This is a genomic window from Vibrio sp. 10N.286.49.C3 (genome assembly GCF_041469545.1).
GTDB lineage: Bacteria > Pseudomonadota > Gammaproteobacteria > Enterobacterales > Vibrionaceae > Vibrio > Vibrio tasmaniensis_A.
The window spans coordinates 1-57,671 of record NZ_JBFRKT010000047.1 but is presented as its reverse complement, the minus strand read 5'-3'; the positions used below and the strand labels follow the sequence as shown (position 1 = coordinate 57,671).

Sequence of the window (57,671 nt, the reverse complement as noted above, 5' to 3'; positions counted from 1 at the left end):
TTATTTAGGGGAAGGCGGTCATATCGAAATTGAAGCTAAAGCAACGGCGTCTGGTAATGCAGTTCGAAATTACATGACTGCTTCGCCACTCGTAGATTCTGTGGGTGCTGCGTTAACTGCGCTTAAAGTGAGTGGTGATGTCTCTTCTGAGTTCCAGCTTAATATTCCGTTTGATTCTGAACAAGAACCTAGAGCGTGGGGATATGCAGATCTGAGTGGTAATCATGTTGAGATTGAAGCTCCACCAATGGTGCTAGAGAACACCACTGGTCGTATTGAATTTGATAATGATGTCGTGACAGCAAGTGGTCTTGCAGCTGATTTGCTTAATCAAGGTATCTCGGTTGACTTTAAAGGTCTTAATGATGGACCTGGCTATGCAGTGGATCTTGATGTGTTAGGTGATTGGGACGTCAATCCTCTAAAGCCGTATGTCGGAGAGCAGTGGTTAAGCCGTTTGTCGGGTCATGCACAATGGCAAAGCCAGATCGATATTCAACTTAATGATATTGGTTTTACTTACCAACTCGACTTACAGTCAGACCTCAAATACTTAGCGAGTGATTACCCATACCCATTAGCTAAAAAGTCATTAGAAAGTGGCTCGGCAAGGCTACAAGCCTCGGGCAATCAAGAATCGATTACCGCGCGTCTGCAATTGCCGAGCACTAAATACCAAGCTGAGATTGATATTTCCGGCGATGTTCCTGAATTAACGGCGACCAATTTAGTCCTTGGTCGTGGTGGCTATAAAATTAGCCCCGTGGTAGGGCACCATGCCTTGATTCGTACCGATAAGTTCAATGCCGATGACTGGCTGTCAGTAGTCATGGAGCCAGTGCAACCATCGGATGCTGTCCTTAGCCTGATGAACACGCCAACCATTCCAGCGCCACGTCGCATCACCTTCGAGAGCAAAGAGCTGATCTTAGGTGGTATTTCTTGGAATGATGTTGATTTTAGCGCTCGAAAAAATAAGCAAGCATGGCAAATGGAAGTGTCTAGCCAAGAGTTAGAAGGTGATGTCAATTACCTGCCACCTTATGATTTGACGGTTTCATTGGATCGCCTGCATCTGTTTGTTCCTGGGTGGAGTGACAAGAAAAACCAAGATCAACTGCTACAGCGTAAGGCGCAAGAAGCACCATTGATCTCTGAGTTGGATAGAAAGCTCCATGATGCGATGCCGAATTTGACGCTGACCTTGAACGACTTCTGGCTTCAAGGCTATAAAGTTGGCAAGGTTGATGTTGAAATGACGAGAAAGGAAGACCGCATTGAGTGGAATAAGATTCAGGTGAGAAGCGGCGGAAATAAAGCGGATATCAGTGGCTGGTGGGAACTGCAAGGCGATAAGAGTCATTCATCGTTAACTCTTGATGTTGAAGGTGAAAACAACAGTGAGTTAATGGAGCGTTTCGGTATTACTTCCGGGATTCAAAAAGCGCCCTTTGAGTTAGAAGGTCAATTGACTTGGGATGGTTCGCCTTGGGGGATCAAAATGGATACCCTTGATGGCAACGTTAAAACCCAATTTGGTAAAGGTATTATCTCGGATGTGAGTGGCGCAGCTCGATTACTGGGGCTGTTTAGCCTAGATTCGATTATCCGTAAGATGCAGCTCGACTTCTCGGACGTATTTGATAATGGCATGGCATTCAACAGCATCACAGGAACTGGCGAGATTCAAAATGGTATCTTTCTGACTAACGATCTGAATATGGATGCGGTCGCCGGTGAGATGAAAATAAAAGGGATCGCCAACCTCAATACACGCGAGGTCGATGCTGAAGTGAACTTCACCCCAGATATCACCTCCGGGATTCCAGTATTAACGGCTTTTGCGGTAACGCCTCAAACAGCGCTATACGTGTTAGCGGTGACTACGGTTATTTCACCGGTTGTTGAAGTCTTTACCCAAGTTAATTATTCGGTGAAAGGGCCGTTGGATTCACCAACAGTGAGCGAGCTTTCTCGCAGTTCTGGAGAATTCCAGCTACCAGAAAAACTCAGAAAATGGGCCGAATAAGCCTTAAATTAGCCAAATGAACCGTATATTAGCCGAAAAGACCTTAGTATCCTAATCAGCTAATATACGGTGAAATGCTGATTTCTGAATCATAATGAATGGAGGAGCGATACACATGGATTGTGTTGGGTTGATTCAAATGACATCAGGCCCTCGCCCTGACTTGAACTTTGATTATCTTGCTCAAGAAGTAGCAAAGTGCAAAGAGTTGGGGGCTAAGTGGGTTGTGTGCCCTGAAAACGCGTTAGTCTTTGGCAGTAAAGCCGACTATCACCAGTATGCTGAGCCTCTAAATGATGGCCCACTGCAAAAGAAAGTCTCTGAGCTAGCAAAGCTTTACCGAATTTGGATTGTTATTGGCAGTATGCCGATAAGCACAGCTAAAGGCGTGACTACCACAACCTTGGTGATTGATGATTTTGGTTGTCTAGTGGCCCATTACGATAAGTTACACATGTTTGATGTGGATGTTGCTGATGCACATAAGTGCTATCGAGAATCGGATATTTTCACGCCCGGTGACCGAGTGGTAACAACGGAAACGCCTTTTGGTCGCTTAGGTTTGAGTATTTGTTATGATGTGCGCTTTCCGCACTTGTATTCAGAGTTACGCAAGCAAGGTGCACAAATCATAGTGGTACCGGCAGCTTTTACCGCAGTAACAGGGCAAGCTCACTGGGAAGCATTATTAAGATGCCGCGCGATCGAAACGCAATCGTGGATTATCGCGGTAGGGCAAGGCGGAAATCACCCTTGCCAAAGAGAAACATGGGGACACTCAATGGTGGTTGATCCATGGGGGCGAGTGGTTGCACAGCTAGACCAAGATCCTAAAAGTATGGTGGTTGAGATAGACACATCCAGTTGCGAATCAATCAGGCAAAATATGCCAATCGCGCAGCATTCTCGATTTACCAATCAATTTTAATTACAAATAAGAGCCATTTATGAGCATCAATCAAATTGAAGAAGCGCTACTGAACCCAACAGGGCTGACGGAGCAAAATATCGCAGATACATTGGCGAGCATTGCTACCCGCCAAATTGATTATGCTGATATCTACTTTCAGTCAAGCTGGCATGAATCTTTAGTGCTAGAAGACAGCATTATTAAAGACGGCTCTTTCAATATCGATTGTGGTCTTGGTGTACGAGCGGTATCTGGTGAAAAAACCGGTTTTGCTTACTCTGACCAAATCCAATTGGATGGCCTTAAACAGAGTGCAATCGCGGCTCGCGGCATCGCTAAGCAAGGGCAAAACGGTAAGGTACAAGCTTTCAAACGTAACTCTAACCAAGCTTACTATGATGCAGTTAACCCGCTAGCAAGCTGGGAAAAGCAGCAAAAGACAGAATTACTTAAAGCGCTTGATGCTTACATTCGCACTAAAGAACCGATGGTAACTGAAGTATCGGTGAGCCTAAGTGGTGTACATGAACAGATGCTCGTTGCGGCAACTGATGGTACTTTCGCTGGTGATATTCGCCCGTTGGTTCGTCTATCAATTAGCGTACTTGCACAGAAAGGCGATCGTCGTGAACGTGGCAGTGCCGGTGGAGGTGGTCGTTTTGGTTACGATTTCTTCTTAAGTGATGCTAACGGTTCTCAAGTTGCTTACCAATTCGCTGATGAAGCCATTCGCCAAGCATTAGTTAACCTTGAAGCGGTTGCTGCGCCTGCTGGTGCAATGCCTGTGGTTCTTGGTTCTGGTTGGCCGGGTGTTCTACTGCATGAAGCGGTAGGCCACGGTTTAGAAGGTGATTTCAACCGTAAAGAGTCTTCAGTATTTTCTGGCAAAATCGGCGAGCAAGTTACATCAAGCCTATGTACGATTGTTGATGACGGCACATTAACAGATCTACGTGGTTCATTGAACGTTGATGATGAGGGTGTTAATGGTCAGTACAATACGCTAATCGAAAACGGCATCCTAAAAGGTTACATGCAAGATAAGCTAAACGCTCGTCTAATGGGTGTCGCGCCGACAGGTAATGGTCGTCGTGAGTCTTACGCGCATCTTCCAATGCCACGTATGACGAATACATACATGCTGCCCGGCGAACACACACCGGAAGAGATCATTGCAACGGTTGAGAAAGGCATCTACGCACCGAACTTCGGTGGCGGTCAGGTTGATATCACATCAGGTAAGTTTGTGTTCTCAGCTTCTGAAGCGTACATGATTGAAAACGGCAAGATCACTCACCCAGTGAAGGGCGCGACGCTGATCGGTTCTGGTATCGAAGCAATGCAGCAGGTGTCTATGGTCGGTAATGACCTAAGCATTGACCGTGGTGTTGGTGTATGTGGTAAGGCTGGTCAAAGTGTGCCAGTGGGTGTTGGTCAGCCAACATTGAAGCTAGACTCGCTAACCGTCGGTGGTACTGAGTAATTCAGGTCAGCAGCACGAGTTAATTTCAAAACCTCTCGTCATAAAATAGATTGAAAGCGCCTCTATTGTGAGGCGCTTTTTGTTTATAGGTTACTGGTTCAGTGAGCGCGCAGAGTCTACATGTTCTCTTCCGCGAACTCAGCCAGTCGGCTACGCACCACACCATTGAGGTGGATGTTGGCACTGCCTTCGAAGTTTTTAAAACGCTCAACCATGTAGGTGAGCCCCGAGGTCACAGGAGTTAGGTAGGAAGAATCTATCTGCGCTAGGTTTCCTGAGCAGACGATCTTGGTCCCTTCACCACAACGGGTGATGATGGTTTTGATTTGTGAAGCGGTAAGGTTCTGACACTCATCCAAAAGCACAAATGCATTCTGAATTGAACGGCCACGCATAAAGTTAATCGATTTGAACTGGATGTTGGCTTTATCACAGATGTACTTCATCGAGCCTTCTGTGCAGTGATCGTTCTTGTGCAGCGCTTCCAGTGTATCAGTCACTGCAGCTAACCAAGGCAACATCTTCTCTTCCTCTGTACCCGGAAGAAACCCTATCGACTCACCTATATCAGGTGTGTTTCGGGTTACGATGATCTTATCGAACTGTTTACGTTCAATAGTTTGTTCAAGTGCAGCTGCCATGGCTAACAGTGTCTTACCACTCCCCGCAGCGCCAGTGAGAATCACCAGATCAATATCAGGGTCGAGCAGGGCATCGATCGCCATACCTTGGTATACGTTTTTGGGTGTGATGTCCCATGCTCTGCGATTCATTAGTCTTTCGCGACTGAGGTCTCTTAGTGTAATGCTTTCAGTTTCAATCTCTTCGACTCGAGCGGCAAAGTCACTTTCTTCGTCAATCACATACTGGTTGAGAAAGGTTGGCTCGAACGGCGCTCTTGCTAAGGTGTGCAGCGTCTTTCCGCCTAAACTTCTGCTCTCGACATTATCGATACCATCCCAAAATGAGCCTTCCAGTTGTTGGAAGCCTTTGGTGAGGTATTGGATATCATCAATCAATTGGTCGGTTTGATAGTCTTCAACAAAACGGACACCGGCACCTTTGGCTCGTAAACGCATGTTGATGTCTTTGGTGATAAGAACCACTTCGCGTGGCGCGCGTTTATTTTGAAGATAGAGGACTGCGTTGAGGATTCGGTTATCGCCAGCTTTGTCATCGGCGAAGGCTTTGATGCTTTCTTGAAGTTCGTAGTCAGCGAGTATTGAAATACTGCCAGATGCGTTTATGTCTTTAGAAAAAGGGATGCCTTCCGATATTTGGTCTGGTGTGGCTTCCCTGAATAAGTCTTCGAGCGTTCGAATCGCAATTCTCGCATCTCGAGCAACATCTCTTTTACTGTCTTTGATTCTGTCGAGTTCTTCTAGCACTGTCATTGGGATAACGACATCGTGCTCTTGGAAAGAAAATATAGCGAAGGGTTCGTGAAGTAGGATATTGGTGTCTAAAACAAATAGCTTCCGGTTGGTCTCGCCCATAGCATCTCCTTGCCGACGTGCGGCTTGCCTTGCATTCATTGAACGTAGATTAAGCTCATATAAAGGTTAGTATCTGATTCTAGTGATAGTCAACAACTCACCTAAACTTCATTTGAGAGCTGCATTCTGCTCTCCATAGAATAACCATGATTTTTTGACAGTTTGATTGCACTTATGAAAACAGAAAAAAAGTATGAAATCGTCTCCTTTAGGCGTGACCTAAATCACAGCATCGAGTAAGATTAGCGACCTTTTTCTGCACCATTTTCTCAAGATATTTATTATTAAGAGCGCACTTAAAAAGTGGCTGCAAACTAGGCATTTTGGCTATATTTTTAGTTCAAGAGCAATAACGTTCTTGTTTGAAATTGCAGTTAGAAAGACCAAATTCCAACTATAAGATTGAGGTAGTCGATTCATGACATTTGCTTTGGGGCAACGCTGGATAAGCGATACGGAGAGCGATTTAGGTTTAGGTACCGTTGTAGCAATGGATGCTCGCACAGTAACAGTAATGTTTGCTGCGTCAGAAGAAAACCGCGTCTATGCACGCACAGATGCTCCCGTAACCCGAGTGGCGTTCAATGTAGGCGATGTCATCGAATGCCAAGAAGGTTGGTCTTTATCTGTTGAAGAAGTTATCGAAGATAAAGGGCTACTGACTTATTTGGGTACTCGTGAAGATACTCAAGAGACAGAGGTGACTCTGCGTGAAATCTTTTTAAGTAACCAGATCCGCTTTAACAAGCCACAAGATAAGCTGTACGCAGGTCAAATCGACCGTATGGATAACTTTGTGTTGCGCTACCGTGCTTTAAGCAACCAATACCAACAACATAAGAGCCCAATGCGCGGCTTGTGTGGTATGCGTGCAGGTCTTATCCCTCATCAGCTTTACATTGCTCATGAAGTCGGTCGTCGTCACGCTCCACGCGTTTTACTGGCTGATGAAGTTGGCCTAGGTAAAACCATAGAAGCGGGTATGATTATCCACCAGCAGGTGTTGTCTGGCCGTGCTGAACGTATTCTGATTGTGGTTCCTGAAACTCTACAACACCAGTGGTTAGTAGAGATGATGCGCCGTTTCAACCTGCACTTCTCTATCTTTGATGAAGAGCGTTGCATAGAATCTTTCGCAGAATCAGATAATCCATTCGATACACAGCAATACGTTCTGTGTTCTTTGGATTTCCTACGCAAGAGCCGTAAGCGCTACGAGCAAGCACTTGAAGGTGAATGGGATTTGTTGGTTGTCGATGAAGCGCACCACCTTGAGTGGAGCCAAGACAAACCGAGCCGCGAATACCAAGTGGTTGAAGGATTAGCTGAAAACACGTCTGGTGTATTGCTACTGACAGCGACCCCTGAACAGCTTGGTCGTGAGAGTCACTTTGCGCGTCTGCGTCTGCTTGATCCTGATCGCTTCTACGATTACGAAGCATTCGTTGAAGAAGAAGACCAATATGCGCCAGTTGCTGATGCTGTAACGGCATTGTTCTCTGGCGTGAAGCTTGAAAACAGCGCGAAGAACCAAATTACAGAACTTCTGTCTGAGCAAGATGTTGAGCCACTGTTCCGTGTTATCGAAGGTGATAGCAGCGAAGAAGAGCAAGCGTTAGCTCGCCAAGAACTTATTGATAACCTTATGGATCGCCATGGTACTGGCCGTGTTCTTTTTAGAAATACACGTGCTGCAATCAAAGGCTTCCCTAAGCGTAATGTAAACCTACTGCCGATGGACATTCCAACGCAGTACACAACCTCGATGCGTGTATCGGGCATGATCGGTGGCAAGATGGCACCAGAAGCTCGAGCGATGAAGATGTTGTATCCAGAAGAGATCTTCCAAGAATTTGAAGGTGAAGATTCAAGCTGGTGGCAGTTCGATTCACGTGTGAACTGGTTGATTGAAAAAATCCAAGACAAGCGCAGCGAAAAGATCCTAGTGATTGCTTCTCGAGCAAGTACTGCTTTGCAATTAGAACAAGCACTGCGTGAGCGTGAAGGTGTGCGTGCAACAGTATTCCACGAAGGCATGTCGATTCTAGAGCGTGATAAAGCTGCGGCTTACTTTGCTCAAGAAGAGGGCGGTGCTCAGGTGCTTATCTGTAGCGAAATCGGCTCTGAAGGTCGTAACTTCCAGTTTGCTAACCAATTAGTGATGTTTGATCTACCGTTCAACCCGGATTTGCTTGAACAACGTATTGGTCGTTTGGACCGTATCGGTCAGCTTCGAGATATCGACATTCATGTCCCTTACCTAAAAGGCACATCACAAGCGATTCTAGCGCGTTGGTTCGATGAAGGTCTGAATGCATTCGCAGAGACTTGTCCTACTGGTCGTACAGTTTACGATAAGTATTCTGATGTACTGATTGAAATGCTGGCTTCTGGTAACACCGAGCAGCTTGATGAAGTCATTGAAGAATCAGCGAAGCTCAATCAAAGCCTGAAATCGGATCTAGAAAAAGGCCGAGATCGCCTATTAGAGATGCATTCAAATGGTGGCGATAAAGCCCATGAGATTGCAGAGAAAATTGCTTCTACCGATGGTGATACTAACCTAGTTTCTTTCGCTCTGAGCCTGTTTGATACCATTGGTCTGAACCAAGATGACAAGGGTGAAAATGCGTTAGTCGTGACACCTTCTGAACACATGATGGTGCCAAGCTACCCAGGCTTACCTTATGAAGGTGCAACGATTACGTTTGACCGTGAAACAGCGCTTTCTCGTGAAGACATGAACTTCATCAGCTGGGAACACCCAATGATTCAGGGCGGTATTGATCTGCTATTGAGTGAAGGTGTGGGTGCGTCTGCGGTATCTCTACTGAAGAACAAAGCGCTGCCAGTGGGTACAATTCTGCTTGAGTTGGTTTACCTTGTTGATGCACAAGCGCCAAAGCGCAGCGGTATCAGCCAGTTCCTGCCTAAGACGCCGATTCGCTTGATGATGGATGGTCGTGGTAACGATTTATCTGCACAGGTTGAATTCGATAGCTTTAACCGTCAACTAAGCCCGGTAAACCGTCATTTAGCGAGCAAGCTAGTAAACTCGGTACAAGGTGAGATTCACAAACTAATCGAAGCAGGTGAGACGCATGTACTGCCGAAGGTTGAAGAAGTTCGTCAGCAAGCTCAGAAAGATATGCAAACTAACTTGAACGGTGAGTTAGAACGCCTACAAGCGCTTAAAGCGGTTAACCCTAACATTCGTGATGAAGAGCTAGAGGTTATCGAAGCTCAAATCAATGAACTGACAGGTTACATCAGCAAAGCTCAGGTTCAGCTTGATTCGCTACGTTTGATTGTGGTTTCTCACAACTAGTTTTTAATTAACTAAATGCTTTGACGAAATAAGGCCTTCATCATGAAGGCCTTATTTGTATCTGTAGTTTGGTTAAACTGTAGCTTGGTTAAAGCTTAGCGCTCGACTATATTCCTATCGAGTGATCAATCGCGAAATGAAGTAAAAAATCAAAACTTCCTTAGTAGTTAGAGGCTCTAATGGCGTTAGAACAGTACACACCACCACGAGAACCGTGGACTGATATTGTCTATCAAGATGATGATATTCTTGTGGTGAACAAGCCAGCAGGCCTACTTTCGGTGCCGGGGAGGCTGTCAGAGCACTACGACAGTATGTGGAGCCGGTTGGTTGTCGAATTTCCGGAGGTTCAAGTTGTGCATCGGTTGGATATGTCGACATCGGGTTTGATGTTGCTCGCTAAACACAAACAGGCTGAGCGGCATTTGAAGAAGCAATTTCAATATCGACTGACACACAAACTTTATTACGCACGAGTGTGGGGTTCAATGGAAGACAAGGCAGGTTTGATTGACCTTCCTCTTATTTGCGATTGGACGAATCGCCCCAAGCAGAAAGTGTGTTTCGAGGATGGTAAACCATCTCAGACTCGATATATCGTGGAGCAACAAGAGCCTCAAACGACCTTATTGAAATTGCTGCCGATCACTGGTCGCTCTCATCAGTTGCGTGTTCACTGCATGGAACTAGGGAATCCAATTGTGGGCGACGAGTTTTATGCAACACAAGATGCGTTTAATTATAGCGATAGGTTAGCTTTACACGCATGTGAACTGAGTTTTTATCATCCGGCTAATAATCAGCTTTTCAAAGCCTTCGTGCCATGTGATTTTTATCCTCAAGCTTCACCACAAATCGAACAGCACTTTGAAATTGCGCCAGAGCTTCCAGACTACAGTAAGCTAAAAGCTTAGAATGACTCAATTGACATAAATTCAAGGACGTACAATGCCGAAGTTGAAAGTGGTCTTTCTCGACCGAGCCACCATCCCATCTCAAATACATTTAAAACCTTTTAGCTTTGAACATCAATGGGTTGAGTATGATTTCACTTCGCCAGAGCAAGTGTCTGAACGAATTGAAGGCGCTGATGTTGTTATCACCAATAAGGTTGTGCTCAACGCTGATAATTTAGCTCAAGTACAACAACTGAAGCTGATCGCGGTTTCAGCAACGGGTGTGAACAATGTCGATGTTGGCTACTGCAAGAGTAACAACATAGCGGTGACAAACGTGCAAGGCTACGCGACTCAATCGGTACCTGAACATGTTATCGCGATGCTATTTACGCTAAAGCGAAACCTCGTTGGTTATCATCAAGATATCGAGACAGGCGAGTGGCAAAAGGACAAACAATTCTGTTTCTTTACTCATCCGATTCAAGATGTTGCAGGCAGTACATTGGGCTTAATAGGGAGTGGTAGCTTAGGGCAAGCGACCGCGATATTAGCAAAAGCGATTGGTATGAATGTCATCTTTACTGAGCGTAAAGGGGCAGATTCTTGTCGAGAAGGGTATCTACCTTTTGATACGGTGTTACAGCAAGCGGATGCGATCAGCTTACATTGTCCATTGACTGAAGCGACTCGAAATCTGATTTCAGAGCGAGAGCTAACCATTATGAAATCAAGTGCGGTATTAATTAATGCTGGCCGTGGTGGACTTGTCGATGAGCAGGCCTTAGTTGAAGCTTTGAAAAGTAATGAGATTGCAGGTGCGGGCATGGATGTGTTTACACAAGAACCTGCAGATAATTCGAATCCACTATTGGCTAACAGCCACTTACCTAATTTACTGCTAACACCACATGTGGCGTGGGGCAGCGACAGTTCAATTCAAAAACTGTCTGATATCTTAATCGATAATATTGATGGGTTTGTTGCAGGTAATCCGCAGAACTTAGTGAGTTGATTGGAAGTATTTAATGGTGCAAGCACAAAATAAAAAAAGGTTGGCTTTTAGGCCAACCTTTTTAGATTTAGATCGTTGTGTCGATTAAGTGATTTAGCCTTGCGGCTTAACTACCAATACATTGATTGGTGAGTTCTGAACCACTTTGCTTGCAACAGAACCAAGTACAACCTTGTCGATTTTTGAACGCTTATGACTAGGCATCACGATAAGATCTGCCCCTAGTTTCTCTGCGCAATCAAGAATCGTTGTGTAGGTCTTGCCTTCGGCAACGTGAACTTTATAGATCACATCATCGTCGATATGCTTATCAGCAAATTCTTTCAGCTGATTTTTAACATCAAGCTTCATTTGGTTTGCTGCATCTTTCGGAAAGTAAGACGCTACCATCGACATGTGGATGCCCGGTAATACGTTCAGAATGTGGATCTCAGCATTACTGTGTTTCGCGTGCCATACCGCTAGCTCGACCGCTTTATCAGAAAAGCCTTTGTCGTTCAGATCAACGGGAACAAGGATTTGTCTATACATGTATTCGTCTCTTTTTGAGCAGCGCCGAGTACATACCAAGCGCTGTAATTATCTTTTCCATGTAGTAAAAAAGCCAAATAGAGTAGAGCGCTATTTGGCTCTATCCATTACGCGCTAATCTCATCCTTACGAGCACGCCTTCTTTGGTTCATCGCTAAACCAATCAAAATTAATAGGGCAGGTAAGAATACCCACTCTTTCATTGGTCGTTCTGCATCTTGGATAACGGATTTAATTTCCCAATCAAAGTCAATGCCAGCAGCTTCAGCAGGGCTACCAAACTCAACCATATCAACAATCATCTTGTCGTCAGCTTGGGTCAGCATTAGGCCCATTGAAGCAATGCGGTCTTCACTTGTTGTCGCAGAATCTTCAAACGGAAGGCGAACTGTTTTCTCAGAATAGTTACCTTCTAAGTTTTCGCCACCGACTCTCAATTCAAGTGATTGTCCCACAGATAGATTTTCTGTGATTTGAGCGATCTCAACTCCAGGTGAAAGAACTTTCTCTGGATAAATCATGTCCCACCAGAAGCCAGGGCGGAAGAAAGAGAAGGTCAGAACGATAAGCAGTATAGTTTCCCACCACTTGTTCTTAGTGAACCACCAACCTTGTGTCGCTGCTGCAAAGATAAGTACCGCAGTAACCGAAGAGAAAATCGTCAGTGCTAAGTGCCACCAAGAATCAATGCCCATCAACAGTAGTTGGGTGTTGAAGATGAACATGAACGGCAATATCGCGGTCCGGATATCGTAGGTAAAACCTTGAATACCGGTACGAATCGGGTCTGATTTAGCAATCGCAGCGGCCGCAAATGCAGCCAAACCTACCGGAGGTGTATCGTCCGCAAGAATACCGAAGTAGAACACGAATAAGTGAACCGCAATCAGTGGGATGATCAAGCCGTGCGCTGCACCTAATGTAACAATTACTGGTGCCATCAATGTTGATACAACGATGTAGTTCGCCGTTGTTGGCAAGCCCATACCTAAGATCAAGCTGATTACCGCAGTGAATAACAACATTAGAATGATGCTACCGCCTGAGATGAACTCAACGAAATCGGTCATTACAAGGCCGATACCTGTCAGCGTTACCACGCCTACAACCGTACCTGCTGCAGCTGTCGCTACACCGATACCGATCATGTTACGTGCGCCTGAAACTAAGCTCTCTGCTAGATCGACGAAACCTGCTTTAGTTTGCTCTGCAAGATCGTCTGATTTGTTCATCAGAGTCATTAAAGGACGCTGAGTGATCAGAATGAAGATCATGAACACGGTCGCCCAGAATGCCGATAGACCTGGAGAGAAACGTTCAACCGTTAAACACCAAACTAGAACTACGATAGGCAGTAGGAAGTGAAGGCCAGACTTAATCGTTGGGCCTGGATCAGGTACTTCTGTTAGGTTCTCGTCGATTTCCATGCCACCTTCAGCTGCGTATTTAGCAGAAACACGAACCAGAGCGACATAAGAGACTAATAGAGCAACAGTCACAATTGGTGTGGCTGCAGCGCCAAAGACATCTTTTGTCCAGCCGACACCGTAGTAAACCGCAGCACTGATGACACATAGGCCTAAGATAGTACCAGTGAAAGAGAGTAGGCTTTGCACTATAGTTGGTGTGTGACGACGAGGTAAGCCCGTCATACCTGCTTTACATGCCTCTAAGTGAACAATGTAAATCAGGGCGATGTAAGAGATCAGAGCGGGCAGTAGTGCTGCTTTGATTACTTCTACGTAAGAGATGCCCACGTACTCAACCATCAAGAATGCTGCTGCACCCATGATCGGTGGTGTTAATTGACCATTGGTTGAAGCTGCGACTTCTACTGCACCCGCTTTTGTTCCCGGGAAACCAACACGCTTCATTAGCGGGATAGTAAAGGTACCTGTGGTAACTACGTTAGCAATCGAAGAACCTGATACCAGACCAGATAAACCAGATGCTACAACGGCTGCTTTCGCTGGGCCGCCCTTCATGTGGCCAAGCAGAGAGAATGCCACTTTGATGAAGTAAGCACCTGCACCCGCGCGCTCTAGCATTGCACCAAACAGTACGAACAAGAATACGAATGACGTTGATACGCCAAGAGCAACACCGAACACACCTTCTGTTGTTAACCACAGATGCGACATTGCCTTGTTCAGGCTCGCACCTTTGTGGGCGATAACGTCTGGCATGTGTGGACCGCCAAAGGTGTAAAGTAGGAAGACTGCTGCCACAACCATAAGAGGTGGACCTAAAGCGCGTCGTGTTGCCTCAAGCAGCAGAACCATACCGAATACGGCCGCAACAATATCGAATGTTGTTGGTGCACCCGAGCGTTCAGCGAGTTGAGTATAGAAAATATAGATATAAGAAGCTGAAAAGCTACCTACAAGCGCTAATATCCAGTCGACGGCTGGGATGCGATCCCTAGGCGAATTCTTCATGGCTGGATAAGCGGTAAAGGCTAGGAAAATAGCAAACGTAAGGTGAATTGCTCGAGCTTCAGTGTCGTTTAAAATTGCGAAGTTAAAAATGAATGGCAGCGGAGATGCATACCAAAGTTGGAACAGTGACCAACATAGAGGCACAAACCATAAAATACGGCCTTGGATACCACGAGGGCTACGCGCACCAGTATCTGATTGTGCCACCATTTCTTGCACATCTGGAGACGGTGATGTTGTCTGCGTCATGTACTTTATCCTTATTATTGATGGTCTGCCTTTTGTTACGAACAACTAAACGTGATTTCTTTCTTATCTAGTGTAGTGAATGGATAGAGAAATGCGTTCTTTGTTCGTCTTTGTCTTAGGCTTGATACGAAGGTAAGTCCTCCAAATTGGAGAAACTTAAAGGGTTGTTCTTTTCACTTAAATTATTTTTATAAAACGTGAAAAGCCAATAAGGAGGACTGGCCTCCTTATTGGTTTAGTAGGCTTAAAGTAGAGTTACTTTAGAAGGCCTACTTCTTTGTAGTATTTTGCTGCACCTGGGTGAAGAGGGATAGAGATACCCGCTTTAACCATGTCTTCTTTTTTCAGGTTAGCAAATGCTGGGTGCAGACGTTTGAATGTTGCGAAGTTTTCAAATACTGCTTTAGCAACGTTGTATGCTACTTCATCCGAAACGTCTGAAGTTGTTACCATAGTAGCAGCAACACCGAAGCTATTTACGTCAGCATCTGTACCGCGGTACATACCAGCAGGTACTGTGCTGTATGCGTAATATGGGTTTTCAGCTACGATCTTGTCGATCTGTGGACCTGTTGCAGAAACCAGTTTTGCATCACAAGACGTTGTCGCTTCTTTAATTGATCCGTTCGGGTGACCAACCATGTAGATGAATGCATCAATCTTGTTATCACAAAGTGCTTGTGAACGCTCAGAACCTTTCAGTTCAGAAGCAAGCTTGAAGCTATCGTTAGTCCAGCCCATAGAGTCCATTACAACACCCATCGTTGCACGGTCGCCAGAACCAGGGTTACCAATGTTGACACGCTTACCTGCTAGGTCTGAAACATTGTTAATACCTGCATCGGTGCGAGCGATGATGTTGAACGGTTCTGTATGTAGAGAGAACATCGCACGAAGTTTCTTGTATTCGCCTTGGTCTTTGAACTTACTTGTACCGTTGTAGCCGTGGTATTGCCAGTCCGATTGAACAACACCGAAATCTAGTTCACCAGCACGGATGGTATTAACGTTGTAGATTGAACCGCCAGTAGACTCGACAGAACAACGAATGTTGTGGTCTTTACGGCCTTTGTTCACTAGCTTACAAATCGCACCACCAGTCGGGTAATAAACACCCGTTACTGAACCAGTACCAATTGTGATGAACTCTTGAGCGTTAACTGCGCCAGCGCCCATTACAGCAGCTGCAATAGCCCCAACTTTAATCAGTTTGGTAAATGCCATGAATTTCCCTTCCTTTATTCATTATTAACCCTGAAACAAGTGTAGTCGTTTCTGGAGTTTCCTATTTGGAAACGGCACCTTTTTCAATCCATGTGATGAAAAAGTGGCTGAATAATATCAAAAATTGGCAGAAAATTACTCAAATGTTAAAAGATATAGCGAAAAAATCTAACAAATGACGGTTGGATCTCGTGTTTGATTTGCTATTGAGTTTTTTAAAATCAATGAGTTAGTGATTTTTGGGAGAGGCGGGATAGATATCTTAGGATGTGATTTGGATCACGAACTAAATAGGTGTTTGTGATCCAATAGTAATGGCTGATAGTTATGAAACTGTGAGCAATTATCCTGCGTATTCAAACAGTTCGCATACAGAATCGAACAGTTGCTTAGTGGTAACTGATAAGGTTGGAGTAATGAAGATAGTATCATCTCCAGCAACTACCCCCAGTATGCCTTCTGACTTACCTAATGAATCTAATAAGCGAGCAATAAGCTGCGCGGCACCAGGGCCAGTGTGTATCACAACCAATGCATTGTTGTGGTCAATATCTAACACTAACTCTCTTAAAGAGCTCGAAACCGTCGGAACACCAAGTTCAGCAGGAAGACAGTAAACCATCTCCATTTTTGCATTGCGTGTTCGCACGGCGCCAAACTTAGTTAACATACGCGAAACTTTAGATTGGTTGATACTTTCAAAGCCTTCATGCTTCAGGGCATCGACAATCTCGCCTTGCGAACCAAAACGTTCTTCTTTTAGTAGTGATTTAAAAGCTCGAACTAAGTTGTCTTGTTTTTCTGTATTGCGCATATGTCATTCTTATTCATTAACAAAGATGTTTGCATATTCTCGCATACATATTCAGTTCTCGCCAAAATATCACGGTAATTTGTTAGTCATATCACTGTAAAAATTTAATAGGATAATGTGTTATTTAAGACGAGTTGTTTTGTCATTTCAAATGATTATCGCCATAATGCGAACTTGCTGTGTAGCACGGTTTTATTGACTTGCGCGAAGTCGCAAAGCTAGCGTTAATTGATTGTAATCACTTTGTGATTAATATAGTTTTTTAACTTAAATTTAGCTCAAGAATTACCCTACAAAGAATCTATAAGAGAAAGCTCTCAAGGAGAATAACAATGAAAGTAGCTGTTATTGGTGCCGCTGGTGGCATCGGTCAAGCCCTAGCCCTACTACTAAAGAACCGCCTGCCTGCTGGTTCAGATCTTGCACTTTACGACATCGCTCCGGTAACCCCGGGGGTTGCTGCCGATCTTAGCCATATCCCAACGCCTGTTTCGATCAAAGGTTACGCGGGTGAAGATCCAACTCCAGCACTTGAAGGTGCGGATGTTGTGCTTATTTCTGCGGGTGTTGCTCGTAAACCTGGTATGGATCGTGCGGATCTTTTCAATGTGAACGCTGGCATTGTTAAGTCTCTAGCTGAAAAAATTGCCGTTACTTGTCCTACTGCTTGTGTTGGTATCATTACTAACCCAGTAAATACAACAGTGCCAATCGCTGCTGAAGTACTTAAGAAAGCAGGTGTTTACGACAAGCGTCGTTTATTCGGTATTACTACTCTTGATGTCATTCGTTCTGAAACGTTCGTTGCTGAGCTGAAAGATAAAGATCCAGGCGACATTCGTGTTCCTGTTATCGGTGGTCACTCAGGTGTAACGATCCTTCCTCTGCTTTCTCAAGTTGAAGGTGTTGAGTTTACTGACGAAGAAATCGCAGCGCTAACAACTCGCATCCAAAACGCAGGTACTGAAGTAGTAGAAGCTAAAGCGGGTGGCGGTAGTGCGACCCTATCTATGGGGCAAGCGGCTTGTCGCTTCGGTCTTGCTCTAGTGAAAGCACTTCAAGGCGAAGAGAACGTGATTGAGTGTGCCTACGTTGAAGGTGAAGGAGAGCACGCACCATTCTTCGCACAACCAGTTAAACTTGGCAAAGAAGGCGCTGAAGCGATTCTTAGCTACGGTGAACTGAGCGACTTCGAACGCAATGCACTAGACAGCATGCTAGAAACGCTAAATGGCGATATTGAGATTGGTGTTGAATTCGCTAAATAAGCGATAGATAACTGAACTCTGCTAAAACGACAGTTAACGAAAGCCGATCATTGCGATCGGCTTTTTTGATCCTTGTATTCAATCCACTCGTAATCTTTTTCTAACCACGAAGAATTAGGGTATTGAACGATGACTAGAGTACAAAAAGGGATGAATGTTAACTATCTAGGTCGCTTGGGCAAGATATTGGTTATCGATGAGCAAGAGCAGTTCGCGTTATTTGAGTCTTACAATAGTCATAAGCAATATGCAGTTCCGTTGGAAGAACTTGAAGAGATCGAAGCGCAACTACCTCTATCGTTAGAATCGAGTCGCTATTGAGATCCAGTGTATTATCTAGCAGGATCAAAAAAAGAGCCAACAGGCTCTTTTTTATTATATAGCTGTCTATTTACTACTTAGCTTCTATTTACTTGCTACGTTTTACTGCAAGATGAGCTAGCGTAGTTAAAGCCTGCTTGTATTCTGACTCAGGAAGAATAGAAAGCTCAGCAATAGCTTTATCAGCTTCTTCATAGGCTTTATTGGTCGTGTACTCTAACGAGCCTGTCTCTTTCATGACAGACATGATGTCGTCGAGACGTTCCATACCATTGGCTTTTTCAATCGCTTCACGAATCATGCTCGCTTGGTCTGGCGAGCCATTATGCATAGCGTAAAGCAATGGTAACGTCGGTTTGCCTTCTGCTAGGTCATCACCAACATTTTTACCCATCTCTTTACCATCAGCGGTGTAGTCCATCACATCATCAATAAGCTGGAATGCTGTTCCTAGGTACTTACCGTAGTTTTGCATCGCAGTTTCGATCTCAGGTGAAGACTCTGTAAGAATTGCGCCGATTTGGGTTGCGGCTTCAAACAAACGAGCGGTCTTTGAATAGATCACCTGCATGTAGCTTTCTTCTGTGGTGTCTGGGTTGTTACAGTTCATCAATTGTTGAACTTCACCCTCGGCAATCACATTTACTGATTCGCTCATTAGCTCAAGGATCCTTAAAGATCCAAGCGTCGTCATCATCTGGAATGAGCGGGTGTAAATAAAATCACCAACCAAAACGCTAGCTGCATTACCAAAAGCTGCATTGGCTGTCGCTTTGCCGCGTCTCATGTCCGACTCATCGACGACATCATCATGGAGAAGGGTCGCTGTGTGAATAAACTCGATAAAAGCGGCTGAGGTGATGTGAGCTTCACCTTGGTAACCAAGTGCACGAGCTGATAAAAGAGCAAGCAAAGGGCGTATGCGTTTGCCACCACCGCTAACGATATAAAAACCAAGCTGGTTGATTAAACTTACGTCAGAATTAAGTTGGGCTTGAATTGTTTCATTCACTCTTGCCATATCATTGGCAGTAAGCGTTTGGATAGCTTTAAAATCCATTGTTCATCCGGCTGAAGTTAGACCCTGTAAGGCTTATACGTTGTATTTAATTGTTGAATAATACACTAAAAAACGTTGATTAATACATCACTTAAAGGCATCATTGCCGCACTTTTCTTTGGCGAACATGTTTTCGCCAATATTTTAAAAATATGGCTTGTCATAGCGGCATGATTCCCGTAGAATCTGCGCCCTATTGATTAGTTTAGCGCACACCCGAGTTGTAGATTTAACAACCATAGGCTGTGCGGAAAAAGCGGAGTAAAATATGTACGCTGTTTTCCAATCTGGTGGCAAACAACACCGAGTAAGCGAAGGTCAAACACTTCGTTTAGAGAAATTAGACGTTGAAACTGGTGCAACTGTAGAATTTGATAAAGTTCTTCTTGTTGCTAACGGCGAAGAAATCGCTGTTGGTGCACCTCTTGTTGAAGGTGGCAAGGTTACTGCAGAAGTAGTACAACACGGTCGTGGCGATAAAGTAAAAATCGTTAAGTTCCGTCGTCGTAAGCATTCGCGTAAGCAAGCTGGTCACCGTCAGTGGTTCACAGAAGTGAAAATCACTGGCATTAACGCTTAAGTATTAGGAGAGTTTAACAATGGCACATAAAAAAGCTGGCGGTTCTACTAATAACGGCCGCGATTCAGAAAGCAAACGTCTTGGTGTTAAGCGTTTTGGTGGTGAATCTGTTCTTGCAGGTAACATCATCGTTCGTCAACGTGGTACTAAGTTCCACGCTGGCACAAACGTTGGCATCGGTAAAGACCATACTCTTTTCGCTCTTACTGAAGGTAAAGTGAAATTTGCAGTAAAAGGTCCTAAAAACCGTAAGTTTGTAAGCATCGAAGCTGAGTAATTTAATCTTTTATTAGATTATTTATACTAGCTTTCAAGCTGAATTCAAAAGCCCTGCCGATTCGGCAGGGTTTTTTATTTATAGCGAGAATAAAAAAGTAGACGCTCTGGCTTTAGTTTGAGAAGCAGTTTGGTTTTTCATAAACAGTTTAGTTTTAAGAAGCCGTTTGTTTTTAAGAAACAGAAAGTAAAGAACCTCTCCTTATTTGTTCCTTGGTTGCAGATCGATCTAGATCTTAGGTGATCGATCTAAACACGGATCTGCTAGAATTTATATCACTCCTTGATGAGTGGTAACGCAACGTAAGTGCGGAGTTAAAAAATGAAATTCGTTGATGAAGCATCAGTAAAAATAGAAGCCGGTGATGGCGGTAATGGTACAGTAAGCTTTTGGCGCGAAAAATTCGTCGCTAAAGGTGGTCCTGACGGCGGTGATGGCGGTGATGGTGGTGATGTTTACATTCAAGCGGATGAAAACTTAAACACACTGATCGATTACCGTTTCCAACGTTTTTACAATGCTGAGCGTGGCGAAAATGGCCGCGGTGGTAACTGTACTGGTAAACGTGGTAAAGATATGACAATGAAAGTACCTGTAGGTACTCGAGCTGTTGATATCCACACTAATGAAATCGTTGCTGAAGTTGCTGAGCATGGCAAGAAAGTTATGGTTGGTAAAGGTGGTTGGCACGGTCTTGGTAACACGCGTTTTAAGTCGTCTGTTAACCGCGCGCCTCGTCAAAAGACAATGGGTACTAAAGGTGAAGTTCGCGAACTACGTTTAGAGCTTCTTTTGCTCGCGGATGTTGGTATGCTTGGCTTGCCAAACGCTGGTAAATCTACGTTTATTCGCTCAGTATCTGCTGCAAAACCAAAAGTGGCTGATTACCCGTTTACGACGCTAATTCCTAGCTTAGGTGTGGTAAGTGTTGTCCCTGAGAAGAGTTTCGTCGTTGCCGATATCCCTGGCTTGATTGAAGGCGCAGCTGATGGCGCTGGTCTTGGTATTCGATTCTTGAAGCACCTTGAGCGTTGTCGCGTTCTTCTGCATATGATCGATATTTTGCCGATCGATGGTTCTGATCCTATTCAGAATGCACTGACGATTATCGATGAACTTGAGCAATACAGTGAGAAAGTTGCACAGAAACCTCGTTGGTTAGTGTTCAATAAAGTTGACCTAATGCCTGAAGAAGAAGCTGACGAAAAGATTCAAGAAATCGTCGAAGCTTTAGGTTGGGAAGGCGAGTACTTCAAGATCTCTGCTGTAAACAAGATCGGTACCAAAGATCTTTGCTTTAAACTGGGTGAGTTCATGGAGAACCTACCTCGTGAAGTTGAAGCAATTGAAGAAGAAGAAAAAGTTAACTTTATGTGGGATGACTACCATAAAGATGCGATGGCCGGTAAGAATGTCGTTACTGAAGATGACGACGACTGGGATGATTGGGATGACGAAGAAGATGACGGTCATGTTATCTATGTTCGTGATTAATAATCCTCGTAGTTTCTTATAAGCACTTTGGTCGCTTTTTCTAAGATACGCTGATAGTTTTATTAAACCGCAATGAAAATTGCGGTTTTTTTGTATCTAAATCATGACGTCTTGCTGTTTTTTATGCAAAATTTGTCTTTAGATAATTAACGCCTATGGGAAGGAAATCATGGCATCAAAGCAAAGAGCGATTTCAAGGTTAGTCGCTCAGTCAGGACAAATGTTATTAGCTCATGGCGCCGAGAGCACATTGGTCGGTGACATTATGCGGCGCATCGGTATTGCTTGTGGGGTGAATGAGGTTGAAGTTGCACTGTCAGCCAATGCGTTGGTCGTGACAACAGTAATGGATGACCATTGCATAACGACTACTCGAAGCTGTGCTGATCGTGGCATTAACATGCAGGTTATCACCGAGATTCAACGCGTGTGTATCATGATGGAGAAAGGGATTCTTGATTATGATTTAGCTTATAAGAAGATCCAAGGGATCAGTCCCGAACGCTACAACCGTTGGTTAGTTGTCGTAATGATAGGGCTATCGTGTGCTTCTTTTAGCCGTCTTGCTGGCGGAGATTGGCATGTCTTTATGATGACGTTTATAGCTTCGGCTTGCGGTATGATCGTGAGACAAGAGATTGGTCATCGCCATTTCAATCCGTTATTAAATTTCGCTATTACCGCTTTTGTCACCACCACCATTTCAGCTCAGGCAGTGCTCTACAATATTGGTGGTCAACCCACTATCGTGATGGCTTCGTCAGTATTGATGCTAGTGCCCGGTTTTCCTTTGATTAACTCCGTAGCAGATATGCTTAAAGGCCACATTAATATGGGTCTCGCACGCTTCACCATGGCCAGTTTATTAACGTTGGCTACAAGCTTAGGTATTGTCGCAGCGATGAGCCTATCTGACGTATGGGGGTGGGTGAACTAATGACTATTTTTGAACTTTTTGTTGGGTTACTCAACGACATGTTTTTTGCTGCGATTCCTGCGGTTGGTTTTGCATTGGTGTTTAACGTCCCGCAACGAGCGTTGATCTATTGTGCTCTCGGAGGATCCATTGGCCACGGTAGCCGTTACTTAATGATGCATTTCGGCATTCCCATTGAATGGGCGACGTTCTTTGCTGCTACATTGGTCGGTATGATAGGGGTGCATTGGTCGCATAAATTGTTAGCACACCCGAAAGTATTTACGGTTGCAGCCTTGATTCCGATGGTCCCTGGCGTGTTTGCCTTTAAGGCGATGATTGCCATGGTTGAGATTAACCGAGCAGGATACAACCCAGAACTATTGGCATTGTTGATGGAGAACTTTTTGAAATCGATGTTCATTATCGCAGGGCTTGCGGTTGGCTTAGCAGTGCCTGGGCTGTTATTCTACCGTCGTAGACCTATCGTCTAGCTTCAACTTCATTTTCAAGTAAGGACAGGACTTTCGATTTATGATCATCAGCATGATAGCGGCAATGGCGAACAACCGTGTAATTGGTAAAGACAATCAGATGCCTTGGCATTTACCTGCAGATTTCGCATGGTTTAAACGTTCAACTATGGGTAAACCTGTCGTGATGGGACGTAAGACTTACGATTCAATTGGACGTCCTTTACCGGGGAGGCTGAACGTTGTAATCAGCCGCGACGAGAGTTTAGAAATCGGAGGCGTCACGACGGTAACTTCGGTTGAAAAAGCACTAGAGCTGGTTAGTGATGTTGATGAAGTGATGATCATCGGTGGCGGTTCGATTTATGAAAGCTGTCTGCCTAAAGCGAACAAGCTCTATCTGACTTATATTGATTTTGATGTGGATGGCGACACGCAATTCCCTGATTGGGGTGAAGATTGGAAGTTAAGCTTTCGCGAGGCCTATCAAGCCGATGAGAAAAATAAACACAACATGGAGTTTGTGGTTCTCGAGCGTTAACTGTGGTTATTAAGAGTTAGGCTCTGAAAAATACTTGCGTTACTCCAACAGTAGCGCAAGCTTCTCGTATCTCTGTTTTTATAGCGCTTTTTGGGTAAAAAACTGTTTGTCTTCCCAGCGAAGTATCGTCAATTCTCCTCCCCAGACGCATCCAGTATCAAGTCCAATTACATCTTTTCCGTTATACCCTTCAAGCGCAGCCCAGTGTCCAAAAACAACGGTTTTATCAAGCGTAATGCGTTGCGGAAGGTCAAACCATGGCACTAGTGGTTCATCGGTAATTTCATTGGGCGGTAGTTTGCACGCCATGTCGAGTCGGCCATCTTCAAAGCAGAAGCGCATTCTTGTCAGGCTATTGATCGCATAGCGATAACGTTCGATGCCTTGTAACTCGTTGCTCCAAAGATCTGGCGTGTTGCTGTACATGTTCTCAATAAGCCACTGCCAACGGTCCGATTTCAGTAATGACGTTATCTCTCGACTCTCTGTACGTGCTTGTTCTAAGTCCCATTGAGGTGAGATGCCTGCATGTGTCATGACAAACTCTGGGTGTTCTTGCATCAAGGGTTGTTGTCTTAACCATTCCAGCAATTGGTCACGGTCTTCTGTATCAAGAATTGGTTGAGTCTTGTCTTTTGGTTTGGCTGAAAAGAGGCCTAAGGATACAGCAAGTAGATGTAAATCATGGTTACCCAATACCACCTTCGCTGAACTGTCAAGGTTACGAACAAAACGTAACGTCTCTAAGGATTTAGGGCCACGAGCAACTAAGTCTCCGGCGACCCATAAAGTATCTTGTTGTTTATCAAAGTTGATGGTTTCAAGCAGTAACTGAAGCTCGTCGAAGCATCCTTGAATGTCTCCGACAATATAATTCGACACAGTATTTTCCTGTAAGTGGTAGAGATGCGTACTAGTTAAGGATATTGGGGATAGCCAGTCTAAATGGGTCGACTTCTGTTATGAAATCAATGCCTTTATGATCGGTCATTACATAGTGTCCCTGCATGACTCCCACTGGGGTTTCGATAACGGTGCCACTGGTGTATGTGTATTCGTCATTGGCTTCAATCACAGGTTGCTGTCCAACCACGCCATCACCTTCTATGGTGAGTTGTTTACCGTTGGAATCGGTAATCAGCCAGCGGCGAGACATAAGTTGTACCGTTGTTTTACTTAGATTTTTGATGGTAATGATGTAAGCGAAAACGTAGCGATTCTTAGATGGCTCAGATTGTTCTTCAATATATTTAGAATGAACTTGGCATTTGATACAAGGCGTAGATATATCCATATTCGCACCTTTTGTTGTTGGTATGCTTTAAGTATTACATAAAAAATAGGCTCCTCACCGAAGTGTAGGAGCCTTTTTCGATTATTTGTCAGCGTTGTGACTGTCGTGCAACCAGTTCGCCATATCGACAAACTGTTCGAGCGTCAGGTTCTCAGGGCGCATGCCAGGGTTTACACCTAGCTCTTCAAGCACTTCCTTGTCGATTAGGCTCTTGTAGCAGTTACGTACTGTTTTACGACGCTGGTTAAAGCCTTCGCGACATACGCGATCTAACCACTTAAGATCTTTTGCCGGGTATGGCAGTACTTCATAAGGCTGAAGGCGAACGACTGCAGAGTCTACTTTCGGTGGCGGAACAAATGCTGTTGGTGGCACTTCTAACACAGGAGTGACTTTACAGTAATATTGAGCCATAACCGTTAGACGACCGTAAGCTTTAGTACCAGGACCCGCTGCTAATCGGTTAACGACTTCTTTTTGAAGCATAAAGTGCATGTCTTGCACGTCTTTATGGAACTCAAAAAGGTGGAACATCAATGGTGTAGAGATGTTGTATGGCAAGTTACCGAAGATACGTAGCTTGTTGTTTGGCTTAACAAGTTGTTCGAAATCGAACTTCATTGCATCGCCTTCATAGATCGTTAACTTTTCAGCAAGATCAGGGTGATTACGCAGACGTTCAGCAAGATCTCTATCCAGTTCAATTACTGTGAACTTGTCGACAAGCTTGCCAACAGGCTCAGTAATCGCACCAAGACCGGGGCCGATTTCTACTAAGTTCTGGCCTGGTAGTGGGTTAATACTCGATACGATTCCATCAATAATGTATGGGTCGTTAAGGAAGTTTTGACCAAAACGTTTACGCGCTTTGTGCCCTAAGTGGACATCATTTCTCATTGTTTTTTCTCTACTAATTCAATGGCGTGCGTGAGCGCTGTTCTAAAGCTCCCTGTATCGGCTTGGCCTTTCCCTGCCAAGTCTAAGGCGGTACCGTGATCGACTGATGTGCGAATAAACGGTAAGCCAAGCGTGATGTTCACTGAGCGACCAAACCCTTTGTATTTCAATACCGGGAGTACTTGGTCGTGATACATACCTAAAACAGCATCTGCATCTTGCAAATATTTTTCATTAAAGATGGTGTCTGCTGGCAATGGGCCAACTAAATTAATACCATCTTTCTGGCGAATTTTTTCTAGCGTAGGGGTGATAGTTTCTATCTCTTCACGACCCAAACAACCATCTTCACCAGCATGTGGATTCAAACCACACACGTAGATAGTTGGTTTCTCAATAGCAAATTTTTCAACCAAGTCTTTATGCAGAATAGCAATGATTTGCTCTAATCTGTCTTCGGTCACTGCTTGAGATACATAAGCTAGCGGGATGTGCGTTGTTACTAGAGCAACACGCAGCCCTTCTGTTGCCAACATCATCACGACAAGTGGAGTATTGGATTTCTCTGCAAAGAACTCGGTATGGCCACTAAAAGCAACGCCAGCTCGGTTAATTACACCCTTGTGAACAGGGCCGGTGACAATAGCATCAAATTCATCATTCATACAGCCAATTGCTGCGGTTTCTAAAGTATTTAATACGTAATGACCGTTAGCCTCGTTGAGTTGGCCTGCAACGGCGACTTCAGCTAGTGGAACGTGTTTCACAACCAATGTTCCAGAGCGTTGAGGTTGCTTGGGCGCGGTTGAGTCGTAATCCAACAGCTCAACCTCAATCCCTAACATTTCAGCTCGCTCTGCTAATAGGCTTTTATCCGCACAAACCACGAGCTGATGTGGCCAGCTTTCTTGGGATAATGCGAGAGTTAAATCTGGCCCAATTCCCGCCGGTTCACCTGCTGTAATGACAAGGCGTTTAGTTGTCATCTTGGTCATCCTCGACCACTTCAACAAAGGCGCTAGCTCTTACTTCTTGCAGCCAAGCACCGACTTCTTCGTTGAACTTACGGTTAAATAGAATTTGATAAGCTTTGTTTTTCAATGCTGAATCGGTACGGTCGACTTCGCGACGGTCTAGTACTTCAACAATGTGCCAACCGTGCACGGTTTTGAATGGCGCACTGATCTTACCTTCAGGTAGCGTTTCTACTTGGTGTTTGAACTCAGGAACGTATAAATCTGGAGTTTGGTAGCCTAACTCACCATCTTGTACTGCTGAACCTGGATCTTGGCTGTATTGCTGTGCAAGATCACCAAAGCTCGCTTCACCTGCGTTTACACGACGAGTGATTTCTTCAAGCTGCTCTTTCGCACCGTCATCACTCAAGATAACCGTTGGCTTAATCAAAATATGACGTGCATTAACTTCGGTAACTGCAACGGTTTCCAAACCTTTTACGTCTTCAATTTTTAGAATATGGAAGCCAACACCACTTCGGAAAGGACCGATGATGCTGCCTTTATTCTGCATTTTGATTTGGTCTGCAAAAATCGTAGGCATCTCTTCTTTACGCATCCAACCCCAATCACCACCTTGCAACGCTTTAGGGCCTTTAGAGTATGTATATGCCATGGTGCTAAAGTCTTTGCCGTTGTTTAGCTCTTCCACTAAATCTGTCGCTTGTGCTTCTAATTCTTCTTTGGTTTGGTCATCATTGAATCGAAGTTGGATGTGGCCAATTTTGTATTGAACCGTCGCATTGGTTTCTTGCGCTAAGATGTCCGCTAGGTTGTCGACTTCTGCAGGAAGGATATTAATACGACGGCGAACCAAGGCATTACGAGCTTCACTTGCAGCAATCTCTTTTCTCACTTGCTCACGAAATGCGTTGTAGCTAAGGCCTTCTTCCGCAACCGATGCGGTAAGTTGTTGTACTGTTTGGTTGTTATCTTTGGCAATGCCTTCAATCGCTTGATCCAGTCGAGCATCATCAATTCGAACCCCAATACGTTCCGCTTCTTGGGTCTGAATTGTATCGATGATCAGTTTTTCTAGAACTTGCTCATTCAATACATCTTGTGATGGTAATGTTTGTCCGCTTTTCTTCGCGTTTGCGCGCAGTGTTTTCATTGAAGTATCAATGTCACTTTGTAAGATCACGCCCTCGTTGACGATTACTTTTACGCTATCGAGTTCAACTGGTGCTGCGTAGCTCGTTGAAACAGTGCAAGCTGCTGCGATAGCTATTAATGTGCGTTTCCACAATGTCATGTGTAATCCTTTATATTTACCGATGTGTTATCAATAAAGAAAATTAGTTGTTTAAGAAGAATGGGCGACCGTAGCTAAGTGCGTTATTTGAGCTTGTTTCACTTACTTCGCTTGAATCAGAGCCTATATTGGTACCAAAGCCAACAATACCGAAGTTAAAGCCAAAGTTTTTCTCATATACTGGGGTTGCGTTAGGATTAGTCACATAATCGCCTTCCCATCTACGCAATTGATTACTGTAGGTGAAGCCGATATACCAACAATCAGACTTGTAATTGAGTTTGGCCAACCATTCAAGGTTTTCTTCAGTTGTTAAATCATAGAAATACTGAGCGCTGGCATTCCATTTACGCGAAATCTGGTAAGCTCCAAGTAATCCTGCTTGAGATATACCATCTTTAGTAATCGAACCGATATTGTTAATGGTGTCTTCAACATTTTGTTTTATATATTCTTTGGTGACGTAACGGTAGTTGGTTTGGATATAACCACCAGAAAAACGGTACTCAATGGTGCTATTGGCTAGTTGCATTGCTGTGGTGTCGATGTCGTACTGCATACCACCATGATAAAATAGGTAGTCGTCGTAATTAAAATCGACCTCTACCGCCCAAGATGAGTAGTTCGAGTTCTTATTTTTAGGATCGAGCTGTAAATTCTGTTTCGTATCTTTGTCGATATAAAAGATCTGTCCAAAAGACACATTGAGTCGCTCTTTATACTCATCATCAAAGAAACGAGATGATGCACCATAACTGACTTGGTTAGCTGCAGCAATATGGTCTACACCACTGTATTTGCGGCTTCTAAAGAGACCATAGTAATCAGTCTGCAGAAGTGTCGTATCGTAAAGGCCGATGTTGTCTTGATCTTCTTTTGGTACGTACAGGTATTGAACTTGGGGTTCTAAAGTTTGAGTGTAGTTGCCAATAACCTTAGTATCTCTTTCTAAAACGATACCTGCATGGCTTCTAAACTCAGGGATAACTCGAGAAACTTTATCTTTCAGCCCATAATATGGATTTTTTTTATTTGGGTCGTTATTGATAAATTCACTAGTTGTATCTACACCATCAAGATTTTGTTGGTAGTAAGTCCCAAGCAGTCGGGCTTCAGTGGTCCAAGTACCCCAAGTATTACCTACAGGGATGGTAATTCCCGGCTCAACGTGGATACGAGTTGCTGATGGTTTGCCTTTAGCATCTGTATCAAACAGAGACACATGACTGATCAAATCGAAATCTAAATACTCCATTACCTCCGGGGCATAATAGTTGTATTCAAGCTGTGGGAGCAGGCGGTATGGAAGGTTGTTTGTCGTATTTGTGAGGACCTGAAAATCTCGCACAAGTACAGACGCATCCCAATTTTGAGAACGGTATGTAGCCTGCCCTTCTTGAAGCAGCTGGCCATCTTCACGGTTACCAATGCCGCTGCCGTTGACATCTGTGAAGTACTCGAGATCGCCAACTTTTGAGTAATCAATTTCAAACAACCAAGATTCTTGGAATATTCCTGAGTGATAAAGTTGAGCCCCCCAACGTTTGCCTTTCTCTGGGTATTTTTTGTCATCAGGCAAGTATTCAGACTTAATCATCCCGGAACCAAAATCGCTTAAATATCTAAATTCACTGTTAAGCTGAGTACCACGTTCTTTCATGTGCTTAAAAGTGGTTTTCAGGTCATACTCTGGTGCCAAGTTCCAATAAACAGGGATCTCAAATTCAAAGCCATCACTTGAGCCATATGATACCGTTGGATATAAGAAGCCTGTTTTACGCGTATCACCAATCGGAACGGTTAAGTACGGCAGATAAAAAACAGGAACGCTCTGAATTTCAAACCTTGGGTTGTAGAACGTAGCCTCTTCTTCATTTTGGTCAACATCGATACTTGACGCTCTTAGTCGCCATGCATTGTCGCCGATAGGGCAAGAGGTGATTGAGCCATCTTCAATCTCATAAACCGCTTTTCCGGTTTTTGCTATGTAAACCGCATCTCCTCGCCCTTGCTCACAGAGGAACTCATAATCGGTATTTTCGAGCGTCATTTCATCGGTAGTCAGATTATTGGTCGCTCTGTCTGAGATAGATTTAATTTGACCATCGCTAAAGTTTACGTTGCCTTCAGCTACAACGATATTTTCTTGTTGGTGAAGCGTTACATTGTCGGCAAGGATGGTTTTGTTTCCTTGCGTAACTCTTACATCACCTGAGTAGATTGCCTTGTCACCATTGATAGCCTCTAAGCGATCGGACTCAACATGAGCGGGAAGTTGTGTCTCGTTTTCTGCAGCGGGCTCGATCAAGCATTGATCTATAGAGGGCATTTCCTGCACACTACTATCTGTGATTGTTTCAGCTTGAGTTGTCGATACGTATAATGCCGTACTTATAGACGCGGCTAACAAGGTGCGGGAAAAAGATTGCATGAAGTTGAACTATCCTGTGTCACTAGATGAAGGGTTGATCTAGTATCAATCCAATTAATAAAGCATTTTCCTTATGATAAAGGAAATATTAGCATTCAGCATCATCAGACAGCATTACTCAGACAAAATTCATAGATAGAGAACACATAATGCAAATATTTGGCAAAATTTTGGGCGCTTTTTTTGGTTTTTTATTTGGGGGGCCGCTCGGTTTAGTTTTTGGCCTATTTTTAGGGCACCAATTCGATAAAGCTCGCCGATTGAACCAATCGGGCTTCAATAGCTCTGGTTTTGGACGAGGTCCAAGCCAAGCTGAAAGGCAAAACGAGTTCTTTAAAGCGGCTTTTGCGGTTATGGGACATGTTGCTAAAGCCAAGGGACAGGTAACCCCAGAAGAGATTCAGCTCGCTTCTACAATGATGGAGCGTATGAACCTGCATGGCGAGCAACGTAAAGCGGCGCAAGATGCGTTTCGTGATGGCAAAGAAAGTGACTTCCCGTTAAGCGATGTGCTTGAGCGTGTGAAGATCTCATCGGGCGGCCGTTTTGATCTTCTGCAGTTCTTTTTAGAGCTACAGGTATCCGCAGCATTTGCTGATGGCAGCTTGCATCCTAGTGAGCGCCAAGTTCTGCATAAGATAGCGCAAGGTCTTGGCTTTTCTGCAGAACAACTAGAACGCCGTTTACAGATGCAAGAAGCTGCATTCCGTTTTCAACAGCAGGGTGGAAGCTTTGGTGGCCATCAAGGGCATGGGCAATCATCGGGTTGGCAACAGGCTTCGCAACAAAACCAACTGACCGATGCGTTTAAAGTTCTCGGTGTGAGTGAAAGTGCCGACGGTAAAGAGGTGAAGAAAGCTTACCGCAAGCTGATGAATGAGCATCACCCAGATAAACTGATGGCGAAGGGTTTGCCACCAGAAATGATGAATGTCGCGAAAGAAAAATCGCAAGAAATTCAGAATGCTTATGATCTGATAAAGAAAGTAAAAGGTTTTAAGTAATCGAACATAGACCGAGTCATACTATTAAATGATTCGGTTTTTTATTAAAGGGAATTATATGACGGTAACGTATCAGGATGTTCTAGAGTTTTGGTTCGATGAATTGACGCCAAAAGACTGGTTTGCTGGCGGCGAAGAAATTGATGCTTTAATAGAATCTCGTTTTGCTGAACTGCACAAAGCAGTTATCCAAGGTGAGCTATTTGAATGGCGACAAAACGCACAAGGGCGCTTGGCAGAGATTATCGTGCTTGATCAGTTTTCTAGAAATCTTGGCAGAAACAGTCCTACAGCTTTTTCGGCTGACCCAATGGCGTTGGCTCTAGCCCAAGAGGCGGTAGCGGGTGGTTTTGATCACCAGCTTAACGAGCAACAAAAAAGCTTCCTGTATATGCCTTATATGCACAGTGAGTCTTTGCTGATGCATGAACAGGCTGTGATGCTTTTTTCTCAGACAGGCTTAGAGAATAACTTGGATTTTGAGTTTAAGCATAAGGTCATTATTGAGCGTTTTGGTCGCTACCCTCACCGTAATGAGGTGTTAGGTAGAGCTTCGACTCCCGAAGAGGTTGGGTTTTTACAGCAACCGGGCTCAAGCTTTTAATCGTAGAAATACGGTTCAATAGATAAAAAAGAGGCTAGAGGTTAATAAAAACCTCTAGCCTCTTTTTGTTTAGCTTCATTCATGAGCTTTAATGTTAAAACTAGTTCGCTTTGTTAAGTGACCAATCATAGTCATAGCTGAATTTGTGAGTATTCGTGATAGGTTGAGTTCGATATTGGTCTAAGTGCTGAATGAGCTGTTTCTCTGTACCAAAATCCACAGCAAACCATTCGTAAATCGATGATAGTTGTAGTTTATTGTTTTCAATTAACACGCCCTTATCACTATTTACAAAATTACTAGCAGCTTGTTCTAACAAGGCTCCAGTGTTGTCAGAGGTAAAAGCTTCAGGCTGTAAGTTAGGGCAACCTAAACTTGCGCAATTCACCGCGTAATGTGTGCGCGGATCTTGCCAAATCGGTCTTAGGATTCGGTGTTCAATATCGTTGAGTGTCAGTGATTTTCCGTTAACGATTACCACATCATCTCCCCACGGCCCAAAACTAAATAGTCCGCCAAGTTTAGTGATGGATTTGATCGGGTAGGCATCAAGAATCAAATCGACAGTCACGGCGTTATATAGATTAACCCAATAGGCATACTGCTCCGCTTTTGAATAGTCGAGCGGATTAACCTGTTCGAGTTGCTTGATGTATTGATTGAGTTTTGTCTTATCGGCAGTGTTCACTGCTTTATAGCGAACTAGGGTATTTTGCCCTTGTTGAACTAAGTAGTTATCGAGAAATTGCTGCCAATCTTGGTGAGATACCTGTTCTAGATTGGTTTCGTCGCTTTGATTCCAGTATGGCCAAAGCTCGGATTTAGGTGCAGACCAAGCTAACGTTGAGAAAAGTAGGCTGACAATAAAAAGTAGTTGTTTCATGGCATTCTCCTGATGACTGACTACTAAGACCTTATGCTTTACGATTTTCTTTCATGGCTCTTAAGTTAAATAGCGGAACTTATCTAAATAAAGGGTTGAGTTTAATAAAGACGTTGAGTTAAATAAAAGATTGAACCAAATAAAAAAGGTTGGCGCTAGGCCAACCTTTTATATGAACACAAAACTGTGTGATGCTATTTCAGGAAGCTAGGAATCTTAGCTTCAAACTCTGAAATCTTATCTGCGTGTTGAAGCGTTAGGCCGATGTTATCTAGACCATTCAGCAAACAGTGACGACGGAACTCATCAATTTCAAATGAGTACTCTTTTCCATTAGCATTGACTGTCATTGCTTCTAAATCAACGTGGATCTCAGCACCTTCATTCGCTTCAACGAATTGGAAAATCTCATCAACTTCTTGATCAGTAAGACGAACAGGAACCATTTGGTTGTTGATCGAGTTACCGTAGAAAATATCTGCAAAGCTTGGCGCGATCATCACTTGAATACCGTAATCGGCAAGCGCCCAAGGTGCATGTTCACGAGATGAACCACAACCAAAGTTTTCACGAGCCAGTAGAATTGAAGCGCCTTTATAGCGTGGTGCATTCATTACAAACTCAGGGTTTGGTTGCTGGCCTGCATCATCAAGGAAGCGCCAGTCGTGGAACAAGTGCTTACCAAAGCCAATACGGTTCACTTTCTGTAGAAACTGCTTTGGAATGATCGCATCAGTATCGATGTTGGCCGTATCTAGAGGAACGACTAATCCGGTGTGTTGTTGAAAACCTGACATGTTAAATCCTCTAATTAAAGTTCACGAATATCGACAAAGTGACCAGCGATTGCCGCTGCGGCTGCCATTGCTGGACTAACTAGGTGCGTACGACCATCACGGCCTTGGCGACCTTCAAAGTTACGGTTTGATGTAGAAGCACAGCGCTCTTGTGGACCTAAACGGTCGTTGTTCATTGCAAGGCACATAGAGCATCCTGGTAGGCGCCATTCAAAGCCGGCTTCTTTAAAGATTACATCTAAGCCTTCAGCTTCAGCTTGTGCTTTAACTTGCTCAGAGCCTGGAACGATCAATGCTTGAACATGTTCCGCTACTTGGCGGCCTTTCGCTACCGCTGCTGCTGCGCGCATGTCTTCGATACGAGAGTTAGTACAAGAACCAACAAACACTTTATCGACGTTGTAATCAGATAAAGATTTACCCGCTTCAAGTCCCATGTAAGCTAGCGCTTTTTCAGCCGATGCTTTTTCAACAGGGTCTGCGAAGCTTTCTGGTGCAGGGATTGGTGTGTCTACTGAGATCACCTGACCTGGGTTAGTACCCCAAGTGACTTGTGGTTTGATGTCAGCCGCTTCTAGCGTTACAACAGCATCGAACTCTGCATCAGCATCGGTTTTCAATGTGTTCCAGTATTCAATTGCTGCTTCTAAGCCTTCGCCTTGTGGAGAGAACTTACGACCTTTGATGTACTCGTATGTCGTTGCATCAGGGGCGATTAAGCCTGCTTTAGCGCCAAGCTCGATTGCCATGTTACATACCGTCATACGACCTTCCATCGTAAGGTCGGTAATTGCCTCACCACAGAATTCAACCACGTAGCCTGTACCGCCAGCAGCCGTTGTTTTACCGATGATCGCTAGTACGATGTCTTTTGCCGTGATGCCCGCAGCAACCTTGCCTTTTACTTCGATCTTCATGGTTTTAGCACGAGCTTGTTTTAGCGTTTGCGTTGCTAGAACGTGCTCAACTTCAGAAGTACCGATACCGAATGCAAGAGAACCAAATGCACCGTGTGTAGCCGTGTGTGAGTCACCACATACGATGGTCATGCCCGGTAGCGTAATACCTAGCTCAGGGCCCATTACGTGCACAATACCTTGGTATTTGTGGTTTAGGTCGTAAAGGGTGACACCAAACTCTTCACAGTTCTTCGATAGCGTTTCCATTTGGATACGAGCCATCTCGCCAGAAGCGTTGATGTCTTTAGTTTGCGTCGATACGTTGTGATCCATGGTCGCAAAAGTTTTGCCTACTTGGCGAACTTTACGGCCTTTTTCACGCAGGCCATCAAAGGCTTGTGGCGACGTTACTTCGTGGACTAAGTGGCGATCGATATAAAGAATTGGCGTTTCGCCCTTCGCTGCAACCGCAACGTGAGCGTCATAAACTTTTTCGTATAAGGTTTTTGCTTGCTGGTTTGTCGACATAGCTTTTCTTCCTTGGGAGCATCAGTCCCAGTGTTTGTTTCGAGCCAAGTCATGCGGTTTACGATGACTTGGCTTGATATTATTCTTATGTACTTGCTTCTAATCGGAGCATTTAGCTTATGAAGCTAAGATGTACTCAGCGATCTTGTCACCCATTTCAGAGGTAGTTAGCGCTTGGTTTTTGCCAGCAAGATCTGCCGTTAGCTCGCCTGCAGAAAGTGCTTTAGAAACCGCTGCTTCGATGTCTTGTGCTGCCGCTTCTTCGCCTAGGCTGTAACGAAGCATTAGCGCTGCAGAAAGAATTTGCGCGACTGGGTTCGCAATGTTCTTACCTGCGATATCTGGTGCGCTGCCACCTGCTGGTTCGTATAGGCCGAAGTTGCTTTCGTTTAAGCTTGCAGAAGGAAGCATACCCATGGAGCCTGTGATCATTGCGCACTCATCAGAGATGATGTCACCAAAGATGTTTGAACATAGCATTACGTCAAACTGAGATGGGTCTTTGATTAGCTGCATGGTCGCGTTGTCGATGTACATGTGGTTTAGCGTGACATCTGGGTAATCTTTTGCGATCTCTTCAACCACTTCACGCCATAAGATAGAGCTCTGCAGAACGTTTGCTTTGTCGATTGAGTAAACGTTTTTGTTACGTAGACGTGCAGATTCAAACGCAATCTTTGCAATACGTTCGATCTCGTAACGGTGATAAACCTCTGTATCAAAAGCTTTCTCAGTTGCGCCTTCGCCTTCACGACCTTTAGGTTGGCCGAAGTAGATGCCGCCTGTTAGTTCACGAACTACAACGATATCGAAGCCGTTACCTGAGATGTCAGCACGCAAAGGAGAGAAAGACTCTAGACCTTTGTGGATTTGTGCAGGACGTAGGTTACAGAACAGTTGGAAGTGTTTACGTAGAGGAAGTAGGGCACCACGCTCTGGTTGATCGTTTGGTGGGAGATGTTCCCACTTAGGTCCGCCAACCGAGCCAAATAGTACTGCGTCAGATTCTTCACAGCCCGTTACTGTCGCTTCTGGAAGTGGACAGCCGTGATTATCAATTGCGATACCACCAACATCATACTCTTCGCGAGAAAAGCTAATCGCGTGCTTCTTTTCAATCGCGTCTAGCACTTTATGTGCTTGCTGCATTACTTCTGGGCCAATGCCATCACCAGGTAGTACGGCAATCTTGTATGATTTATCTGTCATGTTAATCCTTTAATTCTTGTTACTGAGCTTTTTGGCTCGTTTTAAATTTTGTCCCTAAAGCCAACAACATCGGCTCTAGGGCTCTGTTATTGGGGTCTTAAACTGTCGCGAATTTTTGCTGCTTCATTTCAGCAATAGTGTCTGCGCGTTGAATGCTATTGATAACGTGTAGCAACGCTTGACCAGAAGCTTCAACGATATCGGTTGAAACGCCAGTACCGTGGTACTTACGGCCTTTATAGTTAGCAATGATGTCCGCTTGACCTAAGCCATCTTCGCCTTCACCTTTTGCAGTTAGGTCGAACTTATCCAACGCTATTTCGTAGCCTGTTAAGCGGTAGATACATTGGTATAAAGCATCAACAGGGCCATTGCCGACAGCGGCTTCGCATTTCTCTTCATCACCACATTGCAGTTTGATGCTGGTGGTAGACATAACACTACCAGATTGTACGCTTAGGTAGTTAAGTTTATAGAAGTCATCTTCATCACGTAGATTCGCGAAGTGCATCAATGCTTCTAGGTCATAATCGAACACTTGGCCTTTACGGTCAGCAAGCTTCAAGAAGTCTTCGTACAATGAATCTAGGTTGTACTCATTATCTTTATAACCCATAGCGTCCATGTGGCTCTTAACAGCGGCTCGGCCACTACGGCTTGTTAGGTTCAAGGCTTTGTTTTTCAAGCCAATAGACTCAGGCGTCATGATCTCGTAAGTGTTCTTGTTCTTTAGCATGCCATCTTGGTGAATACCTGAAGAGTGGCTGAATGCGTTAGCACCGACGATTGCTTTGTTGTCTTGAATTGGCATGTGGCAAAGCTGACTTACCAACTTACTGGTACGGTGGATCTCCTTGTGATCCAAACCAGTATGAACACCCAAAAGCTCTTGACGAGTTTTGATGATCATTGCGATTTCTTCTAGAGAACAGTTACCAGCACGTTCGCCAATACCATTGATTGTGCCTTCAATTTGACGAGCGCCCGCTTGCACAGCAGCAATTGAGTTTGCAACCGACATACCTAAGTCATCGTGACAGTGAACAGAGATGATCGCTTGGTCGATGTTGGGTACGCGATCGAATAGCGTCTTGATAATGCCACCAAACTCATTTGGTACTGTGTAGCCCACTGTGTCTGGAATGTTGATGGTTTTCGCGCCTGCGTTAATCGCGGCTTCAACCATGCGACATAGGTTGTCGATAGGGGTACGGCCGGCATCTTCACAAGAGAATTCAACATCATCGGTATAGTTACGAGCGTGCTTGACTGCTTTCACTGCCATCTCTACTACGTCATCGTAGCTGCGGCGTAATTTGTCTTGTACGTGAACCGTTGATGTTGAGATGAAGGTATGAATACGGAACTGGTCAGCAACTTTAAGCGCTTCGGCAGCGGCATCGATATCTTTCGCTACGGCACGAGAAAGCGCACAAATACGGCTGTCTTTGATGTGTTTAGCGATGGTTTGTACTGACTCAAAATCACCCGGAGAAGAAATAGGGAAGCCAGCTTCGATAACATCTACACCCAGTCTCTCAAGAGCATACGCGATCTGTAACTTCTCTTTTACCGTAAGGCTTGCAGCCAATGCTTGCTCGCCGTCACGTAAGGTAGTATCAAAAATTATTACTTGATCGTTCATGGGTGCTTCCTTATATCGATAATGAATCGATTGCTATCCAAATTATTATTAAGAATGATGTTCTTTTAAAAGTGCCAGTTACAAAAAAACCCGCTCAGTGCGGGTTTTAATATTTGTGTAGTTCTTGACCCACAACTTACCCGCGCGATTGGTTCACGATAAGGAGAAGTTTCAGCAGTAGAGAAGAAGAAAAAATCATTACACAAATATCCGTAAATAAACTGTTAACACCATATTTACCGTAATTTATTCTGAGCGTCAAACAAGAAAATCCAATATCAGCGTGCATTGGCAGTGTTTTGGTTTTGTTTGTGCTGTTTTTTGTTTAAGTGTTAGCGATATCACCTGAATGGTGGTTTTGTATTGGCGGGTTAGTTTATCGTTTGGCTGATGTGTAGGTTAAAACTTTGTAGTAAATATTTTTAATGGAACGATTCACCAAAAAAATCACAAGCGTGACTAAAGTAATTAATCAATTGATTAAATAGTGAGTAATTAATCTTCTACTGTTATGCCTGTTTATCTCTATAATTAATCGAATGATTAATTATAGAGATAGGTTGATGCCATGACAGCACGAAAAGCGGGGCGACCTCAACAGAACTTAGATGTTCGACAACTATTGATTGAGCATGCTCGTGATCTGTTTGTCGTTCAGTCATACGACAAGGTCTCGACACGCCTGATTGCTGATCGTGCGGGTGTGAACATTGCGATGATCCGTTATTACTTTGGCAGTAAGGCTGGATTATTTGAGGCGATGCTGCGTGAAACGCTACGACCGATGCAATTGCAAATGCAGAGATTGGTTGAAGAAAGCAGCCATGAGAACTTTCTTGATTTAATGCGGACTTACTATAAAGAGATGGTCAAGGTGCCCAAGTTTCCTCGCTTGATTGCTCAAGTGATGAATATGCCTCCCTCTGAAGTGCAAAGAGAGTTGCTCGAAAAGGTTTTTCTCGATGTCGCCAAGCCAGCCCAAGATGTCATTTTTGAAAAGCTGGTTGAACAAGGCATCTTAAAACAGAACATGGATCCAAAATTGTGTCGAGTTTCGTATATAAGCTTGATGGTGTTTCCATTCATTGCTCCGCCCCCTCTATTAGCAATCCATGGTATTGAGATTAATGAAGAATTTCTTAACCGTTTAATCGAACACAACATTCAATTGATGACCGAAGGCTTTATCAACGCACCGAGCCCTTCTGCAGTGCAGGACAAAAGATAATGAAAATAAATAAAAAACTACTCTTCTTTCCAGCACTTGCGGTTGGTGTCATCGGCCTTGTGACTGCGATTAGCTTAAAGCCTGATCTGCCGACTAAGCCCGCGGGAGATAGGGCTCGTCTAGTCGAAACCGTCAGTTTAGAACAACAAATGATCGCGCCGTTGGCAGTGGGCTTTGGCAAAGTAGTCCCTAAAGTTGAATGGAAAGCCATTGCCGAGGTGACAGGGCAGATTGTTTATCGACATCCAGACCTAGAAAAAGGGCAGATCATTCCAGCGGGTACTGAGGTACTTAAGATCGATCCCTTAGATTACGAGTTAAAGCTGGTACAAGCCGAAGCGGATCTTAAATCAAGCCAGACCTCATTAGCTAAATTGAATCAAGAAGAAGATAACCTTAAGCAGACCCTAAAGATCGAAAAGAACCGCTTAGTGATCAGCAACAAAGAGCTGCAACGTAAACAAGATCTGCGCAAGAAAGGGCTCACCTCTCAATCGGATGTCGACCTGCAACAACAAAGTGCGTTGTCTCAACAGAAGCTTGTATTGGATATTGATAACCAAATTGCATTGATGCCAGATGAAAAGCGTGTTGCGGAAGCAGTGATTAAGGTGAATGTCTCTAAAGTAAAAGAGGCGCAACGCTCTTTGGATAAAACGACCATCACCTTGCCTAGAGCGATGCGAATTGCGCAGGTCGATATTGAACAAAACCAAGTGGTTAATCTTCAGCAAGAGATGTTTGTTGCTCACGGGATTAAGGTTATGGAAGTTGAGGCGCAACTCTCTATTCACGATATGCAAACTTTAGCCTCAAGCTTTACTCAATTCCCTCGTGATGCCGCAGACATACCAAACCCTTATGAAGCGCCGATCAAAGCAAGTATTCAGTTAAACAGTGGCAGCCTTAACCTCAATTGGCCTGCAAAGGTGGCGAGAATCAGCGAAACCGTTGATGAGAACCAAGCAACAGCAGGGATCATTCTTGAAATCGCTCAAGACTACTCACAACTGCAACCAGACAGCGCAACGCCTTTAGTCAATGGTATGTTTGTTAAAGCGGAGATTGAAGGTTTGGCCAACCTTAGTTGGGTTGTCCCAGAGCGCACTCTGCACGGTGATAAGGTCTATCTGATGGATGACAGCCAGCGCTTACAAGTGGTGAATGTTGAAGTGCTTTATCGTCGAGATAACCAAGTGGTGGTGGATGGTGAACTGCACGCGGGTGATAAGTTAATTCTCAATGACGTTTTACCTGCAATCGAAGGCATGTTACTGAAAGAGTCGAACTCTGAAGAGGCTGAGCTTGAATCAGATACTCAGGAGAGTGCATCATGATCAAGTTTTTCTCTCGGCACCCTACAGCAGCAAACTTGTTGATGCTTGGGTTGTTGATTTTGGGTATAAGCTCACTATCAACCATCAAACGTGAAACCTTTCCTGCCTATGATCCACCTTACATTATGGCGGCGATCGTTTATCCCGGCGCATCACCACAAGAAGTGGAAGAGAGCTTATGTGTGCGAATGGAAGATGCAGTAGACGGCTTAGCCAACATTGAAGAGACTCAGTGTGAAGCCATCGAAGGCAGCGCTCGTTTAATTCTCAAGTTAAATGAGAAAGCGGACATTGGCCGAATGCTGGTGGACGTTCAAACTCAGATCAACTCGATCAATGATTTCCCTAGTGAGATTGAATCTCCGGTTGTTCAAGAGTTGGATTGGAATGAACCGGTAGTTGATATCGCGATTACAGCCGAAACCTCATGGCCTGAACTCAAAGCTTACGCCGAAGATCTCAAACGAACCATGAAGCTCGATTACGACGTTTCTTTAGTCGAAGTTAGTGGTTTTTCCGATCACCAATATCGTGTCGAACTGGATACCCAAGCCATTCGCCAGTTGGGTTTGAGTGTCGGTGATATCGCCGACCAAATTGGCCGTCAGAATGTAAAACTGCCAAGCGGTAACGTTGAGACGCCAGACAAAAATTTTCTGATTCGTTTTGATGAGAGACGAATTACACCGGTTGAGCTGGAAAGTATTGTGGTTGGATCTGCGCCTAATGGCTCGGTGATTCGTTTGAGAGACATAGCCAAAATAACCGACCGCTTTGAGCTTGATGAACAGAAGGTTCTATTTGATGGTAAGCCATCTGCTCTGTTGAAAATCAGTAAGAACAAAGAAGATGATGCGTTACGAATTAAAGAGAACGTGACTCGATTCGTTGAAGATCAAAGCGCGATTGCGCCCGATGGCGTGACACTACAAATGACCAACGATCTCTCGTCGGTACTTTGGGATCGTCTAACCATGATGGTGCGTAATGGCTGGCAAGGTATTGTGTTGGTGTTCGCAACCATGTGGCTGTTCTTCAGTTTACGATATTCATTCTGGGTTGCAGCAGGTTTGCCGGTAGCCTTCCTTGGTGGCTTGTTCTTAATGGCTAACTTGGGCTTGTCGATCAACATTATGTCACTGGTCGGTTTATTAATGGCGATTGGTATCATGATGGATGACGCCATAGTGATAGCCGAATCTATAGCTTCCCATCTGGATCGGGGGCAAAACGTTGACGATGCGGTGTACAACGGTGTGAAGAAAGTGCTCCCCGGAGTCTTGTCTTCTTTCCTAACCACTGTGTGTATTTTCGGTAGCTTACTGTTCCTTGATGGGGAAATGGGCGCGGTGCTTAAAGCGGTGCCTCAGGTGCTTATCTTGGTGTTGTCGCTGAGCTTAATCGAAGCGTTTCTTATTCTACCAAATCACTTATCTCATTCATTACACAAAGAAAAAAATGATAAGCCAGCGCTGCGCTTTAAAGTCGTTCTGCTTGAGAAGTTTGAGAACTTTCGCAATACCACTTTGATGAACATGGTCGAGAAGGTCGTGACGTTCCGCTATGCCTTTATGGGCGGAGTGCTTACCCTGCTGCTGCTTTCGGTAGCCTTGATTGCAGGTGGCGTTGTCAAATTCCAACCTTTCCCTGAGTTGGATGGTGATATTGCCGAGGCTCGCATCATTCTTCCACCGGGTGCATCACTGTCTCAAACCGAGAAAGTCGTCGATAAAATAGTCGCATCTGCTGAACGTTTGAATGAGCAGTGGAGTGAAGAGGTTGAGGACGGTAATAAATTGGTTGAGCATATCACCAGCCAATTCAATGCAAACGCAGATGCCAATGAATCAGGCCCACACTTAGCCACTGTGCGCTTAGACTTGCGTGGTGCAGAGAGTCGCAACACGGTGATCGATGATTTTATTGATGCATGGCGGGAAGACATCGGCGATTTGGCTGATCCTATCTCGCTAGTTTTCAAACAACCGACGATGGGGCCGGGCGGTCGTGCTATCGAGATCCGCGCCAAACATGATGATCTTGCCGCGTTGAAATCGGCTTCTTTAGATATTCAAGAGTACCTCAATCAGTTTGATGGTGTGCACGGCGTGCTTGATGACATGCGCATGGGTAAGGAAGAGATCTTAGTTAAACTGCGCCCAGGTGCTGAAACCTACAATGTTAATGGGCAGATGATTGCTTCCCAATTGCGTGCGGCCTTCTTTGGTCAGACTGCGGATGAAATCCAAATTGGGGTCGAGAACATTTCGATTGAGGTACGCCTTGATAAAGAACAGGCAGGGGATTTGCAGCAACTAGCTAACTTCCCAATCATCACTGCAGATGGCAGCCAGATTCCGCTAGCGACATTGGCAACGCTAGATTTCCAACGTAACTACGTACGAATCCAACGTATCGATGGGCTGAGAACCATCAGTATCTTTGGTGATATTGATAATAAGAAAGCGAGCTCTTCAGCAATTTTGGCTCAGTTCCAAAAAGATGAAGCAGCCAAGCTTATTCAAAAGTATCCGGGCTTACGCTTTGATTTTGAAGGGGAAGCCAAAGATGCGGCGAAGACCGGAGCCTCAATGGGTAAAGGCTTCCTATTGGGTTTATTCGGTGTGTTTGCGATTCTGAGCTATCAGTTCCGAAGCTACTTGGAACCGATCGTCGTAATGTTAGCGATTCCACTGGCCTTCATTGGTGTAGTTGTTGGTCACTGGCTGTTAGGGCACGCGTTAAGCATGCCGAGCATGATGGGCTTTGTGTCGCTTGCCGGAATCGTGGTCAATGATTCCATCTTGCTAGTGCAATACATTCGTCACCATGTTGATGAGGGAGATAGCGTTCATGACTCGGTGGTGAAGGCCAGTCGTGAGCGTTTCCGTGCGGTATTCTTGACCTCAATGACCACAGCGGCAGGTTTGCTACCGCTGTTGACGGAAACCAGCTTGCAGGCTCAGGTTATCCAGCCTCTGGTTATTTCAATTGTGTTTGGCATATTTGCTTCAACCTTACTGGTGTTGTTTATGATCCCTGCCGCTTACGCGATACTGGCGGACTTTGGTTTAGTGAAAAAGCATGAGCCATTAGCGCTATAGCCTTTAGCGCTATTATCATTAGCGAACGCTATAACCATTAACACGATAGAAGTAGCGTTTGCTTGCTTATATAAAGAAGTAAAAACGTAGAAGAATAAAGCGGCCTTGGGTCGCTTTATTTTTATCGGCAGTTTTTAGGCCCCATCAGCTTGCTTAGCGAAAGCGGTCAATTCGCCTCAAAATTCATTTTAGTTCATTCAAAACGTCACTTAACTGTCATTTCAGGAGCATAACTTGAGCCTTAACTGAATAAGGATTGTTAAGGAGATTGTATGCGTACTATCGAACCTATTGTCCGCTGGGATGTGGCATTTTCTGTTTTCTGTTTAAAGAACCGTTATAGCGGGCAACATGCAACACTGAGTAAAGCGGTGTCTCATACTGGGGATGGTCACTTATATGTGTTGATCGCTCTGATTGCGCTGTTAGCTGATGGCTATACAGGTCGTGAATTTTTAATGGTTGGTCTAGCCGCTTTTGCGATAGAGCTGCCGATTTATTGGTTAGCCAAGAACACTCTTAAGCGCCGTAGACCCGCTGAATTCTCTTCATTGCTTCACTCTCACATTGTGCCATCAGATAAATACAGCCTGCCTTCTGGGCATTCTGCTGCTGCATTTGTTATGGCGACTCTAATCGGACATTTTTATCCAAGTCTCTATCTCTTTAGCTTGATTTGGGCGACAGCGATTGCTGGATCTCGAATCCTACTCGGTGTGCACTTTTTAACGGATGTCTTAATTGGTGCAGCGCTGGGTATAGCGTGCACAAGCCTAGCCATTTACTTCATTTTATAGCGCTTAGTTGTATGGCTGTTTGTTCTGTTGTTCATATTAAAAAGACACAGGCAAAGACAGCAGAGCTCGAATTGTTAATCTTCAAGGAACCTGAATGAAAATTTTATATGGCGTACAAGGTACAGGGAATGGGCACATCGCTCGAGCGAGAGCAATGGCCGTCGCTTTTCGTCAGCAAAATATTGATGTCGACTTTCTGTTCTCTGGGCGAGACGAGAGTAAATTCTTTTCGATGGAAGCGTTTGGCAACTATCAGACCCGCAGCGGTTTAACTTTTTACAGCGAGCAGGGGAAGGTTAAATACGGCAAGACATTCATCAAGAACAACATCTGGCGATTTCTCCGCGAGGTTAACCAGATCGATCTTGCGCCTTATGACTTAGTGCTTAATGATTTTGAACCTGTGACGGCATGGGCGGCTAAGAGGAAAGGTGTGCCATGTATTGGTATAAGCCACCAGAATGCGTTCCGCTATGATGTACCTAAAGAAGGGGGCAACTGGATTGAACATTCCGTGATTCAACATTTCGCCCCAACTGAGCACTCTATTGGTTTGCACTGGTATCACTTTGAACAGCCAATATTGCCACCTATCGTTCACACGCCAGCGTGTGATGAGCGAGCGAAAGCAACACAAGACTTCACCTTGGTTTATCTACCATTTGAGGATCTTGATGCGATCTCTGAGTTGTTGATGAAGTTTGTTTCTCATCACTTTGTCTGTTATCACCCGAATGTGATTGAGTATAGCCGAGTCGAAAATATAGAGTTCAAACCACTCAGTCATGCCGGCTTCCAATTCGATCTCAATCAGTGCTCTGGTGTGGTGGCCAACGGCGGTTTTGAATTGCCATCTGAAGCCTTAACTTTAGGTAAGAAGTTGCTTCTTAAGCCTCTTGAGGGACAGTTCGAACAACAAAGTAATGTGGCGACGCTTGAAGCGCTCGGGTTGGCTCAAACCATGAGTTTTTTAGACGCGGCTATCTTGCGTAGTTGGCTCGGTGAAAAGCAGGCTGAAAGGGTCACTTACCCTGACGTGGCAAGTGCACTTGTTGAGTGGGTTTTGGCGGGCAAATGGTCCAACCAAGATGACTTGAGAAAGCAACTTTGGGATAAGGTGGATTTTCCTAGTTATGCATCACTCACGTAACCCATAAGTGTTATTTCTGAATTGCCTAGCTGAACGATTCACGAGTTCAATAATTTGTAACAAATGTAACCAAAACGATAGGACAGCTAAATAAGTCGAAATGAAACTCATAAGTGACGCATTTTATGTTTTTTTATAACTCCATAAGCAACTGATTTTTAGGTGTTGTTTAATCATTAAGGTAAAATTAAATTATTCTTTATCAATCTTGTTGGTAGCTCGAGATTTATTGGTTAATAGTAATGGCAATCCGAAAAACATCGGTCTGATAAATATAAGAATTAGTGGTTATCTATTCCCACACCATTACCAATTTAACCCTGTCGAACCGACAAGAGGCAACTTGAATGTTAGAGAAAAAAGACGCAATGAGTGCAATTGCAAGCTACAGAATGGAAAGCACACTTCGTGGAGTCGACTTAAATCTTTTGACTGTATTTGATGCAGTTATGCAAGAGCAAAATATTACACGTGCAGCTCATAATCTGGGCATGTCTCAACCAGCGGTAAGTAATGCTGTTGCTCGTTTGAAAGTAATGTTCAACGACGAGCTATTCATGCGTCAAGGTCGTGGTATTCAACCGACTCAACGTGCTCGTCAGTTGTTTGGCCCAATCCGCCAAGCGCTGCAGTTAGTACGCAACGAATTGCCAAGTTCTGTATTCTCACCAGAGTCGTCTTCTCGTTTGTTCAAACTTGCAATTTGTAGCCCTTGCGACATGCGTTTTGCACCTAAGATTATGTCGACAATCAACGACCAAGCACCTAGCGTTAATCTGCACATGGATGCGGAATTTGACCGTCAACTTTCTGAGCGCATGCGTTACCAAGAAATTGACTTCGTTATTGATTACTCGCGTTTTGATGAGCAAGGTTTCTCAAGCACTGAAATCTTCCAAGATGAATTGGTTGTGGTCGCTTCTGCTTCTCACCCACGCATCAACGGTGAAGTTTCAGCGGCAGAGTTGCTTAACGAAAAGCACGCTAAACTGTCTCGCATTCACGGTCAACGTAGCTTCTCTGAGCAAGCTTACCGTGACCTAGATTGCACGCCTTTCTACGAAGGTACGAGCTTGAGCAACGTTCTTTACGTTGTTGGTCAATCTGAACTTGTAACAATCGCTCCTCGTTGGATGGTAGAACATGCAGCAAACAAAGAGCAGCTTCAGATTTTAGATTTCCCATTCGATAATGCGGCGATTTCTGGCTTCCTTAGCTGGCACGAATCAAGTGAAAAGGACAAAGGACACATCTGGTTACGAGATCAGTTAATGATGATCTGTGGCGAAGTAGTGGCGCTTAACTAGACACTAATTCCTATGATTTATAAGCCCTAAGCTAGGAGTCTGGCTTGGGGTTTTTTTGTACCTGCTATTTTTGTTGATAGAAAACTTAGCGTGAGACGTACTATTACTTATAACTTTGAGCTTCATCAGTTGCCTTTTCCATGATCAGAGGTACACTTGTGCGCTCAAAAAAGCTTACAGGTGTAAGCCAAAGGTAAAGAGATGGCCAATTTAGATTTTCATATCGTAAAAAGACTTCGTGACCAAATTGCCCAAGGCGGCAACCGTACAGCTTTGAAGCACAAAGTAGACAATGTATGGCAAGGTATTAGCTGGGAACAATTTGGACAACAAATCGATACGCTTTCATTAGCGCTATTGGCTCAAGGATTGAGAGTTCAGGATAAGATCGGTATCTTCTCGAACAATATGCCTCAGTGGACTGTGGCTGACTTCGCATCCTTACAAGCGCGCCTTGTAACGGTACCAATCTACCCAACCAACACAGCGGCGCAGTCTTCTTACATTATCCAAAATGCAGATGTGAAGATCTTATTCGTTGGCGAGCAAGCTCAGTTCGATGCGGCGGTTAGCCTTTTTGAAGAGTGTGAACAGCTAGAAGTTGTTGTGGCGATGTCTGATGATATCGATCTGCAAGGACATCGCTTTGCCGTCTCTTGGAAAGAGTTCATGGCTCGTGGTGTTGAAGAGCAGCGAGCTGAGCTTGATGTTCGTCTTGCGGATGCCAGCATGGATGACTTACTGACGCTTATCTATACCTCTGGTACAACAGGCCAGCCTAAAGGTGTAATGCTTGATTACACTAATGTTGGCTATCAACTAAAAGGCCATGATGAGCGTCTCAGCTTAAGCAAAGACGACGTCTCATTGTGTTTTTTACCTCTATCACATGTATTTGAACGCGCTTGGACTTTCTATGTCCTTTATAAAGGCGCAACCAACTGCTATCTGCAAGACACCATGCAAGTTCGTGACGCACTGAGTGATGTTAAACCAACGGTTATGTCTGCTGTTCCTCGCTTCTACGAGAAGATTTTCTCAGCGATTCACGAGAAGGTATCTAAAGCACCGTTTATTCGTAAAGTACTCTTTACTTGGGCGGTGAACATGGGCGCGAAGCTTTCTGTTTGTCATCAAGAAGGTCGTACACCATCATTCATGCTGAAGAAGAGCCATGCGCTTGCTGACAAGCTTGTGTTATCTAAACTGCGAGCTCTGTTAGGTGGTAACATCAACTTCATGCCATGTGGTGGCGCGAAGCTTGATGAAACCATTGGTCGCTTCTTCCACGCGATTGGTATCAATGTAAAACTTGGCTACGGCATGACAGAAACCACGGCAACAGTATCGTGCTGGGATGACCGTTGTTTTAACCCTGATTCGATCGGTATGTCGATGCCGGGCGCTGAAGTGAAAATTGGCGCTAAGGATGAGATCCTTGTTCGTGGCCCAATGGTGATGCGTGGCTACTACAAGATGCCAGAAGAGACAGCTAAGACATTTGACGAGCATGGTTTCCTAAAAACGGGTGATGCGGGTCATTTTGATGAAAATGGTAATCTATTCATTACTGATCGCATCAAAGAATTAATGAAGACTTCTGGCGGTAAGTACATTGCACCGCAAGTGGTTGAAGGCGCAATTGGTAAAGATCACTTTATCGAGCAGATTGCTGTTATCGCTGATACGCGCAAATTCGTTTCTGCACTGATTGTTCCTTGTTATGACTCGCTAGAAGAGTATGCCAAAGAGCTTAATATCAAATATCATGACCGTGTGGAACTTGTTAAAAATCACCAAATAGTAGAGATGCTAGAGAAGCGTGTGAATGACTTACAACAAGAGCTAGCGAAGTTTGAGCAAGTGAAGAAGTTTAAGTTGCTGCCAAAAGCGTTTTCTATGGATGATGGTGAGCTAACACCGACCCAGAAACTGCGTCGTAAGGTTATTAACGATAAGTATCAAGACGAAATCGAAGAAATGTACAACGAAAAGCCTAAAGATAAGTAGTTTTCTGTTTAGATAAATTTTCAGTTGTTTAAAAATCCCCCTACGAATGTGATTGCATTTTTAGGGGGATTTTTTGTATCTAATGACACAGCACAATGTGCGAAAGCGCACACCAACAAGCTCGCTGTTTATCGATAAATAGCGAACTGTTGAAATATTAAGTGCTTTTTTTTATCAAGTAGGCAGTATTTAAACCTAGTGTGAAAGCCTGTGTTGGGTTTTATTTGATGCTTTGAGCTAATAGTTGGTTTTTTGGCACAGTTGCCGAATAACAGGCGTTAGACCAGATGATAATAAAGCGTTAAAGTTGTTTCGTATTACTGTTTGTTGTTATCACTACAGACAGCCATAGCCGAAAAAGTGGAAGTATTTCGAATTAGGCTACGAATAAGCCCTAGACTATGAAAAACCAGCCCAACATGTTCACCAAATGTGATTGGAAACTGGTGAGGAGAGCAATATGACAACAAAACCTGAAACAGCTATGTCATCCGGCGCTGAAATGTTATCCGGCGCTGAGATGGTGGTGCAGTCTCTAATTGAAGAGGGTGTAGAACAAATCTTTGGTTATCCAGGTGGTTCTGTACTTGATATCTACGATGCGCTGCATGCTAAAACTGCTGAAATTAAACACGTATTAGTACGACACGAACAAGCCGCTACCCACATGGCAGATGGCTATACTCGTTCTACCGGTAAGCCGGGTGTAGTACTTGTGTGTTCTGGTCCAGGTGCGACCAATACCGTTACTGGTATTGCAACAGCCTACATGGACTCAATCCCAATGATTGTTATTTCTGGTAACGTACCAAATAACCTTATTGGTAACGACGCCTTCCAAGAGTGTGACATCGTTGGTGTATCACGCCCGATCGTTAAACACAGCTTCCTCGTTAAGAAAGCGGAAGATATCCCTGAAGTCGTTAAAAAAGCATTCTATATTTCAACGACAGGACGTCCAGGTCCTGTGGTTATTGACCTGCCAAAAGACATTTTAAACCCACAAATTAAGCTTCCTTATGAATACCCAGAAACGATCAAAATGCGTTCATATAACCCAACGGTTACGGGTCATAAAGGTCAGATCAAAAAGGCGCTAAAAGCCCTTCTTGAAGCGAAGAAACCGGTACTTTATGTCGGTGGTGGTGCGGTTATTTCTGAGGCAGATAAGCCGCTATTAAAATTAGCAGAGGCACTGAATTTACCCGTGGTAAGTACCCTAATGGGGCTTGGCGCTTTCCCTGGTACTCATAAGAACTCTTTGGGTATGTTGGGCATGCATGGTTTGTATGAAGCCAATATGGCGATGCACAATGCGGACTTGATCTTTGGTATTGGCGTACGTTTCGATGATCGAACGACCAATAACCTAGATAAGTACTGCCCTGATGCGAAGATCATGCACATTGATATCGATCCATCTTCTATCTCTAAGAACGTTAAAGTGGATCTACCGATTGTAGGTTCAGCGGAAAAAGTACTAGAAAGCATGGTTAACCTGCTTATTGAGCAAGGTGGAACTAACGATGCAGAAGCGATGGAAAGCTGGTGGAGTGAAATTAAACAGTGGCAAGAACGTGACTGCTTAGCGTATGACAAAACGTCGGGTCGAATTAAGCCACAACAAGTTATTGAAACGCTGCATAAAGTAACCAATGGCGATGCCTATGTTGCTTCTGATGTAGGTCAACACCAAATGTTTGCTGCTTTGTATTACCCGTTTGACAAGCCGCGCCGTTGGATTAACTCTGGTGGTCTAGGCACGATGGGCTTTGGCTTACCTGCTGGTATGGGCGTTAAGTTTGCGAAACCTGATGAAGAAGTTGTGATTGTTACTGGTGACGGCAGTATTCAAATGAATATCCAAGAGCTGTCGACTGCGCTGCAATACAATATTCCCGTTAAGATTATTAATCTTAACAACCGTTTCTTAGGCATGGTAAAACAGTGGCAAGACATTGTTTATCAAGGTCGTTACTCTAATTCATATATGGACTCTGTTCCTGATTTTGCTGCTATCGCTGAGGCTTATGGCCACGTTGGCATGCGTATTTCATCTCCGGATGAACTGGAATCAGGTTTGGAAAAAGCACTAGCGATGAAAGACCGTTTGGTATTTGTCGATATTAGTGTGGATGACACCGAGCACGTATACCCAATGCAGATCAAAGGCGAGGGTATGGATAACATGTGGCTAAGCAAAACGGAGAGAACATAATATGAGACACATCCTTTCACTATTAATGGAAAACCAACCAGGTGCACTATCTCGTGTGGTTGGCTTGTTTTCTCAGCGTGGCTACAACATCGAGTCTTTGAATGTATCCCCTACGGATGATCCAACGCTTTCTCGTCTGAATGTCACCACTAACTCGAGCGAAATGCAGCTTGAGCAGATCCAAAAACAGCTACACAAGTTAATCGACGTACTTAAGGTACAAGAAGTGTCTGAGCTTGAGCATATCGAGCGTGAACTTCTGATGGTAAAAGTACGCGCTAGCGGCTTTGCTCGCGCTGAAGTGAAACGCACAGCGGATATATTCCGTGGTCAAATCGTTGATGTGACGGCTTCGCAATATACGGTTCAAATGGCCGGCACTAGCGAGAAGCTGGATGCTTTCATTCAGGCATTGTCTGAAGTAACGGAAGTACTTGAAGTGGCTCGAAGTGGGGTTGTTGGCATCGCACGTGGTGAACGAGCGTTGAAAGCCTAACGAAGAAAGATTTAAGGCTGCTTTTAAGCTAAAACTGATCATTTAATCGTTTGAAAAAAATAGCGATTTTACTGATACGAACGGCCCTTAATTTGGGCCTTTTTGCTTTCTGGAAGTAAGCATCGTTTGTCCATACTTTCTTATTGCCATTCATTTCTTTGTAGCTCTCCATTAGGGCGCTATTGCGCTTTTTATAGAGTGCCCTGTTATTTACTGTGCTTGATCCCCTCCAGTACCATGCATCTATATTTATTGGAAATCTCATTTTTGAGAGACTTAAATCACAAAGTTTATATGATTAGACTAAAGTCTAATGCTCGCGGTGATTTGAGCTAAACTGAACAATAATCAAATAGTCTTGCTTCATGTCATCTTATGATAAAAGATGCGATTAATAGAGTGTTTACTAGATGTAAAAGGATGGCAAAATTAAATTAATTCAACTGGTTAGCTAACCCTATCAAAGTCTTGAAAGGCATTAGTTGAATCAGATTCGCTGAAGCAAGGGTTTAGGGATCATACAGTCTGATTGAAAGAGGCGTGGTATGTTTGTCGATTTTTTAGTGAGGTTAACCATAGGTACATTAGCCGTTCTTGGCTTTCAACTGAGTGCATTGTATTTTTTACCTATGGTTGTGCTACTCAATACTCATCACAAAGAGTTTTTTGGGTGGTAGTTCAGCCGTAATGCTGGAAATAAAAAACGGAGCTATTAGGCTCCGTTTTTATGTGGTTAGAATCTATCTTGACATTATGCGGCTTCGATAACTTCTTCAATTCGTTTCATTGAACTTAACAGGTGTTGATCCAATAGTTCTGTCGCTTGATCGACATTTTTAGCAAGTACCAGCTTCATGATCATTTCATGCTCATCAATATTGAACAGATCATCAGATGTGCTTTTCGCTGACATCGCTAGGAAGCGGTAGCGTTTTACTTGATTGATAAGATCATCAAAGAACTTAAACATGTTCTCTGAGTCTGCGCCTTCAAGTAACGCTGCATGAAACTGCTGGTGACGTTCTTCCCACTCAACACAATCAAACTCTTCTGAGACATATTGTATGCGTGATAGCTTGTGGTAGGAGGTTAATACTTCCAGTTCCCAGCTTTCATCGCCTGCTGAAATTGCCTTTTTAAGCAGAACAGAAGAGACAACACGAAGGCTTTCATATAGGTCATTGAGTTCTTTCTTTGATACCGGTGATACCCAGCAGCCTTTTTGTGGCTCTAGCTTTACGTATTTACTCCAAGATAGTTGCACTAAGGCTTCGCGAATTGGAGATGCGCCGACGTTGTATCGTGCTTTGAGATCAGCTACAACGAGTTTTTTACCTGGGGTTAATTCACCATTGAGAATATCTTGGCGAATCATCTTTGATACTTTGTCAGTAAGCGTAGGACTAGACATTACAAACCTCATGTATATTTGATTTCTAGTCTGCTAATCCGTTTCTTAGGAAGAGTTTATTGGAGTTTAACAGTACGTAGTTCTAATGTGATTGATAATACAGCGTACTGAAAAGTTAGGCAAGATTTTGTTTCATAAAAAAAGAGGGCCGAAGCCCTCTTTTATATTTTATGCGAATCGGTTCATTCTTATAGAACGTGAACAGATGCTGTGTTTGTAGTACCAGAAGCGACTAGAGCACCAGAAACCATAACTACGATGTCGCCTTTGTTACCTAGGCCAGATTGTAGAGCGATTTCTTTACCGTTGATGTAAAACGCGTCTGTGTTCTCGATAGAGTCAACAAGAACTGGCTTAACACCTTTAGTTAGAACTAGCTGTGCAGCTGTCTTTTCGTTAGTTGTTAGAGCAAGGATGTTTGCAGTTGGGAAGTACTTACGTACTGAACGTGCAGACTTACCGCCTTCAGTTGCAACAACGATTAGAGGAGCAGCTAGCTTCTCTGCTGTGTCTACAGCGCCTTTACATACTGCTTCAGTGATGCGTAGACGTGGGCTGTCTAGACGAGAACCTAGCTCAGCTTTAAGAGCTGAATCAGTACGGTTCGCGATTTGAGCCATGATAGTAACAGCTTCAACTGGGTACTTACCTTTAGCAGTTTCACCAGAAAGCATTACTGCATCAGTACCATCCATGATTGCGTTCGCAACGTCACCCGCTTCAGCACGAGTTGGACGTGGGTTGCTGATCATAGAGTCAAGCATTTGAGTTGCAGTGATAACCATCTTACGTGCGCGGTTACACTTCTCGATCATCATCTTCTGAGCGAAGATTACTTCTTCAGCTGGGATTTCAACACCTAGGTCACCACGAGCAACCATGATGCCGTCAGAAGCTTCAAGGATTGAATCGAAGTTATCTACACCTTCTTGGTTTTCAATCTTAGAAATGATGTGGATGTTCTCGCCGCCGTTAGCGTTTAGAAGCTCACGGATTTCTTTAACGTCTTCTTCTTTACGAATGAAAGAAGCAGCAACGAAATCTACGCCTTGCTCGCAACCAAACTTAAGGTCAGCTTTGTCTTTTTCAGAAAGAGCTGGAAGTTGAACAGAAACGCCAGGAAGGTTAACACCTTTGTTTTCGCCTAGAGCACCGTTGTTAAGAACTTTACACTTAACTTCAGTTTCTGTTGTTGCGATAACTTCCATTTCGATTAGGCCATCATCAACAAGGATAGTGTTACCTGCTGTTAGGTCTTTAGCGAAACCTAGGTAAGTTACTGCTACTACGTCTTTGTTACCAACAACTGTTGCGTCAGTTGTGAAAGTGAACTCTTGACCAGCTACTAGATCTACGTCGTTACCATCTTCAAGTTTGATAGTACGGATTTCTGGACCTTTAGTATCTAGAAGGATCGCAAGTTGCTCACCATTATTTTCCATTACTTTACGGAAGTTCGCGATACGAGTGCCGTGCTCTGCGAAATCACCGTGAGAGAAGTTAAGACGCATAACGTTCATGCCAGCATCTACTAGTTCAGTTAGCTTCTCTACAGATTCAGTTTTAGGGCCAATCGTACATACGATTTTGGTCTTTTTCATGGAAGGTACTCTCCGGTAAGTATTGTTACAATTTGAAATTTATTTAAGGTCTGAAGATTGGTCCGCTACATCAACATTTTGTGCCTGTTGTGTAAAAGCGCGGGACTTCCAATATGTCCTTCAGAGTTGTAAGTCTTTCATCAATTTTAGTCATTTTATGACCAAAAGATTTTGATTCAATATCGGTTTTCTGTGACTCACCCCACTATATAGGCGGTAAGTTGCAAAAAAATAACAGTCAGTTTTGTAATTTTTTTTCTTTTCGGGTGCGGATTCTACCACCTAATGAGTTCAATATCACTGCTTAACAATTGTCTTAGGACAAGGTTTTATCGCTATTTATTAATTTTTTGGATCAAAATAAATGGACTAAATAGTTTCGTTGTAACTATAATATGTTTCACATCGAAACTTAATGGCCTTTTTTAAATGTCGAAACGAAACACCCAGCTCAGAAGACATGCAATTTCTAACCTAGTGAATGAAAAAGGGGAGGTTAGTGTTGATGAATTATCCGCTAAGTTCGAAACCTCAGAGGTCACGATTAGAAAGGACTTGGCGTCTTTAGAGAAAAATGGTCAGCTTTTGCGCCGTTATGGTGGTGCGATTTCATTACCGAAAGAGGTTGTCAACGAAGAACTGGGTCCACAAGTTTCGACTCGAAAGATTTCATTGGCGAAAGCCGCAGCAGATTTAATTCGCGACCATAACCGCATTGTGATCGATAGTGGTAGCACGACAGGAGCGCTAATTCAGCAGCTCAATAGCAAGCGTGGTTTGGTTGTGATGACCAACTCGTTGCACGTTGCTAATGCACTTAATGAGTTGGAAAGCGAACCAACACTGCTAATGACCGGCGGCACTTGGGATACCCATTCGGATTCTTTTCAAGGCAAAGTCGCAGAATCAGTACTTCGAGCTTACGATTTTGATCAACTATTTATCGGGGCTGATGGTATCGACCTTGATAGAGGCACAACCACGTTCAATGAATTGGTTGGCCTAAGTAAAGTAATGGCTGAAGTGTCACGAGAAGTGATCGTGATGGTTGAGTCGGAAAAGGTGGGACGAAAGATCCCGAACTTAGAGCTGGCATGGGAACACATTGACATCTTAATTACCGATACAGACTTAGGCGAAGAATCCAAAGCAAGTATCGAATCACATGATGTTCGAGTGATCCTGACCGATCCAGCGTAAAAACAAATTTAAATATTATGCATTTACCTTCCTATAATTGATCTTAATAAAGATCTGGCCTTTGCTTGCTGCCAATAGGAATAAAATGAAATTGATGGAGTGAAACTATGTGTGGAATTGTTGGTGCAGTAGCACAGCGTGATGTAGCTGAAATTTTAGTAGAAGGCCTTCGCCGCCTAGAATACCGAGGCTACGATTCAGCGGGTGTCGCTGTAGTTGATAACGAATCTAACCTAACTCGTGTACGCCGCCTTGGTAAAGTACAAGAGCTAGCAGACGCAGTCGATCAACAACATGTTATTGGCGGTACTGGTATCGCTCATACACGTTGGGCGACACACGGTGAGCCTTCTGAAGCAAACGCACACCCTCACATGTCGGGCGACATTGCTGTTGTACACAATGGCATTATCGAAAACCACGAAACACTGCGCGCTCTGCTGCAAGAGCGTGGCTACGTGTTTACTTCACAAACAGATACAGAAGTTATCGCTCATCTTGTTGAGTGGGAACTTCGCACGTCAGCTTCTTTGGTTGAAGCTCTGCAAAAAACAGCAAAACAATTAGACGGTGCATACGGCACAGTGGCGGTTGATCGTAAAGATCCTAGCCGTATCGTTGTTGCTCGTTCTGGTAGCCCAATCGTTATCGGTTTTGGTGTGGGCGAGAACTTCCTTGCTTCTGACCAACTAGCGCTATTAAGCGTAACTCGTCGCTTCATGTACTTAGAAGAGGGTGATGTTGCTGAGGTGACTCGTCGTGATGTAACAGTATTTGATGTAGCGGGCGAGCGTGTAGAGCGTGAAATCGTTGAATCAAACGCAGAACACGATGCAGGTGATAAAGGTCAATACCGTCACTTCATGCAGAAAGAGATCTTTGAGCAGCCAACAGCGCTGATCAACACAATGGAAGGTCGTATCTCTGACACTTCTGTAATCACTAATGCAATCGGTGTTAAAGCGGAAGAGATCCTAAGCAAGGTAGAACACGTGCAGATCATCGCATGTGGTACGTCTTACAACTCAGGCATGGCAGCTCGTTACTGGTTTGAGTCTCTAGCAGGCGTAAGCTGTGACGTAGAGATTGCCTCTGAATTCCGTTACCGTGATTTCGTTGTTCGCCCGAACAGCCTATTGGTGACTCTGTCTCAGTCTGGTGAAACGGCGGATACGCTTGCTGCACTTCGTCTTGCAAAAGAAAAAGGTTACATGTCAGCAATGACTATCTGTAACGTAGCGGGTTCTTCGCTGGTTCGTGAATCTGATTTTGCCTTCATGACTCGCGCAGGAACTGAGATTGGTGTTGCTTCAACTAAAGCCTTCACGACACAGCTAGCGGCTATGCTGATGATGGTAACGTCAATTGGTCGTCTACAAGGTCGCATCAATGAAGAGAAAGAAGCTGAGATCGTTCAAGCACTGCATCAACTGCCTGCTGATATTGAAAAAGCATTAGCGTTTGATAAAGAGATCGAAGCGCTAGCACCTGATTTTGCAGATAAGCACCACACACTATTCTTGGGTCGTGGTGAGTTCTACCCAATCGCGATGGAAGCGTCTCTTAAACTGAAAGAGATCTCTTACATCCACGCAGAAGCATACGCGGCTGGTGAGCTTAAGCACGGTCCTTTGGCTCTTATCGATGCAGATATGCCAGTCGTCGTTATTGCACCAAGCAACGACTTGCTAGAGAAACTGAAATCAAACGTTGAAGAAGTACGTGCTCGTGGCGGTCTACTTTACGTATTCGCAGATGAAGATGCAGGCTTTGAAAGCGATGAGAACATGAAGATCATCAAGATGCCTCACGTAAGTGAAGTAACAGCACCTATCTACTACACAGTACCGATGCAGTTGTTGTCTTACCACGTAGCGCTAATCAAAGGTACTGACGTTGACCAACCTCGTAACCTTGCGAAAGCGGTTACTGTTGAGTAATCGTTAGCTTATCTAAGAAAATTAGATAATAAGAAGCCCATCCTGTGATTAATGCCGTTCACTTAAG

At 44.2% G+C, this 57,671-nt stretch carries 46 protein-coding genes (1 of these 46 running past the window's edge); 27 read left to right on the top strand and 19 right to left on the bottom strand.

Features of this window, described 5'->3' with window-relative positions; all coding sequences use genetic code 11:
- The 3 genes from AB4180_RS17725 to tldD form a co-directional block, all read left to right on the top strand.
- Window positions 1-2,029, top strand: partial view of a YhdP family protein gene (locus AB4180_RS17725; protein WP_102250496.1) — the 3' portion only. The gene continues 1,844 nt to the left of window position 1, outside the view; only the last 2,029 of its 3,873 coding nucleotides appear in the window; its start codon lies off the left edge, out of view; the stop codon is at window positions 2,027-2,029.
- A 115-nt stretch (window positions 2,030-2,144) separates the two neighbouring features.
- Complete coding sequence (locus tag AB4180_RS17720; protein ID WP_017098898.1) at window positions 2,145-2,957, top strand: carbon-nitrogen hydrolase family protein; 813 nt, start codon at window positions 2,145-2,147, stop codon at window positions 2,955-2,957.
- A 19-nt stretch (window positions 2,958-2,976) separates the two neighbouring features.
- Window positions 2,977-4,422: a metalloprotease TldD gene (gene tldD / locus AB4180_RS17715; protein ID WP_009847843.1), complete on the top strand. Its 1,446-nt coding sequence runs from the start codon at window positions 2,977-2,979 to the stop codon at window positions 4,420-4,422.
- A 116-nt stretch (window positions 4,423-4,538) separates the two neighbouring features.
- Here tldD and AB4180_RS17710 read toward each other — a convergent pair whose 3' ends face one another.
- Window positions 4,539-5,918, bottom strand: coding sequence for a PhoH family protein (locus tag AB4180_RS17710; RefSeq protein ID WP_009847842.1), 1,380 nt, complete (start codon window positions 5,916-5,918; stop codon window positions 4,539-4,541).
- Window positions 5,919-6,336: 418 nt separating this feature from the next.
- Between AB4180_RS17710 and rapA the strand changes: the two genes are divergently transcribed.
- From rapA to AB4180_RS17695, 3 genes are all read left to right on the top strand, one after another.
- The gene (rapA, locus tag AB4180_RS17705) at window positions 6,337-9,246 is read left to right on the top strand and encodes an RNA polymerase-associated protein RapA (protein WP_102250497.1); all 2,910 of its coding nucleotides are present in this window, start codon (window positions 6,337-6,339) and stop codon (window positions 9,244-9,246) included.
- A gap of 179 nt (window positions 9,247-9,425) precedes the next feature.
- Entirely contained in the window at window positions 9,426-10,160 is a 735-nt protein-coding gene (locus AB4180_RS17700; protein WP_102250498.1) for a pseudouridine synthase, read from the top strand.
- A 34-nt stretch (window positions 10,161-10,194) separates the two neighbouring features.
- Complete coding sequence (locus tag AB4180_RS17695; protein WP_102250499.1) at window positions 10,195-11,157, top strand: D-2-hydroxyacid dehydrogenase; 963 nt, start codon at window positions 10,195-10,197, stop codon at window positions 11,155-11,157.
- Between the two features lie 93 nt (window positions 11,158-11,250).
- Here AB4180_RS17695 and AB4180_RS17690 read toward each other — a convergent pair whose 3' ends face one another.
- The 4 genes from AB4180_RS17690 to argR all read right to left on the bottom strand — a co-directional run bounded on the left by AB4180_RS17690 (window position 11,251) and on the right by argR (window position 16,413).
- Window positions 11,251-11,688 carry a universal stress protein gene (locus AB4180_RS17690; RefSeq protein WP_029222921.1) on the bottom strand — a complete coding sequence of 146 codons (438 nt, stop codon included), beginning with the start codon at window positions 11,686-11,688 and terminating at the stop codon, window positions 11,251-11,253.
- A 107-nt stretch (window positions 11,689-11,795) separates the two neighbouring features.
- Complete coding sequence (locus AB4180_RS17685) at window positions 11,796-14,375, bottom strand: TRAP transporter permease (protein ID WP_009847836.1); 2,580 nt, start codon at window positions 14,373-14,375, stop codon at window positions 11,796-11,798.
- A 255-nt stretch (window positions 14,376-14,630) separates the two neighbouring features.
- A complete protein-coding gene (locus tag AB4180_RS17680) occupies window positions 14,631-15,599 on the bottom strand; it encodes a TAXI family TRAP transporter solute-binding subunit (RefSeq protein ID WP_009847835.1) in 969 nt (322 codons plus the stop codon).
- Window positions 15,600-15,942: 343 nt separating this feature from the next.
- Window positions 15,943-16,413: a transcriptional regulator ArgR gene (argR, locus tag AB4180_RS17675; protein WP_004735909.1), complete on the bottom strand. Its 471-nt coding sequence runs from the start codon at window positions 16,411-16,413 to the stop codon at window positions 15,943-15,945.
- A gap of 332 nt (window positions 16,414-16,745) precedes the next feature.
- Between argR and mdh the strand changes: the two genes are divergently transcribed.
- A complete protein-coding gene (gene mdh / locus AB4180_RS17670) occupies window positions 16,746-17,681 on the top strand; it encodes a malate dehydrogenase (RefSeq protein WP_009847834.1) in 936 nt (311 codons plus the stop codon).
- Between the two features lie 129 nt (window positions 17,682-17,810).
- On the top strand, window positions 17,811-18,002 hold the full coding sequence (locus AB4180_RS17665) for a hypothetical protein (RefSeq protein WP_009847833.1): 192 nt from the start codon (window positions 17,811-17,813) through the stop codon (window positions 18,000-18,002).
- An 88-nt stretch (window positions 18,003-18,090) separates the two neighbouring features.
- On the opposite strand, the gene ispB is transcribed toward AB4180_RS17665, so the two are convergent.
- The gene (gene ispB / locus AB4180_RS17660) at window positions 18,091-19,062 is read right to left on the bottom strand and encodes an octaprenyl diphosphate synthase (RefSeq protein WP_102250500.1); all 972 of its coding nucleotides are present in this window, start codon (window positions 19,060-19,062) and stop codon (window positions 18,091-18,093) included.
- A 268-nt stretch (window positions 19,063-19,330) separates the two neighbouring features.
- On the opposite strand from ispB, the gene rplU reads away from it, so the two are divergent.
- From rplU to folA, 6 genes are all read left to right on the top strand, one after another.
- The gene (gene rplU, locus AB4180_RS17655; RefSeq protein ID WP_004740823.1) at window positions 19,331-19,642 is read left to right on the top strand and encodes a 50S ribosomal protein L21; all 312 of its coding nucleotides are present in this window, start codon (window positions 19,331-19,333) and stop codon (window positions 19,640-19,642) included.
- A 19-nt stretch (window positions 19,643-19,661) separates the two neighbouring features.
- On the top strand, window positions 19,662-19,919 hold the full coding sequence (gene rpmA / locus AB4180_RS17650) for a 50S ribosomal protein L27 (RefSeq protein ID WP_004735905.1): 258 nt from the start codon (window positions 19,662-19,664) through the stop codon (window positions 19,917-19,919).
- A gap of 321 nt (window positions 19,920-20,240) precedes the next feature.
- Window positions 20,241-21,413, top strand: a complete 1,173-nt coding sequence (gene cgtA, locus AB4180_RS17645; protein ID WP_009847831.1) for an Obg family GTPase CgtA — start codon at window positions 20,241-20,243, stop codon at window positions 21,411-21,413.
- Window positions 21,414-21,582: 169 nt separating this feature from the next.
- Entirely contained in the window at window positions 21,583-22,350 is a 768-nt protein-coding gene (locus tag AB4180_RS17640; RefSeq protein WP_004735903.1) for a threonine/serine exporter ThrE family protein, read from the top strand.
- Window positions 22,350-22,823 carry a threonine/serine exporter family protein gene (locus tag AB4180_RS17635; protein ID WP_009847830.1) on the top strand — a complete coding sequence of 158 codons (474 nt, stop codon included), beginning with the start codon at window positions 22,350-22,352 and terminating at the stop codon, window positions 22,821-22,823. The genes AB4180_RS17640 and AB4180_RS17635 overlap by 1 nt, the downstream gene beginning before the upstream one ends.
- 40 nt (window positions 22,824-22,863) lie before the next feature.
- Complete coding sequence (gene folA, locus AB4180_RS17630; RefSeq protein WP_102250501.1) at window positions 22,864-23,343, top strand: type 3 dihydrofolate reductase; 480 nt, start codon at window positions 22,864-22,866, stop codon at window positions 23,341-23,343.
- Between the two features lie 78 nt (window positions 23,344-23,421).
- Here the strand turns inward: folA and AB4180_RS17625 are convergent, their stop codons facing one another.
- From AB4180_RS17625 to lptD, 6 genes are all read right to left on the bottom strand, one after another.
- Window positions 23,422-24,225, bottom strand: coding sequence for a symmetrical bis(5'-nucleosyl)-tetraphosphatase (locus tag AB4180_RS17625; RefSeq protein ID WP_102250502.1), 804 nt, complete (start codon window positions 24,223-24,225; stop codon window positions 23,422-23,424).
- Window positions 24,226-24,256: 31 nt separating this feature from the next.
- Window positions 24,257-24,637 (bottom strand): Co2+/Mg2+ efflux protein ApaG, encoded by a 381-nt coding sequence (gene apaG / locus AB4180_RS17620; RefSeq protein ID WP_009847827.1) that lies wholly within the window; start codon window positions 24,635-24,637, stop codon window positions 24,257-24,259.
- 81 nt (window positions 24,638-24,718) lie between these two features.
- A complete protein-coding gene (gene rsmA / locus AB4180_RS17615) occupies window positions 24,719-25,534 on the bottom strand; it encodes a 16S rRNA (adenine(1518)-N(6)/adenine(1519)-N(6))-dimethyltransferase RsmA (protein ID WP_009847826.1) in 816 nt (271 codons plus the stop codon).
- Window positions 25,531-26,520, bottom strand: a complete 990-nt coding sequence (gene pdxA / locus AB4180_RS17610; RefSeq protein WP_198592280.1) for a 4-hydroxythreonine-4-phosphate dehydrogenase PdxA — start codon at window positions 26,518-26,520, stop codon at window positions 25,531-25,533. Before pdxA ends, rsmA begins: the two co-directional genes overlap by 4 nt.
- Window positions 26,510-27,805 (bottom strand): peptidylprolyl isomerase SurA, encoded by a 1,296-nt coding sequence (gene surA / locus AB4180_RS17605; protein ID WP_102250504.1) that lies wholly within the window; start codon window positions 27,803-27,805, stop codon window positions 26,510-26,512. Before surA ends, pdxA begins: the two co-directional genes overlap by 11 nt.
- A gap of 43 nt (window positions 27,806-27,848) precedes the next feature.
- On the bottom strand, window positions 27,849-30,236 hold the full coding sequence (lptD, locus tag AB4180_RS17600) for an LPS assembly protein LptD (protein ID WP_017100841.1): 2,388 nt from the start codon (window positions 30,234-30,236) through the stop codon (window positions 27,849-27,851).
- Between the two features lie 149 nt (window positions 30,237-30,385).
- Between lptD and djlA the strand changes: the two genes are divergently transcribed.
- Together djlA and AB4180_RS17590 are read left to right on the top strand one after the other, a co-directional pair.
- A complete protein-coding gene (djlA, locus tag AB4180_RS17595) occupies window positions 30,386-31,240 on the top strand; it encodes a co-chaperone DjlA (protein ID WP_102250505.1) in 855 nt (284 codons plus the stop codon).
- A gap of 58 nt (window positions 31,241-31,298) precedes the next feature.
- On the top strand, window positions 31,299-31,844 hold the full coding sequence (locus tag AB4180_RS17590; protein ID WP_017100839.1) for a DUF924 family protein: 546 nt from the start codon (window positions 31,299-31,301) through the stop codon (window positions 31,842-31,844).
- Window positions 31,845-31,944: 100 nt separating this feature from the next.
- Here AB4180_RS17590 and AB4180_RS17585 read toward each other — a convergent pair whose 3' ends face one another.
- The 5 genes from AB4180_RS17585 to leuA all read right to left on the bottom strand — a co-directional run bounded on the left by AB4180_RS17585 (window position 31,945) and on the right by leuA (window position 37,805).
- The gene (locus AB4180_RS17585; RefSeq protein WP_102250506.1) at window positions 31,945-32,727 is read right to left on the bottom strand and encodes a DUF547 domain-containing protein; all 783 of its coding nucleotides are present in this window, start codon (window positions 32,725-32,727) and stop codon (window positions 31,945-31,947) included.
- A 194-nt stretch (window positions 32,728-32,921) separates the two neighbouring features.
- Entirely contained in the window at window positions 32,922-33,524 is a 603-nt protein-coding gene (gene leuD / locus AB4180_RS17580) for a 3-isopropylmalate dehydratase small subunit (protein ID WP_017100437.1), read from the bottom strand.
- Window positions 33,525-33,538: 14 nt separating this feature from the next.
- Window positions 33,539-34,951 (bottom strand): 3-isopropylmalate dehydratase large subunit, encoded by a 1,413-nt coding sequence (leuC, locus tag AB4180_RS17575; RefSeq protein WP_102250507.1) that lies wholly within the window; start codon window positions 34,949-34,951, stop codon window positions 33,539-33,541.
- 117 nt (window positions 34,952-35,068) lie between these two features.
- Complete coding sequence (gene leuB / locus AB4180_RS17570; protein WP_017061390.1) at window positions 35,069-36,160, bottom strand: 3-isopropylmalate dehydrogenase; 1,092 nt, start codon at window positions 36,158-36,160, stop codon at window positions 35,069-35,071.
- A 97-nt stretch (window positions 36,161-36,257) separates the two neighbouring features.
- Complete coding sequence (leuA, locus tag AB4180_RS17565) at window positions 36,258-37,805, bottom strand: 2-isopropylmalate synthase (RefSeq protein ID WP_009847816.1); 1,548 nt, start codon at window positions 37,803-37,805, stop codon at window positions 36,258-36,260.
- Window positions 37,806-38,373: 568 nt separating this feature from the next.
- Here leuA and AB4180_RS17560 point away from each other — a divergent pair.
- From AB4180_RS17560 to ilvN, 9 genes are all read left to right on the top strand, one after another.
- Window positions 38,374-39,033, top strand: coding sequence for a TetR/AcrR family transcriptional regulator (locus AB4180_RS17560; RefSeq protein WP_009847815.1), 660 nt, complete (start codon window positions 38,374-38,376; stop codon window positions 39,031-39,033).
- Window positions 39,033-40,370, top strand: a complete 1,338-nt coding sequence (locus tag AB4180_RS17555; RefSeq protein ID WP_102250508.1) for an efflux RND transporter periplasmic adaptor subunit — start codon at window positions 39,033-39,035, stop codon at window positions 40,368-40,370. Before AB4180_RS17560 ends, AB4180_RS17555 begins: the two co-directional genes overlap by 1 nt.
- On the top strand, window positions 40,367-43,474 hold the full coding sequence (locus AB4180_RS17550; RefSeq protein WP_102250509.1) for an efflux RND transporter permease subunit: 3,108 nt from the start codon (window positions 40,367-40,369) through the stop codon (window positions 43,472-43,474). The genes AB4180_RS17555 and AB4180_RS17550 overlap by 4 nt, the downstream gene beginning before the upstream one ends.
- Window positions 43,475-43,746: 272 nt before the next feature.
- A complete protein-coding gene (locus AB4180_RS17545) occupies window positions 43,747-44,271 on the top strand; it encodes a phosphatase PAP2 family protein (RefSeq protein WP_012603172.1) in 525 nt (174 codons plus the stop codon).
- Between the two features lie 94 nt (window positions 44,272-44,365).
- Window positions 44,366-45,421 carry an MJ1255/VC2487 family glycosyltransferase gene (locus AB4180_RS17540; protein ID WP_102250510.1) on the top strand — a complete coding sequence of 352 codons (1,056 nt, stop codon included), beginning with the start codon at window positions 44,366-44,368 and terminating at the stop codon, window positions 45,419-45,421.
- A gap of 347 nt (window positions 45,422-45,768) precedes the next feature.
- The gene (gene leuO, locus AB4180_RS17535) at window positions 45,769-46,728 is read left to right on the top strand and encodes a transcriptional regulator LeuO (protein WP_009847810.1); all 960 of its coding nucleotides are present in this window, start codon (window positions 45,769-45,771) and stop codon (window positions 46,726-46,728) included.
- Window positions 46,729-46,929: 201 nt separating this feature from the next.
- Window positions 46,930-48,738 carry a long-chain fatty acid--CoA ligase gene (locus AB4180_RS17530; RefSeq protein ID WP_102250511.1) on the top strand — a complete coding sequence of 603 codons (1,809 nt, stop codon included), beginning with the start codon at window positions 46,930-46,932 and terminating at the stop codon, window positions 48,736-48,738.
- Window positions 48,739-49,198: 460 nt separating this feature from the next.
- Window positions 49,199-50,956, top strand: coding sequence for an acetolactate synthase 3 large subunit (locus AB4180_RS17525; RefSeq protein WP_009847808.1), 1,758 nt, complete (start codon window positions 49,199-49,201; stop codon window positions 50,954-50,956).
- A gap of 1 nt (window position 50,957) precedes the next feature.
- Entirely contained in the window at window positions 50,958-51,452 is a 495-nt protein-coding gene (gene ilvN / locus AB4180_RS17520; RefSeq protein WP_004735875.1) for an acetolactate synthase small subunit, read from the top strand.
- Window positions 51,453-52,203: 751 nt separating this feature from the next.
- Here the strand turns inward: ilvN and AB4180_RS17515 are convergent.
- Both AB4180_RS17515 and pykF read right to left on the bottom strand, forming a co-directional pair.
- Complete coding sequence (locus tag AB4180_RS17515) at window positions 52,204-52,875, bottom strand: GntR family transcriptional regulator (RefSeq protein WP_102250512.1); 672 nt, start codon at window positions 52,873-52,875, stop codon at window positions 52,204-52,206.
- 176 nt (window positions 52,876-53,051) lie between these two features.
- Complete coding sequence (gene pykF / locus AB4180_RS17510) at window positions 53,052-54,464, bottom strand: pyruvate kinase PykF (protein ID WP_012603178.1); 1,413 nt, start codon at window positions 54,462-54,464, stop codon at window positions 53,052-53,054.
- A gap of 429 nt (window positions 54,465-54,893) precedes the next feature.
- On the opposite strand from pykF, the gene AB4180_RS17505 reads away from it, so the two are divergent.
- Window positions 54,894-55,664, top strand: coding sequence for a DeoR/GlpR family DNA-binding transcription regulator (locus AB4180_RS17505; protein WP_004736011.1), 771 nt, complete (start codon window positions 54,894-54,896; stop codon window positions 55,662-55,664).
- A gap of 107 nt (window positions 55,665-55,771) precedes the next feature.
- On the top strand, window positions 55,772-57,604 hold the full coding sequence (gene glmS / locus AB4180_RS17500) for a glutamine--fructose-6-phosphate transaminase (isomerizing) (RefSeq protein ID WP_017102945.1): 1,833 nt from the start codon (window positions 55,772-55,774) through the stop codon (window positions 57,602-57,604).
- Window positions 57,605-57,671 lie beyond the last annotated feature (67 nt).

Bases quoted from the DNA above. Each gene is read 5' to 3' on its own strand.
- glmS (WP_017102945.1), top strand. From the start codon at position 55,772: ATGTGTGGAATTGTTGGTGCAGTAGCACAGCGTGATGTAGCTGAAATT.
- AB4180_RS17590 (WP_017100839.1), top strand. From the start codon at position 31,299: ATGACGGTAACGTATCAGGATGTTCTAGAGTTTTGGTTCGATGAATTG.
- leuC (WP_102250507.1), bottom strand. From the start codon at position 34,951: ATGTCGACAAACCAGCAAGCAAAAACCTTATACGAAAAAGTTTATGAC.
- AB4180_RS17515 (WP_102250512.1), bottom strand. From the start codon at position 52,875: ATGAGGTTTGTAATGTCTAGTCCTACGCTTACTGACAAAGTATCAAAG.
- tldD (WP_009847843.1), top strand. From the start codon at position 2,977: ATGAGCATCAATCAAATTGAAGAAGCGCTACTGAACCCAACAGGGCTG.
- AB4180_RS17555 (WP_102250508.1), top strand. From the start codon at position 39,033: ATGAAAATAAATAAAAAACTACTCTTCTTTCCAGCACTTGCGGTTGGT.
- AB4180_RS17640 (WP_004735903.1), top strand. From the start codon at position 21,583: ATGGCATCAAAGCAAAGAGCGATTTCAAGGTTAGTCGCTCAGTCAGGA.
- AB4180_RS17525 (WP_009847808.1), top strand. From the start codon at position 49,199: ATGACAACAAAACCTGAAACAGCTATGTCATCCGGCGCTGAAATGTTA.
- pykF (WP_012603178.1), bottom strand. From the start codon at position 54,464: ATGAAAAAGACCAAAATCGTATGTACGATTGGCCCTAAAACTGAATCT.
- surA (WP_102250504.1), bottom strand. From the start codon at position 27,805: ATGACATTGTGGAAACGCACATTAATAGCTATCGCAGCAGCTTGCACT.
- rsmA (WP_009847826.1), bottom strand. From the start codon at position 25,534: ATGAGAAATGATGTCCACTTAGGGCACAAAGCGCGTAAACGTTTTGGT.
- apaG (WP_009847827.1), bottom strand. From the start codon at position 24,637: ATGGATATATCTACGCCTTGTATCAAATGCCAAGTTCATTCTAAATAT.
- AB4180_RS17635 (WP_009847830.1), top strand. From the start codon at position 22,350: ATGACTATTTTTGAACTTTTTGTTGGGTTACTCAACGACATGTTTTTT.
- mdh (WP_009847834.1), top strand. From the start codon at position 16,746: ATGAAAGTAGCTGTTATTGGTGCCGCTGGTGGCATCGGTCAAGCCCTA.
- AB4180_RS17505 (WP_004736011.1), top strand. From the start codon at position 54,894: ATGTCGAAACGAAACACCCAGCTCAGAAGACATGCAATTTCTAACCTA.
- djlA (WP_102250505.1), top strand. From the start codon at position 30,386: ATGCAAATATTTGGCAAAATTTTGGGCGCTTTTTTTGGTTTTTTATTT.
- lptD (WP_017100841.1), bottom strand. From the start codon at position 30,236: ATGCAATCTTTTTCCCGCACCTTGTTAGCCGCGTCTATAAGTACGGCA.
- cgtA (WP_009847831.1), top strand. From the start codon at position 20,241: ATGAAATTCGTTGATGAAGCATCAGTAAAAATAGAAGCCGGTGATGGC.
- AB4180_RS17695 (WP_102250499.1), top strand. From the start codon at position 10,195: ATGCCGAAGTTGAAAGTGGTCTTTCTCGACCGAGCCACCATCCCATCT.
- ilvN (WP_004735875.1), top strand. From the start codon at position 50,958: ATGAGACACATCCTTTCACTATTAATGGAAAACCAACCAGGTGCACTA.
- ispB (WP_102250500.1), bottom strand. From the start codon at position 19,062: ATGGATTTTAAAGCTATCCAAACGCTTACTGCCAATGATATGGCAAGA.
- AB4180_RS17680 (WP_009847835.1), bottom strand. From the start codon at position 15,599: ATGGCATTTACCAAACTGATTAAAGTTGGGGCTATTGCAGCTGCTGTA.
- AB4180_RS17530 (WP_102250511.1), top strand. From the start codon at position 46,930: ATGGCCAATTTAGATTTTCATATCGTAAAAAGACTTCGTGACCAAATT.
- argR (WP_004735909.1), bottom strand. From the start codon at position 16,413: ATGCGCAATACAGAAAAACAAGACAACTTAGTTCGAGCTTTTAAATCA.
- AB4180_RS17560 (WP_009847815.1), top strand. From the start codon at position 38,374: ATGACAGCACGAAAAGCGGGGCGACCTCAACAGAACTTAGATGTTCGA.
- AB4180_RS17545 (WP_012603172.1), top strand. From the start codon at position 43,747: ATGCGTACTATCGAACCTATTGTCCGCTGGGATGTGGCATTTTCTGTT.
- leuD (WP_017100437.1), bottom strand. From the start codon at position 33,524: ATGTCAGGTTTTCAACAACACACCGGATTAGTCGTTCCTCTAGATACG.
- rpmA (WP_004735905.1), top strand. From the start codon at position 19,662: ATGGCACATAAAAAAGCTGGCGGTTCTACTAATAACGGCCGCGATTCA.
- leuA (WP_009847816.1), bottom strand. From the start codon at position 37,805: ATGAACGATCAAGTAATAATTTTTGATACTACCTTACGTGACGGCGAG.
- AB4180_RS17685 (WP_009847836.1), bottom strand. From the start codon at position 14,375: ATGACGCAGACAACATCACCGTCTCCAGATGTGCAAGAAATGGTGGCA.
- AB4180_RS17710 (WP_009847842.1), bottom strand. From the start codon at position 5,918: ATGGGCGAGACCAACCGGAAGCTATTTGTTTTAGACACCAATATCCTA.
- AB4180_RS17665 (WP_009847833.1), top strand. From the start codon at position 17,811: ATGACTAGAGTACAAAAAGGGATGAATGTTAACTATCTAGGTCGCTTG.
- leuO (WP_009847810.1), top strand. From the start codon at position 45,769: ATGTTAGAGAAAAAAGACGCAATGAGTGCAATTGCAAGCTACAGAATG.
- AB4180_RS17550 (WP_102250509.1), top strand. From the start codon at position 40,367: ATGATCAAGTTTTTCTCTCGGCACCCTACAGCAGCAAACTTGTTGATG.
- rplU (WP_004740823.1), top strand. From the start codon at position 19,331: ATGTACGCTGTTTTCCAATCTGGTGGCAAACAACACCGAGTAAGCGAA.
- AB4180_RS17540 (WP_102250510.1), top strand. From the start codon at position 44,366: ATGAAAATTTTATATGGCGTACAAGGTACAGGGAATGGGCACATCGCT.
- rapA (WP_102250497.1), top strand. From the start codon at position 6,337: ATGACATTTGCTTTGGGGCAACGCTGGATAAGCGATACGGAGAGCGAT.
- pdxA (WP_198592280.1), bottom strand. From the start codon at position 26,520: ATGACAACTAAACGCCTTGTCATTACAGCAGGTGAACCGGCGGGAATT.
- leuB (WP_017061390.1), bottom strand. From the start codon at position 36,160: ATGACAGATAAATCATACAAGATTGCCGTACTACCTGGTGATGGCATT.
- AB4180_RS17585 (WP_102250506.1), bottom strand. From the start codon at position 32,727: ATGAAACAACTACTTTTTATTGTCAGCCTACTTTTCTCAACGTTAGCT.
- AB4180_RS17720 (WP_017098898.1), top strand. From the start codon at position 2,145: ATGGATTGTGTTGGGTTGATTCAAATGACATCAGGCCCTCGCCCTGAC.
- folA (WP_102250501.1), top strand. From the start codon at position 22,864: ATGATCATCAGCATGATAGCGGCAATGGCGAACAACCGTGTAATTGGT.
- AB4180_RS17700 (WP_102250498.1), top strand. From the start codon at position 9,426: ATGGCGTTAGAACAGTACACACCACCACGAGAACCGTGGACTGATATT.
- AB4180_RS17690 (WP_029222921.1), bottom strand. From the start codon at position 11,688: ATGTATAGACAAATCCTTGTTCCCGTTGATCTGAACGACAAAGGCTTT.